Here is a 57,671-nt window from a genome sequence, read left to right as displayed (position 1 = left end):
AACTTACTAATATAAGGGAAGTTGCTTTTTTTAAATTTCTTTTTTATGTGAATTTTTCCTCTGTCCTAATGGCGTAAGCATCCAATATTATCCGTGCCATTACTTGAATAGGTAATCGGGAGCGCACCTCATATTCCGGGAAGTAGGAGATTTCCGATTTAAATCCAACGAGAGAGATTTCAGATAGCTTATATAATGGACTGTTTTGATTACATGTAAGGAGCAGAGTGCTAACTCCATTCACTTGACAATTACTGGCTGCTTCTACCAATTCCTCTGTCTTTCCATTTAATGATACAAAAATCACAATATCTTTTCTATCCATTTTTTTGCTAATTGTTTTTATGATATTCGGATCATCGTGAAGTTCACAGCTCTTTCCAAGCAGTTGAAATTTAACCATCATTTCCTTCGCGATTAGCTCGGAGAAGCCTCGAGCAAAAATGATGATTTTTCGTGAGTGAATAATCTTTTGAAGTGCGTCCTCTATAGTTCCGCTATCGAGAAGTTGAATGGTTTTAATGACTTCCTGTTCATTTTTCAAAATAGCCTCTTGGATTTTTTTATCTATCTTTTCCACAATAGAAAATTCCGTACTTGAATCAAAGTCATCTTTTAAATGGATTTTAAAAGCGGTAAAACCACTGTACCCTAACTTTTGCATGGTACGGACAATCGTGGCGGTGGATACATTAGCCTGTTCGCTTAGTTTTACAATGGAGATTTGAGGGATAGTGTCTAAATGCTGCTTTATATAATCGACTAAATATCGTTCTGTTTCACTTAGTGTGCTGTACAGGTTCTTTGCTCTGTTTAAAAACGTCTGTGACACATTTACCATCTCCCAAAAAGAAAAGTTTTACATTGAAAACGTTTAACATTGTAAACATTTACAGCCTCTATTGTGCCACAATATGAGTATAAAGTGAAACATAAGGCAGTGAGGAAAGAAGGGAACCAACATGATTTATACATGTACCATGAATCCCGCCATCGATTTATTTACGGAGTTTGAACAATTTTCTCCCTTCGTAGTAAATCGCAGTATTTTTGAAGACTATCAAGCGAATGGAAAAGCTATTAATATTTCGTTTATGTTAAAGAAAATGAATATTCATAGTACTGCCACAGGGTTTTTAGGTGGGTTTACGGGAGGATATATTGAACAGGAATTAAGGAGAAATTCGATTGATGTAAATTTTATTAAAGTAGATGGCATCACAAGAATAAATACCTTTATTCGATCAGGGGAATTAGAGTATAAAGCGGTAAATAAGGGACCGGAAATTAGCAAAAAGGCCCAAGAAGAGCTTCTTAATTATATTAAGACCTTTACAAGTGAAGATATGCTCTTTGTATCTGGAAGCTTGCCTAAAGGAATAAAGGATGAAATTTTTGTTGCCATTGCTGAACTCTCTCAGAAACAAGGGTTCTCCTTAATCTTGGATATAAGTTCCGATAGATTGATTGATTGCCTGTCGTATCATCCATATTTAATCAAACCAAATGACGAGGAATTAGCTCAATTATTAGGTGTTGAAAAGCTAGATTCAGAAAAAGAATTGGCAAATGCCGCAAAGTTGCTTTTAGATAAAGGGGCTAAGAGGATTTTAGTATCACGCGGTGAAAAGGGAGCTTTATATGTAGATGAAGAAACTATCTTATGGACAACTGCTCCAAAAGGCAAGGTAGTAAATACAGCATGTGCTGGTGATACGATGTTGGCTGTATTTATTGGTAAGATCATAGAAACAGGAAATGTAGAGGAAGCTTTAATAAGTGCAACGGCGGCTGGATCATCTACCGCTTTTACAGCAGGGTTAAGCAATTTAGAAGATATTCCATTATTAAGAGAGCAAATTCAATTGAAAAGGGAGGTTATATAGATGAAGACATACAAAATTATTGCAGCTACTGGATGCCCTACAGGAATTGCCCATACCTATATGGCGCAAGAGGCATTAGAAGAAGCGGCGAAAAAAAGAGGCATCACGATTAAAGTAGAAACACATGGTCAGGAAGGGATAAGAAACGCATTGACGGATGCAGAGATAGAAGCAGCAGATGGTGTCATCATTGCAGCAGATAAGGATGTCAATGCTGATCGTTTTATTGGAAAAACTGTCATCAATGTTTCCGTTAGTAAAGGAATTAAAGAGCCAGATAAATTAATAGATGAAATCCTATCTGGCAATGTTCCTAAATATAAAGATGGCCAAGCTAGAGTGCAAGGTCAAGCTGGCCAAAGCAACCAGAAAACATCTATCTGGCACAGCATCTATGTTTCCCTTATGAATGGTGTATCCCATATGCTTCCGCTTGTAGTAGCAGGTGGTGTGATGGTAGCCATATCATTTATGTTTGGTATCAATTCGGCTGATCCAAAAAGCCCTGAATATAATCAATTCGCTTATTATTTAAAAACGATAGGCGGAGTATCCATGAATTTAATGGTACCTATTTTATGTGCTTACATTGCTGAATCTATTGCGAAAAGGCCTGGGTTGATTATCGGATTTATCGTCGGGATGATTGCTTACATGAATGGTACTGGATTTTTGGGAGGAATCGTTGGAGGTTTCTTAACCGGCTATATTATGGTTGGGTTAGCCTATGTATTAAAAGGATTGCCTAAGCAATTAGATGGCCTAAAGGCTATTTTCCTTTTCCCTGTATTAGGTATTTTTGTGGCCGGATTTGCAATGTGGTTTTTATCTGCACCAATGGAGTCCATTAATAAAGGAATGATGTCATTCTTAAGCGGTTTCCAAGACTCAAGTCCAATCCTATTAGGACTAATCGTTGGTTGTATGAGTGCATTTGATATGGGTGGCCCTGTTAATAAAGCGGCATATGTTACAGGGACAGCATTGTTAGCGCAAGGAAATTACTTCTTTATGGCTGGAGTATCAGCAGCATGTATTGCACCACCGTTAGCAACTGGTTTCGCAGTTTTATTTGGTGGAAAAGCTTATTCAGCAAGTGACCGCAGTGCAGGTTATGTGAATTTTTTACTTGGATCTACTCATATTACAGAAGGAGCAATACCGTTTGCTGCGAAGAAGCCAATTAAGGTCATCCCAATCCTTATGCTAGGATCATCTATTGCGGCAATCCTAACCTATTTATTTAAAGTGCAAGTTCCTGCACCACATGGTGGATTTATTGTATTGCCAATCGTTACTCATGCAGTACTATGGGTTATCGCTATTCTAGTAGGTGCCATCATAAGTGGATTACTAATGGCCTGGGATCAAAAAAGAACAGTAGCAAAGGAACAACAAACTACTGAAGAAAAACATGAATCTGGTGAAACGGAAAAACTAGACGCTGTGTTGGATATTCAAAATATCTTCTGTAATGTAGATGCAGCATCACAACAAGAGGTATTTCTTAAATTAGCGGAAATTTCAAAAGAGAATGATATAAGCACTAATGCAGAAGAAGTAGTAAAGGGATTTCAAACAAGGGAACGGTTAAGTTCGACAGGAATGGAACAAGGTATTGCGATTCCACATACAGAGCTTAATAGTATTCGGAAAGCAAGCATAGTAATTATGAAATTAAACCAAGGTGTCGATTGGAATGCTCTTGATGGGAAACCGACGAATATCATAATTGCCATGTTTATTCCTAAAGGAAAAGGAAATGACCACCTACGCTATTTATCAGAGGTATCGAAGCTTTTAGTTCATCAGGAATTTATCAATCGATTACAACAGGCAAACAGTTCCGAAGAAATCTATCAAATGTTTATAGACAATATCCGATAGGAGGATAACGAACAATGAGAGAAGTTAGTGAGAAAAAAAGAAAAGCTCTGCAAAATTTAACGGATGAACAAGGGATTATCAGTGCCCTTGCTATTGACCAACGTGGCGCATTGAAAAAGATGATGGGGGAAAAGGGAACCCAGTATACAATGGAAGAATTTAAAGTACTTGTCTCTGAATCTTTAACACCCTATGCATCTTCTATTCTATTAGATCCGGAGTATGGTTTACCTGCCGCGGAAAGAAGGGATTCTAATGCTGGGTTACTTATTGCATATGAAAAGACTGGATACGATGCTACAAAGCCAGGGAAATTTCCAGATCTTTTATCAAATTGGTCTGCTCGAAGATTGAAAGAAGCAGGAGCAGATGCGGTGAAATTTTTACTATACTATGATGTGGATGAACCTGCAGAAATAAATGATCAAAAGCATGCATTTGTGGAACGAATTGGTTCAGAATGTGAAGCGGAGGATATCCCATTCTTTTTAGAACTATTATCCTACGATAGTAAAACAGAGGATACTAAAAGTAAAGAATACGCCAAAGTCAAACCGCATAAAGTAAATGATATGATGATAGAATTCTCTAAACCCAAATATAATGTAGACGTATTGAAGGTGGAAGTCCCTGTCAATATGGATTATGTTGAAGGTTACGGAACAGATTCCGTTTATACAAGAGAGGAAGCGAAAAGGTTCTTCAAAGAACAAAGCGAATCAACGGATTTACCATTTATCTTCTTAAGTGCTGGCGTTAGTGCGGAATTGTTTCAAGATACCTTGCGTTTTGCTCACGAAGCCGGTTCTGATTTTAATGGTGTCCTTTGTGGTCGAGCTACTTGGAAAGATGGGGTAGCAGTTTATGCTAACCAAGGTATGGAGAAAGCGAAAGAATGGTTGCACACACAAGGGAAGGCAAATATTCAGGCACTAAATAATGTCATTCAAGAAACAGCGTCTTCTTGTTTTGATAAAATTAAATAATACAAGAAAGGCAACGGTATTTGCACCGTTGCCTTTTCCATCTTAGGCCTTTATTACATACTTTCGTAAAGCGTATGCTACTCCATCCTCATTATATCTCTTGGTAGTATAAGTGCTGAGCTTTTTTGCCTCTTCTACAGCATTTCCCATTGCTACGCTAATTCCTGCTACTTTGAACATGGAAATATCATTTAAATTGTCTCCGATTGCAACCGTATCTTGTAATGGTATGCTTAAAAAATTTGCCATGTAGGTTAAGGCGTTTCCTTTGCTTACCTCAGCATGGGCAATTTCGAGTTTTGTACTGCCAGAGGAGGTAAGGGATATATCCTGCCGGTTCTTTAAAGTATTTTCAAGATGCTCCAGCTTTTTGCGATCAAAAGATAACACAAAAATTTTATATACTTCTAAATTGGGTATATCAATATCTTTGTAATCATTTATGTAGTGCAAACCAAATTGTTGGAATTGAATATCTCTTTCTTTATTTGCCCACTCCATGGGGAATGTAGGATCTTTCTCGGCTAATAAACGGATTTCTTCACCCAACTGTTCTTTCCCTTTTGCTAAAAGATGAATTCCTTGATTTGTATATAATTCGAAATAAAAGCCCTCTGATTCCAAAAAAGGAATCAGCTCTGATAGAACATTATCAGGAATAACAAGTTTTTGAATAATTTCCTTTCCGTGAAAAGCAATTGCACCATTTCCAGTTATAATCGGGCAATCAATACCGGCATTCTTTAGAATTGCTTGCGTATCATGAAGAGATCTACCAGAACAAATCGTTATGATGTCTCTTTGCTTTTGCACATCATGAATTGCCTCTACATTTGTAGCACTAATAGTCCCATCTTCTGATAATAAGGTTCCATCCAAATCTATAGCAATTAATCTCATTTTCAATCCTCCAAGCTGTAAGCAAATTCTGCACTAGTAATTTAGTATATACTACCCGTAGTTATCCTTATAATTATAACCTTCTTTTCTATGTAATCTTAATGGTTAATCGGATAAATCTTTGTTTTTTTCAACAATGGAATATATAGTTTGTTTGCTATCTTTAAAACAATCCCTCAAGTTGATCTAACTGTTTTTCCAACTGTATCCTTCGATTTTTTATTTCTGCCTCTTCCTGACGCAATATCTCTACATGGTTTTTTAGTTGCTAGAATACTTCCTCAATGAGATGGGGATTTCCACATCCAAATGATCGTTTCAGCTTAAACGGCATTAAGACTTAGTCCGAAGCTTTTAAACTCCATAATCACCTCATAATCTTGTATTTCTTTTTCTCCATAATCTTTTCTGTTTCCATTCCATTTTGGAGTCAGTAACTCTAAATCTTCATAATATCTTACAGTATCCTTGGTTGTATTTAATACTTTAATATACTCTCCAATTCTCACTATTTTCACATCCTAAATGATAGTTGACATGGGGTTAACCCCACATATTTTAATAAGAATAGAGTCATATGTTGAGGTGAAAGAAATGTTATTATGGATAGCAAAATGTTTCACTTTTGGATACGGTGCATTATCTTTATTAGCAGGCTCTCTACAGTTTTGGAAACGCAACATTCCAACTTGGTCAGCGGTTGGGATGACCGTCATAGGTATCATGCTTATGGTAACTGCTATATTGGTGAATGGTACATCGAAAACTCTTTATGTAGTATTCCTATGTCTTATTCTTATGCATCTATTATCCATCGCAAACGGAATTCATCTTTATGGAATAGTAAATATAAAACATCATGTAATAAGATTACTACTCTCTCTTGTTATCGTTTTATTTTATATAATGTAATTCGGAACACCCTTTTGATACTCAAAAGGGTGTTAAATTGCCTTTTCAAATAAAGTCCGTAATTCATGTGGCACTTCTCTGCTTTTTCGTGTACTTGCATCCATTGTTACACTTGTGACAAGTGCATCTGCACATTTTTCACCATGTTGATTATATATTTCCTGCAATAACACATAACTGCTTCTACCAATCTTTTCTGGCTTCGTGTGAATAGAAAGCCGGTCGTTTTGCCTGCATTCCTTCCGATAGTTAATATTAATATTAACGGTCACGGTCTGAATTCCCATCTCAAGAAAACGCTCATATGGTAATCCTGCATTTTCATACCAATTTTCCCGACCCCATTCAAGATACTCCAAATACTTTGCATTGTTCACATGTCCGTTCACATCAATTTCGGTGGAACGGACGATGATTTCCAGGATATCTTCCATTATCGTACTCACCTATCTATACTTTTATTTTTATCATAACATATTGGCTGATTGATTAATGGTAAGTTTTTCTGCATGTCCTTATAGTAGTGATTCGAAATTGCTGTCAGGAAAACCGTTTTACAGTATATGTAAACGATAAAGATAAATAGGAAACAGAGAATGTCTCTAGCAGACATCCTCTGTTTTTGGGCTATGCTATTACTCTTGGAAGCTACTTCGATATTTTTTAGGTGTGACTCCTGTATGTTTTTTAAATACCTTTATGAAATAGCTTTGGTCGTTAAAGTTGAGCCATGTTGCGATGGATGAAATAGGGTATGCTGTTAAGGAGAGTAGTCGCTTGGCTTCTTCGATTCGTTCACCTTGAATGTAGTTACTAATAGAAATTCCTACTTCTTTTTTGAAAAGACTGGATAAATAATTGGGGCTTAAATGATTAAGTTGTGCCAACTGATCTAAGGTTATATCCTCGTACAGATGATTATAAATATAGTGTTGGCAGGTTGTAACAGTACGGGAATATTTATTTGCCCTCGCTTCTTGTACCCGATTGGTAAAATCATATACAGCTTCTGTCATAATGGCCTGTATTTCTTTTAAATGGTCTTGCTCCTCCAACTGCTGAATATAAAAATCACTTAAAGTGAAGGCTGTTTCCTCATTCAATCCGCCTTCAACCGCAGCTCTACAAATTAGGGCAACACCTGTTATCATTAAATTTTTTTCGCTTCTGATTCTGCTTCGTTTAGACAATACACCCAATTCGTCCTCGGAAAAAATGGAATAATTGACGATATTCGATAATTTGTCTACTTGTCCATTTTTCACATAATGAAGTAAGACACGTTCATGAGAAAGATTCGAATGGAAAGTTAAATCTCTTCTTCCTTTTGACAGTTCTAAATCTGGATGATCCAGCTTTAAAGTGGATTCCAGTTCTTTATTTTGTTCTAGTACAAGCGATTTGTCTAATTTTCTCTTGTATATAGTGTAAAATGCAAGTAATCCAATAGTTAGAAATTGTTCACTATCCTTTACATAGAGAGAGTGATAAAAATCAAATAAGGCTCTTTTATGTGGGATTTCTTTATAGGAATCCATGATCTCATTCATCTTCTCTTCCGTTATGTCGGTATGAATACAGGGGCCAACGACTATCGAACCTTTTGTCTCCTTTAAATAAATAGAGAAAAACTGCAAATTGGAATAGGAAAAGAAACGAGGTATATCCACTACTTTGACTGGATATGTGTATTCCTTTATACGGAACTTTAAATTATTGTAGTAAGGGCTACTCTGAAAATGACTTGTTACACATTCGAATTCAAATTCTCCGTACTGGTTGATGTAAAAAACAGATAACCGATGTGCTGCAAACAGTGATTGGCAAAAGTAAAGAATCTCTTCTTCTTTGAAATGCACGTAAGTATCCTCCATTAAAAATTGATAGCGCATCCAATTTTGTTTATTTATATAAAAAAATACTATTTACAGTGGAAAAATACAATAAATCCGGATATTTAAGAAATAAAATAGGGGTGTTATAAAGAAATAAGCTCGAATTTTAGGAGGAAGAGTCATGGAATTACAAGATAAAATTGCTATAGTAACTGGTGCTGGAAGTGGTATTGGAAGAGCAAGCAGTTTGCTGATGGCGAAGCAAGGTGCAAAGGTAGTATTAGTAGATTTTAATCAAACAACTGGTGAAGAAACGTTGCAATTAATAAAAGAACAAGGCGGAGAAGCAATCTTCGTTCAGGCGGACGTATCCAATAGTAAAGATGTTCAAAATTATGTTCAAACTGCGGTCGATACCTTCGGACGTATTGATGTGTTTTTTAATAACGCAGGTGTTATACAGAAGTTTGCACCTTTAGCTGAGGTTGAAGATGCTGAATTTGATCGTATTATGTCTGTTAACGTAAAAGGTGTTTTCTTAGGTATGAAATATGTATTAAAAGTGATGGAAAACCAAGGTAGCGGTTCTATCATTAATACAGCTTCCACGGCAGGTATTCGTAGTGAACATAGTGCATCTATCTACTCCGCAAGTAAACATGCAGTAGTAGGCTTAACGAAAGCCGCCGCTTTAGAATATGTGAAAAAAGGTATTCGTGTTAATGCCATCTGTCCAGGAGGGGTAAAGACTGCGTTAACTAGTAGTGTGGAAAGAATGTTTACAGAAACAGGTTACGTGCCAGAGGAAGTGTCCGTAATGAGGATGGGCCGCTATGCAGAACCGAACGAACTTGCTGAAATGGTTGTATTTCTAAGTTCTGATAAAGCAAGTTATATGACAGGATCGGTTGTGGTTGTAGATGGTGGGTTAACTTTATAATTGATAACTAAAATAAATAAAAAGGATGGACATGAGGAGTCCATCCTTATTTTTATTTATATATCATAAAGAACGTATATTACTTTTATTCTCTTTTGAAGTAACTTCCTCCATCAACATGATGGACATACTAAATATAAGGGTGATTAATGAAGCAATAACAACACCAACACCTGTTGCTGTATAAAAATACCCGCCGCTGGCAGCGCTTACAAAAAAAGCTTGCAATAAAGATAAGTACTCCTAAGCATACTCCACAAATGGATCCTTTAATAGCCTTTAGACTTTTCTCATGCATTGATACCATCTCCCTTACTGAATATTCTACCAATAATCACAGAATTGTCAAATATTTTTTGAAAAAAATTAACAAAATAGGGTAGACAAAATGTTTTTATTAGTATTGACATCGTAATTAGAGATGATAACAAGCTGAGGCTTACCTTTACTTTAGTTACAAAATAAAAAATCCTAAACATAATAATTTAGGATTTTTTATCTACTCTGGAAGCCTATAATACTTAACGTACCAACGAGTAAGGATATGATGGAAACATGTACGAGTACAGCCCCTAGACTAAGACTAGTATATATCAATAGTGCACCGCTGAGTCCTTGAAGAATAATCAGGATAAAACAAACGATACTTAAACGATAAATGTCTGGCCGTAAAGAACGGTATTTTCTCGCTCTCCAGATAAGCAAGAGAAACAGAATAATTAATCCAAGCGCAAATAATCGATGAACGACATCAATCCAAAAGGCATTCCCCACTACAGATGCATGCTCGGTTGGAAATGGATAGCCGCGAAATGATGCGCCTGCTCCTGTTTTGGATACATAACCGCCAAAATATATTGCTCCATATGAACAGATAAAAATTATCCAAGAAAAGATGGAAAAGGTAAGAGGTAATTTTCCACGTTCATGTATATTTTTTTCGTTCATATAAATTACATAGGCAATATTGACAACTGCTGCAAAGGAAATAAGAGCAATCCCTAGATGTGCAGCAAGGAGTAGCGGTGAAAGGGAGACCATTACAGTTAATGCCCCTAAGGTAGATTCTCCAAGAATGCCAATTACAGCAAATAACACTAACCATTTTATTTTAGGAGATTTTGATTTATAACGAAACCAAGCAATAGCGGACACAACAAATAGTAATAGACTAGCAAGACCAACCACTATTCGATGCGTATATTCAATTACGGAATGGTAATCGGAAAAGTCCGGGAATATACTTCCATTGCAGAGTGGATATCCGCTTCCGCATCCCATTGCAGATTGAGTCATTGTGTCAACAAAGCCTATAATATTTACGATAAATAGCACTGCAGCAGAACTAACTGCAAGCCAAAAATAACGCATGATTACACCTTCTTCGTAAGGTCTAATAATTATGTTCAATATTGAACAAAGTGAGATAAAGAAATAACTTCTCTTAGATACCGTCAGTCGGAACTAAGAGAAGCATTTTAAGTTTTTTCTCTGTCTAGCGCAAGTAGCTATCGGCTAGCGGATTCCTCCGTCTTCTCCCTAAGATAAGTCAACATCAGTTGAAAATGTAAGGACTATTTTCACTTGTTCGTGAACTACCTTACTGTGTTTCCTTTATCTTGAGCCTGCGACTACGAAGGTGAAATTGGAAGAGCTAATTTCGTTCATCCGTACGCCGATGAAAAAGCCACTTTCGCTTTTCTTATTGTACAACCGAGTTAAATGACATAATCCAAATTGCACCTACAACAATGGTTATAACGAAAATTAATCCTAAAACTAATGCCATTACATTGTAGCGAGGTCCTTCTCCGTCGCGAATATGCATGAAGAAGAAGAGCTGAATAACAAATTGTAATACGGCTGCTATCAAAATGACAGGTAAAAGTACTGATTTTGCCATCATATGATTTAACACAAGTACAAGCGGGATGATTGTCAAAATGATAGAAAGTATAAATCCAATTACATAAGCTTTAATGGATGCAGTATGTTCATGATTTGACATTTACATCACCCCCATCAAATAAACTACAGTAAGGATAAAGATCCAAACGGCATCTAAGAAGTGCCAGTAAAGACTGATGACAGAGATCTTTCTTTTCGTTACATTTGTAATCCCTTTACGAGATAGTTGAATCATTAATCCGATCATCCAGAAGATACCGACTGTAACGTGCAATCCGTGTGTTCCTACTAGTGTAAAGAAAGAAGTAAGGAAAGCACTCGTAGAGATAGTTGCACCTTCATGAACCATATTAGTGAACTCATTGATTTCAAGTCCCACAAACACAGCACCAAGGGCAGCTGTAACAATCAGCCAGCCCAATAGTGCTTTTTTATTTCCTTTATGCATGAATAAAACAGCTATACCACTTGTAAACGAACTAATTAATAAGATAAAGGTTTCAATGATAAAACCAGGTTTATCAAATTCCTTCCCTGTAAATCCTCCATTTGTGTGAGTATGCAAAACGGCATAAGCTGCAAACAGAGTCGCGAACAGGAGACAGTCGGTTACAAGGAAAATCCAAAAACCTAATATTTTTAACCCTTCCTGGTCTACATGACCATGATCATGGTTAGAAACATGAGCAGAAGCGCTTTGTTGCATGTTTAAAACCTCCTAATTTGCAGTTTGTTGAGCTGAAAGAACACGATTTCTATATTCATTTTCAGTTCGCTCTATCTCTTCCACAGGAATATAGTAATCTGTGTCATATTGGAATGAACGTACGAATAAAGTAACTACAACACCGATTAATCCAGCAACTCCCATCCACATCCATTCAAATGTAAATCCGAATCCGGCAATAAAGAAGAAGCATGCCATGATGAATGGAACACCAGTGTTTTTCGGCATATGAATTGGCTCGTATTTAACCGGTTTTTCTTGATAGTCTCCATTTTTCATTTCTTGTTTTTGATACCACCATGCATCGCGACCTTTTACTTCAGGTAGAATTGCAAAGTTGTATACTGGCGCAGGAGACGGGATAGACCATTCTAGTGTACGACCATCCCAAGCATCGCCGGTTACATCACGTTCACCGTGTTTAATACTATAGACAATTTGCCATACTTGGAAGATGAATCCAATACCCATTAAGAATGCTCCGACAGTAGATACCATGTTGAGCGGTGCCCAACCCATATCCCATCCAGCAGAAGCATTATAGGTATAAATACGACGAGTCATTCCCATGAAACCAAGGGCGTATTGTGGCATGAAGCAAACATAGAAACCAATTTGCCATAACCAGAATCCCCATTTTCCTAGACGATCATTAAGTTTAAATCCGAAAATTTTAGGGAACCAATAATACATACCTGCTAAATATCCGAATACAACCCCACCGATTAATACTTGGTGGAAGTGGGCGATTAAGAAATAGCTGTTGTGATATTGATAATCCGCTGGTGCTGCCGCAAGCATAACACCTGTCGCTCCTCCGACAAGGAAACATGGAACGAATGCATAGAACCAAAGCATAGGTTGAGTAATGCGCACCCTGCCTCGGAACATCGTGAAGAGCCAGTTAAACACCTTCACTCCTGTTGGTATCGCGATGATCATGGTACAAATCGCGAAGACAATGTTTACATCGGCTCCGGCACCCATCGTAAAGAAGTGATGCACCCATGTGTAATAAGAAACAACACTAATGGCAATCATAGAGAATACCATGGAGCTATAACCAAAGATACGTTTTTTCGAGAAGGTTGCCACTACCTCGGAGAATACTCCGAATGCAGGCAAGACAACAATATATACTTCAGGGTGACCCCACATCCAAATTAAGTTGACGTACATCATTGGATTTCCGCCAGCTGTTGATGTGAAGAAATGTCCGCCTAATAAACGGTCAATTGTTAACATAGCTAATGTTACAGTAAGAATTGGGAACGCACCTAAAATAGCGATAGAAGATGCCAATGTAGACCATGTGAAAAGTGGCATGTCACGTAATCGCATAGATGGCGTACGCATTTTTAAAATCGTAACGACAAAGTTAATTCCGGTCGCCAAACTTCCGATACCGGATATCTGTATACCCCAAATCCAGTAGTTTTGACCTGGACCTGGACTAAATGCACTTTCTGATAATGGTGGATAAGAAAGCCAACCAGCATTTGGTGAACCACCAATAACGAACGAAAGATTAAAGAGCATTGCTCCGATGAAAAATAGCCAGAAACTAATAGCATTTAATGCTGGGAAAGCAACATCTCTTGCTCCAATTTGTAAAGGAACAACCATGTTAAATAAAGCAAACATAAATGGCATTGCCATAAATAGAATCATAATAGTACCATGAGTCGTAAAAATCTCATTATAATGCTCTGACTCTAAAAAGTGAGCATTTGGAACAGCAAGCTGTGCCCGCATTAAAAGGGCATCCACCCCACCGCGGAAGAGCATAAGTAAAGCTGCTAAAAGATACATGATACCAATTTTTTTATGATCAACGGTTGTGATCCATTCTCTCCATATCCAACCCCATTTTTTAAAATAGGTGAGGCAAAAAACAATCGCAACCACTGCTAAGACAATCGAAACATCGGCTCCATAAATCATTGGATCGCCGGTGACAAAGAAATGCGATGTATCCAAAACGGATCTCCTCCTTATTTATTATGTTCCATATCCATTCCAGACATTGATTTATCATCCTTTTTCATATCAGACATGGATGAGCTATCACCCATATGATTCATATGATCCATATAAGTTCCACCATGTTTATTTACAATGTCTTCATATAGTCCTTTAGGATAGGATGAAAAGCTTAATTCTTTCTCTAAGCCTGGTTTTTCTAAATTTTTATATCCTTGATTTGTTAAGGCAGGAGAATTCTTTTTCACACTGTCTGCCCATTTATTGAAGTTTTCTTGTGTAACAGATTTCACTCTGAATTGCATATGAGCAAATCCCTTACCAGTAAAGTTTGCACCTGAGCCAAAATATTCACCAGTTTTATCAGCTTGAAGCCATAATCCCATTGACATACCTGGCATTGTATATTCTTGCCCACCTAGCTGCGGAACCCAGAATGAATTCATTGTTCCAGAAGAAGTTAGAACGAATTGAACTGGAACACCAGCTGGAATTTCAGCATAATTCACTGTAGCAATTTTTTTGTCAGGATACGTAAACATCCATTTCCAATCTAAGGATGTTACTTGAATAACTATAGGCTTAACATCTTTCACAGGTGGTTTTGTTAAATTCAATGTTGTTTTCGCTGTAAAGACTCCAAGTATTGCAACGATAACAACAGGAATTCCCCACCAAATTACTTCTAGCACCTTGCTATCTGCCCATTCAGGTTGATAAGGTGCTTTGTTATCCGGTGTATCACGGTACCGTATAGCAATATAAACGAAAATACCTATAACAGGAATAATGACAACTGCACATAAAATTACCGAAATGATAATTAAACGTAACTCTTCGTGGCCAACTGGGCCTTTTGGATCGAGAACAATATATTTGCTTCTATCACATCCAGCCAAAAGGACCATGCCAAGCAGAGTTAAAAAGGAATATTTAGCTAATTTGGTCCATTTTCTCAATGGTAATTCCCCTTTCCGTTTGAAATAAAAAATGAGTAAATTAAAAAACAATACAACTATAGCAGATTAATTTCTAATTGAATATCTATATTAGTAGAATAATGACAAGTGTCATTGAAAGTTCAAACTTGGATGCAAATATTCCACTTACATGTAAAAATATGGGTATTATACGTAATGTTTTTAGCTAAATAGACAATTGATTCTGATAATTCCACTCGTATTATGGAAGCGCAATAATGATTGAATTTTCTTATTTTATAAGGGTTTGTGAATAATTAATGGAGGTTTTGTTACAGAATGGGAAAATTCAAGGTGATTTATGCTCAATTTTGAACATAAATCAAACAAAGTCTTTAATTTGTGCCTATGAAAAACCGTATCATGTTTTTAAAAGTTATTTTAATATAATAATGGTGAAGAGAAAAATAATTAGGATTGCTCATTTTTTTTTATGAAGAGGAATGAGACAATTTTATAATTATCCCTTTCCATCACAGTCAATTTTCTTTATGATTAGAGAAATGGAAAAATTGGGGGATATGGAAATCATGTTTAGTAAAATGCGAATGTGGCTAGAAAAGCGATCACCCGTCCAGGTTATTGCAGGGTATTATTTACTGGCAGTTGTGATATCCATTTTATTATTCAATCTCCCGGCAGTACATAAGCCAGGGGTACATGTAAGTTTTATCGATACAGTCTTCACTGCTGTGAGTGTAGTTAGCGATACGGGATTAACGGTTTTTAATATATCAGAGACGTATAGTTTATTTGGATATTTTGTTATTATGATTGTTTTACAATTTGGTGGTATAGGGATTATGGCGATGAGTACCTTTTTCTGGCTTCTATTGGGGAAGAAAATTGGTTTGCGCGAACGCCGCCTTATAATGGTAGATAATAATCAATATGCATTATCAGGTCTTGTCCAGTTAGTAAAAGAGATATTAAAAATGGTACTTTTGACAGAGTTGGTTGGAGCTGTGATTTTAGGATTATATTTTATGAAATACTTTCCTTCTGGAAAAGAGGCATTTCTTCAGGGGTTATTTGCTGCGGTTAGTGCAACTACAAATGCTGGCTTGGATATCACTGGGGAATCACTTATCCCATTTGCAGGAGATTATTTTGTACAAATCATTGTCATAGTCTTAATCATTTTTGGGTCCATAGGGTTTCCGGTAGTAATAGAAGTGAAATCGTATTTTTTGAATAAAAGGAGAAAGTCTAGAATATCATTTCGTTTTTCCTTGTTTGCAAAGATGACAACCATTACTTATGGAATTCTATTTATCGCTGGAACAGTTCTGATTCTCCTGCTAGAGTGGCAAAATTATTTTAGACATTTATCATGGCATAAGAGCTTTTTCTATGCGCTCTTTCAGTCAGCTACGACGAGAAGTGCTGGACTTACAACCATGGATATAACGGAATTTTCTGTGCCTACACTATTGATTATGAGTGTTTTCATGTTTATTGGAGGTTCTCCTAATTCAGTGGGTGGGGGAATACGGACAACCACGTTTGCTTTAAATATGTTGTTCGTCTATCATTTCGCAAAAGGAAACCGTGATATTAAAATCTTTAATAGAGAAATTCATCAAGATGATATTATGAAGTCTTTTGCTATTACTATATTAGCTGTTATGATGTGCTGTATTTCAGTAGTGTTAATCAGCATCTCTGATAAGCAGCAAGATTTAATGGCCATTTTATTAGAAGTTTGCTCTGCCTTCGGTACAGTGGGCTTATCGTTGGGTATCACTCCGGATCTAAGTGTTTTATCAAAATGCATTTTGATGATTTTGATGTTTGTTGGAAGAATTGGGTTAACTTCTTTCCTATTAATAATGGGAGGAAATAATAAGGGGAAAGCAAATTATCATTATCCTGTTGAAAGGGTGATAACAGGATAATGTAAATAAGGACGGCTCTTTTATTATTGAGAACCGTCCTTTTCTTTTTGGTTCATTTTTTTGATAATTAGGAATATAATGATAATACGCATACATAAGGGGGGATTTTATATGGTAAATGGTATATCAACCAAATTAGTAGAGAGGTTTTCAGAGAAGGTAAACGATTCTATACCTGGGAGGATAGTGAAAAATGCCGTGATCAAAAATGGTATTGATGCGGTTGCTGAAAATAGAGATGCTATTGTGGCTATGAATCATGTTTTCTCTGATGAAATTGAAACAGGGAAAGTATCCAATCAAAAGCAAAGTGGAAGATGCTGGATGTTTGCTGCGCTGAATACGTTTCACCATAAAATGAATCGAGAGTTTCAATTAAAAGACTTTGAGCTATCCCAAAATTACGTTAACTTTTGGGATAAATTTGAGAAAGCGAACTATTTTCTTGAAAGTGTTTTGGAAACAGCGAACGAGCCTCTAGATGGAAGATTGGTTTCCTGGATATTGTCTACTCCCCAACAGGATGGCGGACAATGGGATATGTTTGTTTCGCTTGTTAAAAAGTATGGTGTAGTGCCAAAGCAGGCAATGCCAGAAACATTTCAAAGTAGCAGTTCGATGAGGCTAAATGCCATATTGAATACGAAATTACGGGAAGATGCAGTTAAACTCAGAAATATGTCCAGTAAAGGGGGAACTGAGGAAGAATTAAACAAAACGAAGGAAGAAATGCTGTCGGATATCTATAAAATTCTAACTCTATCATTAGGGGAGCCGCCAAGAACATTTAATTTTGAATATAGAAATAAAAATAATACGTTTTATCGGGACCTTGCGATTACTCCTCAACAGTTCTATGAAAAATATATAGGGCTCGATCTAGATGAATATGTGAGTATTATCAATGCACCGACTCAGGATAAACCATACGGAAAAACCTATACCGTACAATATCTTGGAAATGTTGTAGAAGGTAACCAAATTAAATACCTCAATGTCGATATGGATACGATGAAGGAGCTTGCTATCAAGCAGATTCAAGACAATGAAAGTGTATGGTTTGGATGTGATGTAGGTAAATTATCCAATAAAGATCATGGCATTATGGATTTGGACCTCTATGATTACGAATCGACTTTGGGGATTGAAATGTCAATGTCAAAGGCAGAACGACTTGACTATAAGGGGAGCGTCATGACTCATGCTATGGTTCTTACGGGAGTAAATCTTGTAGAAGGTAAACCAAACAGATGGAAAGTGGAAAACAGCTGGGGTGAAAAAGTAGGGAATAAAGGATATTTTGTCATGAGTGATAAGTGGATGGATGAGTACACCTATCAAATTGTCGTAAACAAGAAACACCTCTCAGATGATTTGAAAAAGGCATGGGAGAAAGACCCTATCGAATTGAAACCTTGGGATCCAATGGGGTCATTAGCGAAATAGGATATAAGGGATGTTGTCTCTGATGGAGAAAACATCCCTGTTTCATATGATGACAATTTTCGTCCATTTCTGCTTTTGTAAATGGACACCGAATGCTGACAACTTTATCTATTCGTTTTTTTTGTTCAAACGTTTGATTAAGAGGAAATAGAATATTTTGAGTCGAAAATGGTGAAATGGTGAAAAATAATAGCTGTTTTCAGTGCTCTTTGATATCCAACACAACGAAACCCTAGGTTCCCTGCTGAACTGTCTGGAGTATTCGAAGTTCTTGAAGCAATTCTATATGGGTTGCAATAGGATTCAGGGCAGAGAGAAGACCCACCTCTCATGGACTTTGTGGTACCGGATTTTGGTCCTTGGGGGTTATTGCTTTTGAACTAAACCAATCTGAACACCATTCCCACACGTTTCCGGCTATATTATATAAGCTGTATCCGTTTGGTGGGAAAGCATCAATTGGGCTGTTCCTAAATAAACATCCTTTACGGTATTTATTTTCGGAAACTTACCCTGCCAAATATTACAAACATGTCTTCCATCTGGATGCAGTTCATCTCCCCAAGGATATTTCTTTTGACTAAGTCCACCTCGTGCTGTGAATTCCCATTCGGCTTCCGTTGGTAGTCTTTTACCTGCGCAATCACAATAGGCTTTTGCATCATTCTAGAAAATGGAAAAACGGGGCGAATCATTTGTCCTTCTATAAAGGAATCTGGACATTCTGGTTGGAACCGATAGGCTCCTTCGATAACAGCCAACCATGGCGTTTCGCGTGGAACCTGCCGCACCATCTTTGTGGTATCTTCCTATAATAACAGGTAAAAAACAAAAGACCATCCGGATTGTTCTGCTTCGGTTTTATAATCTGTTGCCTTTACAAATTTTAAAAACTTTGCTTTGGAAATGGCGTATTTGTCCAACCAAAAAGAAGGAACCTTTACACAGCGTACAGTCTTCCCCATCAGCAGGAAATCCGTCTCTGTCCTTCGTCCCCAAAAGAAATTCTCCATCTGGAATAAAGACCATATCCTCTGGCTCCTTCTTATCAACTGTGAATAAGGAAGGTTGTGTTTTCTGTGGGAATAAAATCTGTTTGAATGAATGCTCTGCCAACCGAACAACATGATTTTTTTGAATCCATTTTAGTACCACTTCCTATCACAATTCTCGAATAATTCCTTCTAACAGTAACTAGGTTAGGGGTATCAGGGAGGGGGAATGGTTTGTTTGATTATTAACAATATTCGTCAATTTTTATTTGCATGTGAGCCGAGGAAAGTTCATTTTCTTTGATTTATTGTCAATTTATTCAAACGTTTGATTGAAAGAGTAATAGGTAGAAGATTATCTGAAATTGTAATTTTATATAAAAGGCTACTTCGTATTTTACTTTTACACTGTAAGGTACTGTGATTTGATATAGGTGAACATCTTTTCTTTTAAATAAAAGCTTTACTTATAGCTTTATTCATTTCACAGGCTGCTGCTTCCCGTATTTGGTTGTGCTAATTTGAATTCCTTGCTGAAATAGCAATACTCCATTCTTTTATCTCCCATATTCTTACATACCTCTAATACAGTTGTGCCGAAACAGCTAGTTTCAAAGCTTGAGAGCTTGTTAAGAGTTTTAGTGGATGTCCCATGCGTTTTCTCTTTTTTATACAAAAAAAACAGACGTTGAAATGTTGTAAAAGGTTATAAATAAATCAATATTTCATTTACATTTCGACACCATATAATGTATGAAGTTCGTTCTGAGTTACATGTTAAAAGTGAGATGATTTTTTGATTGAAGGGAGGTATTTAAGAGGATTTTGCCTGTGATATTCAAGTGAAAATGCATGTGTTATGATATGTATTGGAATGTAAGTTTAACAGCTTCTTACTCTAAAATTAGATTAGGAGATACATATGCACGCTATTAAAACATTTATTCCAAAATGGAACCGTGAAACCCTTTTGTTTATAGTTTTTGCAGTGTTATTTCTTGTATTTTCAAGTTATAAATTAACATTTGCTTACGGGATTACCTTTTCCTTTTCTAGCTTATTTTTGTTTTTATTGTTTCGGCTAATGGGACTTCCCAGTGCCGTTTTTGTTGGTGTAATAGGTCTTTTTTTCGTACAGCATAGTTTTTTGGGTATTAGCATTGGTTGTCTTTCTATTTTAGAGCTTTTATTTGTAGGTGCTTTTTTTTATAAAGGTAGAAAGGCAAAAATGTTCTATGTGGATGTCTTATTTTGGTTAACCGTTGGATTTGTTGGAATGCTTTTTATAAATGGGCATGCTTTAACAGGAAGTGTACTGTATTTTAAAGTAGCAAAAGATATTATCAACGGATGTTTTAATGTTCTGATGCCAGACATGCTTCTTGCATATGTTCCCTTTTATAAAATATTAAAAGTCAATAAGAATAATGTTTCTTTTCATCAATTTCTCTCCCATATAACATTTGTTTCTATTCTGTTACCTTTTTTCATAAGTATCGCGACAATCACAAGCAACGTTCATGCGCATATGGTAAAGGATGCGGTAAGGTCAGCGGAAAATAGTACAAATCGGATGGAAAAAGAAATGATCCTATGGAATAAGGATGACCTACATAAATTATATGATCCTTTTCGAACCAACCATTTATATGATACGGTGAAGGAAAATGAAGAGCAAGCATACGATATTGTTATCACAGACTTTCATGCTAATGTTATTGCTTCTGGTATTCAGGGGCTGAAGACCGGCCAGAAATATGATTGGATGCAGAATTATGAGTGGAGGAAGATCCAATATAACTTCTATGAGGCATTGCCGAAGGAAAAAGAAAACGCTACGCCTATTATGAGATGGAGATCAGGGTTCTATGTTTATACGAAAAAAATAGATGATTTATCGATGAAAATGGTGCTCCGATTTCCAATTTCTAAGTACCAGGATCAAATTACTAATAACTTTTTAGAACAGCTAAAGTATTCGGCTTTGTTTGCAATTTTACTCGTTTTCCTTGTACAGATTGTTAGTCGGATTTTTATCAATAATTTAAAGCAATTAACTGTTGCTACTACTGGACTTCCACAGAGGCTGCTTCATTTTGAGAAAGTCGAGTGGCCGCAAAGCTATGTATCAGAACTCCGATTATTAACACAAAATTTGAAAATAATGGCTGAAAAGATTAAGGAACAGTTCCGAGAAAGCAGTGAAATGAATAAGAAGCTAACGGAACAAACAATTAAATTAAAGGAATCGGAGGATCAACTGCATCAGTTAGCGTTTTTTGATGTTTTAACAGGATTGCCGAATAGGCTGCATTTCCAAACCTATGTCAAAAATTTAATAAAGCATCCTTTAACGAAACGCGCAGCGATTATCTTCATTGATATTAATCAATTTAAACAAATCAATGATACTTTAGGTCATGATGCTGGAGATGCCTTGCTGCAATTAATTGCAAAAAAACTTGGTGCTATACAAAACGACAATCGGGAAGTTTTTCGTCTTAGCGGGGACGAATTTGTCATCGTCCAGCGTGTAGAGGGTGAAGGATTACATCAGACGATGGAGCAAATTATTCAAGCATTTTCTTCCTATTTCCCTGTTCAAGGGCATATGTTTTATATAACTGCCAGTATCGGAGTAGGTATGTATCCTGAAGATGGACAGGACTTAGATACGCTTGTCAAATGCGCTGACATTGCAATGTATAATTCGAAGGAAAAGGGCGGCAATTGTATTCAATTTTTTAATGAATCAATGCGAAATAGTTTTCAGGAACGTTTAGAGATAGAACATTCTTTAAGGTTAGCAGTAGATAAAGGTCAATTTGAGCTTTATTTTCAGCCGAAGACAAGAATGAACAGTGTCACAAGCATGGAGGCATTATTGCGCTGGAAGGACCCGCAATTGGGATATGTTTCACCTGCCACCTTTATACCTATTGCAGAAGAAATCGGACTCATTTTACAAATAGATGAGTGGTCTCTATTTATGGCATGCAAACAAAATAAGGAATGGCAGGATGAAGGGCTCCTGCATGTACCGATTTCCGTCAACATATCAGCAAAGCATTTTCAACAGGATTCATTAATCCCTTTAATTAAAAAAGCTTTAGAGTTATCGGGGATGGAACCACGGTATTTAAAATTAGAAATCACCGAAAGTGTATTCATCAAAGATCCACTGCAGGTAGCAGAGGTGATTTATCGGTTGAAGCAATTAGGGGTGCTTATCTCTATTGATGACTTTGGAAAAGGCTATTCCTCCATGTATCAATTGCTACAGCTGCCATTTGATGAAATTAAAATAGATCGGCAATTTATAACAGATATTCATCAAGATGAGAAGAAGGCACTCTTGGTGAAATCTATTTTTGATATTGCCCATGGTCTGCATCTTAATGTTGTTGCAGAAGGAGTAGAGTGTGAAGCAGAAAGGGACAGACTGCTGCAAATGGGTTGCGACGAAATTCAAGGTTACTTATTCAGCCCTCCAGTAAATAAGGATGCGATGAGAAAGTTTCTTGCTGAGGCGGATGATCAGTTAGTTCGTGTCCCCGATTGAGGAATGCCGGTGATAAGGATAATTAAAGGAAAAACAAAAGATTACTTTTTCGCTTAAAGAGAAAAAAGAATGGAGGTCCATAGCTCTGGCTGTGGACCTCCATTCTATTATTAATGTATTTAACTGTCCTCCTGTGGTGGACAAAGTGGCGAAATGTCCACGGGTGGTGCCTGGCACCACTGTCATAAAATTTATGGGAATAGTAACAATAAGTAATAGGAGTTCAAGAAAGGTTTGGCCAATGTTCAAAAAATGGGAGGGATACGAACGTGGAAACGAAAAACTGTGATTTTTCCCCTATGAAGCAACAGTTAGCGGTAGGACTCCAACATTTAATCAGCCACCTTCAATCGAATTTAGCACAGCTTGAGGGAGAGGATTATTGCTTATTGAATTGTTTGGAGGAGGCAAAAAATCAGTTGGCAGATATTGAAGCGATGGCAGCATCCTTTTATTTGAATTGTTATTTATCTTCCTTTACAGACACATATGAGGATCTATCTATTTCCATGCAGCATCTTTCCAAACAAAGACATGGTGCGTTAATTGTAGTCGAGAGGAGCCATTCATTAGAGACAATTATTCAAAAAGGAACGCCTATGGAGGCGGTTGTGACACCGAAATTATTAGAAGCTATTTTTTATCCAGGGAATCCTCTTCATGATGGAGCGGTTTTAATAAGAGGGAATGTTGTGGTTTCAGCATCGAATGTATTGCCTTTAACTAAAAGAAAAATAGGAAAGGAAAAGGTTGGAACAAGGCATCGGGCTGCGTTAGGGGTGACCGAGCAAAGTGATGCATTAGCACTTGTTGTATCAGAGGAAACGGGCAGGATTTCTTTTGCATTAGAAGGAAAATTATATCCTATTAATATGACCGAGAAAATTACACTCAGTGACCCAATAAAGTTGATTAATAACGATTAAACTAATTCGTATTTGGTAATATGACCAAATTATGCAGGAGCCATTTTATTTAGATAAAAGGAACCCATAATAAAGTGACATCATTTTGGGTAAAATTTTTTAACAAGAATATGAATTATTAGGGATGTCCCTCCATAAAGTTCCCGTATATATATATTGGCGCTTAATTGTTAATGGGGGGAGTACAATGTTTATTCATATAGTTCGACAAGGAGACACTTTATTTAAAATAAGCCGAATGTACCAAGCTTCGATGGAAAGATTAAGATTGGCAAATGGCTTTGGAGATTCTAATCTCGTAATTGGTCAGGCAGTACTTATTCCTAAATACACGTATATCGTACAGTCAGGAGATACGTTTATCGGAATTGCCAGAAAGGCTATGGTAAGCGTGGAACAATTGAGACAAGCAAATCCGTCGATTCATCCTTCCTCTATTCATCCTGGAATGAAAATTAAAATTCCCAACATATCAAATTACCTTGCAGGTACTTTGGAATATTATCAAGTCCGTACGCCGGAACAGGACGCAGAACTAATTAGTCAATTTGCCCCTTATTCATCCTCCATCGCTTTGTTTGAGTACCACTTTGCCAGTAATGGAGATATCGTGAACAATTTAAATGATGCAGTAGCTGTACGAACTACTTGGGAGCATCGGGTAGTACCGCTTGTAACAATAACAAACTTAACCTCTCAAGGATTTAGCTCTGATCTTGTCAGTGCTGTATTAAATAATCCTACTGCACGAAGCAATTTAGTAAACAATATTGTTTATTTAACAAAACAACATGGATATGGCGGGGTAAATATCGATTTTGAACTTGTTAAGGCACAAGATCGGGATCTTCTGACCGGGTTCTTAAAAGAATTAAAGGTCCGCCTACGAGAAGATAGGCTGCCTATAACCATTGCTGTTCCTGCTAAATCGAGTGAAGATATATCTTGGTTAAGAGGATATGATTATGGTGGAATAGGCTCTGTAGTCGATTATATGTTTATTATGGCCTACGATTGGCACCATTCTGGCAGTGAACCCGGTCCTGTATCACCAATAACTGAAGTCAGAAAAACGATTGAATATGCTATAAAGACTGTTCCAAGCAGGAAAATCATTCTTGGCGTACCTCTATATGGATATAATTGGATCATTCCTTATAGCTCAGGAAGGATTGCACCAGGTATATCCAATCAAGATGCTATAGAAACTGCTATGCGTTATCATGCACCAATTCAATATTCAGAAGAATATCAATCACCATTTTTTAGATATAGAGACGAACAAGGACAGACACATGAAGTTTGGTTTGAGGACGTTCGAAGCATGAGTGCTAAAATGGAATTAGTTCGTAACTACGGTTTGCAAGCAATAGGAGCATGGCAGCTTTCATTAGGTTTTGCACCTGGTGTTTGGCTGCTGCGGAAGTTTTTTACGATTCGGAAGTTGTGAGAAAGTACGGAAAAAATATAAAAAACCGGCCTGATTCCCTTTATGAAATGTTCAAATGTAACGGGTATTAGGCTGCTTTACTTTTATTAACAAAAAGTCTGGTTTTACAATTTGTCCACCCACAATGGACACTTTTACAATTTGTCCACGAGTGGTGCCAGGCACCCTCATGATTTTACAAATTCTAATTAAATATATACATTTACTTTATTAAGTATATACATTATAATGAAAGCGATAACAGGTTGAGGGGTGTCTGGATGAAAGCTGAGCAAGTTTTTAATGAATATAACAGTTATATAGGTTCAGGAAAGAAACCTGCTGATTTTGATGAATTTTGGGATAAGGGTTTGGAAGAGCTTTCTCAACTGCCCTTACAGTATGAATTGGAAAAAGTAAATATACCTTCCCATATCGCAGATTTTTATAATTTATATTTTATTGGAATAAATGGAGCAAAGGTTAGATGCCAATATGTTTGTCCGAAAAACAAAACAAAAAAAACACCAGGAATGTTAATGTTTCATGGCTATCATTGCGATAGCGGCGATTTTACAGATAAGGTTGGCTGGGTTGCTGAAGGTTTTTCAGTATTGGCGATGGATTGCCGCGGTCAAGGCGGTTGGTCCGAAGACAATACAGTAGTAAATGGCACAACACTTAAAGGATTAATCATTCGCGGTGTGGAGGAAGGACCAGAGAGCCTCTACTATCGCTCTGTCTTTCTTGATACTGCTCAAGCGGCAAAAATACTAATGTCGATGGACAATGTGGACGAGGGAAATATTGTTGTCCAAGGTGCTTCACAAGGGGGCGCATTGTCTATTGTATGTGCAGCATTAGAGCCACGTGTAAAAAAAGTGGTAGCCCAATATCCGTTTTTGAGTGATTACCGGAAAGCATTTGAATTTGATATTACGTCTTCTGCTTATGAAGAGTTACATTATTGGTTTCGTTTTCGTGATCCAATGCATGAAAGGGAAGAAGAGTTTTTTCATACATTGGAATATATTGACATTCAGCATCTTGCATCTAGGATCAAGGCAGAAGTTGTTTGGGCAATTGGACTGGAAGACGGAGTATGCTATCCCGCAACACAGTTTGCCGTATTCAATAAGATTCAGTCCCCAAAAGAAATGATTGTTTTCCCTGAATATGGACATGAGTGGCTTCCTAAGCTAGGGGATAAGGTAAGGGGGTTTTTGATCGGTGACTCTATCCAATCTAATAAAGGTGAATAAGGATAACCTAGAATTTCATTTAACGAATGGTCGAATTAGCTATTTATTTAGAGTAATAGAAAAAAGCCGTCATTTGGAACATTTATATTTTGGCAAAAGCATACGCCATCGTGAAAATTTCCAATACTTAATTGAAAGAGAGGTACGTCCCTCTAATAATCTATTTGAAGGAGATCACACATCTTCCCTTGAGCATATAAAACAAGAATATCCTGTTTTCGGCACAACGGACTTTCGTAATCCTGCCTATCAAATAGAATATCCAAAAGGAGATCGAATTTCGGATTTTCAGTTTGACCATTATAACGTATCTGCAGGGAAACCTAAATTGTCAGGTCTTCCAGCAACGTATACTGAAAATCCTGAAGAAGCGGAAACGTTAGAAGTGGTTTTAAAGGATAGCTATTCTGAGCTTACAATTCATTTATTTTATACTATCTTTCAAAACTTTGATGCAATAGCAAGAAGCGTAAAGTTCGTCAATAATGGGACAACGAGCTTTAATATTAAAACGGCTATGAGCATGAGTATTGATTTTCCACATAATGAATTTGAACTTGTTCATCTAAATGGAGCATGGGCAAGAGAGAATCATATGGAACGAAAGCCTGTTATTACAGGTGTTCAATCGGTAGGAAGCACTAGGGGGGCCAGCAGTCATGCACATAATCCATTTATGGCTCTAGTTCGACCGGAAACAACGGAGCATCATGGAGAAGTATTCGGCTTTAGTTTTATCTATAGCGGAAACTTCCTTGCACAGGTTGAGGTTGATACATATCAAGTAACAAGAGCGATGGTAGGTATTCATCCACTCCAATTTTCATGGCAATTAAATGCTAATGAGGAATTCCAAACACCTGAAGCAGTTGTTGTTTATAGTGAGAATGGTTTAAATGGTATGAGCCATATCTTTCATGAACTGTATCGGACAAGACTTGCAAGAGGTCAGTGGCGGGATAAGGAACGCCCGATTTTAATAAATAATTGGGAAGCTACTTATTTTGATTTTAATGAGGAAAAAATTCTTGAGATTGCTAGAAATGCGGCTGATTTAGGAATCGAGTTATTTGTTCTCGATGATGGATGGTTTGGGGAACGGCATGATGACACATCCTCCTTAGGTGACTGGTTTGTAAACAAAGAAAAATTGCCGGCAGGAGTAAAGGGTTTGTCAGAAAAAATCCATGCACTAGGATTACAATTTGGGCTTTGGTTTGAGCCTGAAATGATCTGTAAAGACACGAAATTGTATGAGGAGCATCCAGATTGGCTCATTCATGTCCCTGGTAAAAGGGTTTCTCACGGAAGAAATCAATTTGTATTAGATTTTTCCAGAAGAGAAGTAGTTCATTATATTTTTACGTTGATGGACGATATTTTAAAGGATGGACAGATTGATTACATTAAATGGGATATGAATCGCTATATTTCAGAAGTCTATTCGCAAGGACTTCCGGCAAATCGGCAAGGAGAGGTATATCACCGTTATATTTTGGGTGTTTATGATTTATACGAAAAATTAATAAACAAATACCCTAACATTCTATTTGAATCGTGTGCAGGCGGGGGCGGCCGATTTGATCCTGGCATGCTATACTATGCTCCACAAGCATGGGCAAGTGATGATACGGATGCTGTAGAGCGATTGAAAATCCAGTATGGTTCTTCTTTGGTTTATCCACTTTCTAGTATAGGAAGTCATGTATCGGCTGTGCCTAACCATCAAGTAGGAAGAACAACTAGTCTGGAAACGAGAACAAATGTGGCCTTTTTTGGGACCTTTGGCTATGAACTGGATATTACCCTTTTGTCTGATCAAGAAAAAAGGCAGATGAAGGAACATATTGCTTTCTTTAAAAAGCATCGTAACCTGTTCCAACAAGGTACTTTCATTCGATTATCGAGTCCATTTACTAATAATGAAACAGCCTGGATGGTTGTTTCAAAAGATAAATCAGAGGCAATCGTTGGGTATTACGAGGTGCTCTCTAAGCCGAATCGGCCATATGAACGTCTAGTATTAAAAGGACTATCTGTGAATACATTATATAAAATTAATGATTCAGAAGTAGAACGTTTTGGAGACGACCTTATGCAAATCGGTCTCCTTTTTGGAGAAAACTTTACTGGCAAAGCCGATGAATACTGGGCCAGAGAAAAAATAAAGGATTTTAATAGTAAATTATTTTATCTAAAAGCAGTGGAAGGCAACTAGAGAGACAGTTAAAGGAGATGGAATATAATGAAGAAATTCCCGAGTAATTTCTGGTGGGGTGCAGCAACTTCTGGACCGCAAAGTGAAGGACGTTTTAATAAGAAGCACGCCAATGTTTTTGATTACTGGTATGAGGTGGAACCAGAAGAATTTTACGACCAAGTTGGCCCGGATACAGCATCTAATTTTTATAATAGTTATGTAGAAGATATTAAATTAATGAAAGAAGTTGGTTTGAATTCTGTTCGAACTTCTATTCAGTGGACAAGATTAATAGATGATTTTGAAACAGCTACTGTAAATGAGGATGGTGTCCGATACTATAATGATGTTATTGACGAATTCATTAAGCAGGGAATTACCCCTGTAATGGCGTTGCATCATTTTGACTTGCCTGTTGTGCTTTACCAAAAATATGGTGGCTGGGAATCGAAGCATGTGGTAGATTTATTTGCGAAATTCGCAAGTAAATGTTTCGAATTATTTGGTGATCGTGTGAAGCATTGGTTTACCTTTAATGAGCCGATGGTCATTGTAGATGGCCAATATTTATATCAATTTCATTATCCTAAAGTGGTTGATGGGAAAAAGGCAGTTCAAGTAGCATATAACCTTAATTTAGCATCTGCAAAGGCGATTAGAGCATTTAAAGAATTAGGAATGCATGAAAAGGGTGCTAAAATCGGGATTATTTTGAATCTAACTCCATCATATCCAGCAAGCCAAAGTAAAGAAGATTTAGAGGCCAGCAGAATAGCGGATTTATGGAGAAATGAGATGTTTCTGAATACAGCAGTATATGGTGAATTTCCGGAAGGACTAGAGGAATTGTTATCAAAGGATAAAGTGATCTGGGAATCGACGAATGAAGAGAAAACAATACTTAAGGAGAATACTATTGATCTCTTAGGTGTTAATTTTTATCATCCTTCAAGGGTAAAAGCTCCCGATATCTCTCCAAACAGCACTGCTGACTGGATGCCAGACCGTTATTATGATAATTATGATATGCCTGGCAGACGTATGAATGTGGATAAGGGATGGGAGATTTATCCGCAAGCATTATATGACATTGCAATAAATATCCGTGATAATTATAAAAATATCGAGTGGTTTGTTTCCGAAAATGGCATGGGTGTTTCAAGAGAAGAGCGCTTCTTGAACAAAGAAGGTGTTATTGAAGATGATTATCGCATTGATTTTATTAGAGAGCATTTAGAATGGCTTCATAAAGGCATTGAAGAAGGTTCTAATTGCTTTGGATATCACTTATGGACACCGATTGATTGCTGGTCATGGAAAAATGCCTATCGAAATCGCTACGGTTTTATATCCAATAATATTCATACTCAAGTAAAAACGATTAAGAAATCAGGGAATTGGTTTAAAGAAGTAAGCAAAAATAATGGATTAGAATAGAGTAAGAGATAGTTTAAGAGGAAAAACACCTATTTTACGATGGTTTAAGAATGATATTTAGCCAAAATAGGTGTTTTTCCTTCCTATTTATTTTTGCGAAAATTGTATAAAGTAGTAGTAATAGGATAGAAGGAGGAATGAGCATGGCATTACTTGCCTTAGATATAGGAGGTACCTCTATAAAATATGGGGTATGGGAAAATGAAAAAATTAGTAATAAAGGATCTTTAAAAACTCCTAAAACATGGACGGAAATGAAGGTACAATTAAAGGATTTAAAGAAGAGAGCGGAAGAGCAAATTCCATTGGAAGGTGTTGCAATAAGTTCTCCCGGAGCGGTAAATCAGGACAAGGGCATTATCGAAGGTGCCAGCGCTATTCCTTATATACACCATTTTCCGATTTTTGCGGAGCTGACTGAATTATTCCAGTGCCCTGTTTCCATTGAAAATGACGCAAATTGCGCAGGACTTGCAGAGGTATGGAAGGGTGCTGCGAAAGGATTGAAAAATGTTCTATTTGTCGTTGTTGGTTCCGGTATTGGCGGAGCGGTTATTATGGACGGCAAGGTATGGCATGGCAAACATTTATTTGGCGGTGAATTTGGATTTATGCTGCTAACGGACAATAATACCTTCAGCGATTTGGGAACAGCGGTAAACATGGCTAGACGAACTGCAAAGCGTAAAAATATTCCCGAAGATGAGCTGAGCGGGAAAGATGTTTTTGATATGGCCGAGCAGGGGGACCCGATTGCACTGGAAGAAGTCGAAACCTTTTATCATTATTTAGCACAAGGAATATATAATTTACAATATAGTTTTGATCCCGAAAAAATTATTATTGGCGGAGGTGTCTCCAGTAAAGAAGATTTAATTCCGCAATTAAATAAGCGGTTGGAAAAAATTATTAAGCAGGTTAAAATTGCCTCTTTTATGCCAGAAATAACTCTATGCAAATTTAAAAATGATGCAAACCTAATTGGAGCAGTCTATAACTATAAACAGAAGTGGTGCCAGGCACCACAAATGGACAATTAGGAATTTTGTCCTTGTGGGGCGGACAGTTCAAAAAGCGTTAAAGAGCCTTGTTGCTTACAAACGGCTCTTTAACGCTTTTTGTTTCTTTATTCAGGTAATCTTCGGATCATTTCATAGCACATTCTCGAATTATGATACAGACCTTTCCAAGAATCGGAAATGTTTTCTGGTGTCGTATATTTCTTGCTTCGCAGGGATGATATTGGGTTACCTCCTTCATCGATACGCGAAAACCATTCACCACCAGGCCTTGGATCATGAATATACGTTTTAATATAATTCCATGCATTAGCGGAAAATTGGATAAACTTCTCGTCCTGTGTTAGTTGATAAGCATTGTAAAACCCTATTACAGCTTCTGCTTGTCCCCACCAAACTCTCGTTTTGTTGACCATACCATCTATCTTGGCATCGAATATAGAACCATCTTCTGCAATTCCTTCCTCTGCAACCTTAATGGCCATTTGCTTGTTGATTTCCAAGACGTCCGGCCTATCCAACTTGGTAACATCCAACGTCTCTGTTAATAGCCAGCTCGTTTCAATATCATGTCCATAAGAAAATGTATTTTTCGTACGATTCCATTTTTCATCAAAAGCAACATGACAAAAATGTTGTTGACGATCGAAAATTTTTTCGGAAAATAAATCAAGCAAATGATCAATTCTCTTCAGTAGATGCTTTTCGGGCCATACACTATAGAGATTCGTATATGCCTCTAAAAGATGTAAATGGCTGTTCGTTGTATATACCGTTCCTAAACCTTCATTTAAAAGCTCATTGTCTTTAAGTTTCCAATCAATGGTGAATTCTTCGTTATACCCCTTATTTTCTGGAGAGTAGCACCTCTCCTCAAGCATATGAAAAAGAGTGATTGCGAGCTCCAGTGCCTCATTATTCCCGGAAGCTTTTGCATACTCACTTAGCCCATAAATAGCGAAGCTTTGTGCATATACATGTTTTTCGCTAATAATCTGCCTTCCCTTGTAATCTACTAACCAATAAATTCCCCCATGTTCATGATCCCATAACTTTTCTTTTAAAAATTGATAGGCATGCGTTGCAGCTTCTAAGTACTGTTCTGCCTGCGTTAATAAATAGGCACCTGAAAAGGACCACAGATGTCTTGCACCAATAACCCCGCCTTTAGGGCTATTTGGATCCACATTTAATTGAAAATCTACTTTCCCATAAAAGCCGCCGTTCTCACGGTCTAGTAAATTAGTCCAAAAAGGCAAAATTCGCTCATTAAGTTCTTGTATGAAATCTATCTTTTTCATTATCATGCCTCCACTTTTTGTGGTTCTACAATATTTCGAACCCATTTTTGTGTTAAAGTGCGCTTTATCCCGAGAATGGCGCGAATAATTTCGTGAGAATTTGCGCAGAAATAAACCATATATAACGGAAAGTGAAAGTAAACACTTATCGCAGCTAATGGTAGCCCCCATATCCAAACACCAAGCGTATCCAGCCACATTACATACTTGGTATCTCCACCAGCCCGTAAAATTCCAACATTATTAATATAATTTACGTTTTTCGCAATCGAGATAATGACATAGGTATAAATTAAGCTGTGTACCAAAGTTGCTACCACGGAAGTAATTTTATACAAAGGTAGAATGAATGGTAATGTTAAAATAATGAGAATGCCAATAATAAAGGAAAGTATAATGGTAATCTTAATGAATTGCTTTGCGAATTGTACCGCTTTTTCCTTTCGATTAGCCCCAATTTCATTACCAACCATAACGGATGATGCGTCACTGATTCCAGCAAATACACAAGTAAATATAAAGATAATCGGATCAATCATGGATATCGCTGCTGTCTGATCGGTCCCCATTTTCGCGTATAGCCAAAAATAAACCGTATCACCAACTGTCCAAGTGGCGTGATTAATAATAGATGGAAAAGTGATTCGAATGTAATCCTTGCTTAAAGTGCTTCGAAAAACATCGAGATTTTCCTTTATTATTCTCCACGTAATAAATTGTTTTCGAACTAACAGGTTAAAGAGCAGCGCTGTCTGGACAATTCTTGAAATTAGAGTAGCAATAGCTGCACCTTCCGTTCCTAATTTTGGAGCACCCCAATTCCCATAGATTAATAGGAAGTTCAAAAAAGTATTTAATACAAGCGCCAGTACACTGTAATACGTTGGACGCCGTACTTCTCCTGTAGTTTTGAGAGCCACCACAAATATCATCGAAAGCGCGGTAAAGAGATAGCTATAACCAATGATGGATAAAAAGTGACTGCCAATCTCCTGTACACTTCGATCGGAAGAAAAGATGCCTATTATATAAGGAGAAAATAATTGGGTAATCAGCGAAAAAATTAAGGAAAAAGCCGCAATGATAGCACTTACAAAAATAGTCGAGCGACTGATGCCACTTTTGTTTTTTGTTCCCCAATATTGTGCACAGAAAATAGTTGCCCCACTTGCAAAACCTTGAAATAACACAGTCGGTATTTGCGAAAACTTATTCGCGACACCAACTGCTGCAATACTGTCCACCCCTAATCTACCAACCATTATAGAATCGATAATGTTTAAACTGGATGTAATTAAAAGTTGAATGGTAATTGGTACTGTAAAATAAAGCATTTTTTGATAATATTCTTTTTTGCTTTCGTTCAAAACCTCACATTCCTTCAAATAAATTCTTTACTAAAATAATTTGTAAATATATAATAATTTACAACAAAAGTATATACAAATCAATACAAATGATTATTGTTATATGTTCTTTTGAGGGAAGGGGTATGTAGGGTGAATTTTATAAAAGGCTTCAGCTTTGGTTATATGAGTAAAAGAGGAGGATGGAAAGAGGAAAAGGCAAAGGAAAGCTTACGATTATTAAAAGAAAGATGTGCCATTGACCATATTGTTTTAACAGTAGTTGCGGAGCAAGATAAGCCACAGTCAACAACCATTAATTGGAAAAATCACCAGGATGTTGTAAGCGATGAAGAAATTATTGGGATGATTGAGTATGCTCAATCATTGGATTTAACCGTCATATTAAAACCAATGGTTAATGTTTCAGATGGTACATGGAGAGCTCATATAAATTTCTTTGATACAGATGTTCCTTGTGAACCTAAATGGTCTGAGTGGTTTAAGGCATACAATGAATTTATTCTTCATTATGCAGATATTGCTGAAAAAACAAATTGTTACATGTTTGTTGTAGGTTGTGAAATGGTAAATGCTGACCGAAGGGAACAAGAATGGCGCAGCCTAATCGATGAAGTGCGCAAAGTTTATAGTGGGCTTGTTACTTATAATTGTGACAAATATCAGGAGGATATATTGAAATGGTGGGATGCGGTAGATGTTATTTCTTCAAGCGGCTATTATCCAATTGATTCGTGGGAAGAACAACTGGATCGATTCGAAAAGGTAGTGAAACACCATCAAAAGCCATTCTTTTTTTGTGAAGCAGGCTGTCCAAGCTGGGTAGGTGGAGACCTCCTTCCAAATGATTGGACGCTCCGCGGTGAACCGGATGTGGAAGTACAGAAAAGATGGTATGAAGAAATGTTCCGTGCAACAAGTAAAAGAGCTTGGGTACAGGGATATGCTATGTGGGATTGGAAGGCCAATCTTTATCCGATGGAAAGGGCTGAAATTGATCAAGATTATGCCGTATACGGAAAACCTGCAGAAAAGGTTATCCATGATTATTATAGTAGTATAAAATAATCTGTATAAAACCTTCCAAATTTATTATAAAACCAAGGAGAATATACTATTTTTTATATAAAGATATACTTGTTTTAAATAAAGTAATAAACTTTAAAAATAAAAGTATATACAAATAAAATAAGAAGTGCTAAAATGACCTTGTAAGCGTTTGCTACTAAAAATGAAACTAACTAAAAAGCGATAAAATAGGGGGTATAAGAAGTGTTGAAGAAAAAGCTATTTCGTGTATCACTCGCAGCTGGCGCACTCGCACTAATGCTAGGTGCTTGCAGTAACGGATTGAGTTCCTCGGGTACAGATAAGGGAGGAAAAGAAACTATTACATTCATTAACCATAAAACCGACTGGACTGGTAATGGGAAATGGAAGGAATACACTAAAGAATTTAACCAAAAATACCCAAATATTAATGTGAAGGTAGAAACTATTACGGATTATGCAGGGCAAATGAAAATTCGTATGAACTCTAAAGATTACGGCGATGTTTTTATGCTTCCAGATACAGTGAAGCCGCAGGACTTTAAAAACTTTGTGGAGCCACTTGGAAAACAAGCAGAACTTGAGAAGAAATATATGGCTTTATCCAATAAATCATACAATGGCACTACATACGGTATACCAATTGCGGTTAATACAACAGGAATACTTGTAAATATGAAAGTGTTCAAGGATGCAGGAATTAATGAATTCCCTAAAACGCCTGAAGAGTTTGTTACAGCATTAAATACAATTAAGAAAAAGAATCCTGATGTAACACCGTTGTATACAAATTATGCATCAAACTGGGCAATGGCTAACTGGGATTTTGTTCGTACAGGTGCTTCCGGCGATGCAGACATTACGAATAAGATGACTACAGACAAAGAGCCGTTTGCTAAAGGAAAAACGATGAATACTATCTATAAAGTTTTGTTTGATGCAGTGAAAAATGGGGACACGGAGGCAGATCCGTCCACTACAGATTGGGAACAATCCAAGCAAGATTTAGCTGATGGAAAAATTGGTGCGATGGTATTAGGAAGCTGGGCAATTGAACAAGTTCAGGCATTAGCAAAGAATCCGGATGACATTCAATTTGTTGCTTTCCCAATGACGGCTGAGGATGGAAATCAATATGCTGCAATTGGTCCAGACTACAATATCGCGATTAACGTCCACAGCCAACATAAAAAAGCTGCACGTGAATTCTTAGATTGGTTTATTAATGACTCAAATTACTACAAAGACACTGGCGCAATTTCAGCAGTGAAAGGAAAAGATTACCCTGCAGCATTAAATTCAATGAAGGAAGCTGGCGTTAAATTTATTGAAGCTAATCCAGCGCCAAAAGGTAAAGAATCATTATTTAGCGATATAAATAATGAGGCCGAGATTGGTTTGGATACAACAGATGCAACAAAGCAGCGTATTGTAGATGCTGCAAAGGGAAATACAAAAGAATCCTTTAATCATATTATGGATGATTTAAATAAAAAATGGGGAAATGCAGTTAAAAACGTAACGGGTAAATAATTCCCACTCTAATAGAGAAACCTATTCTTTTGATAACCGGTGGGATAATAAAATGGAAGATGTTCCATTTTGTCCCCCGGTTATTCTATTTTTTAATAGAATAAAAAAATAATAGAACAAGCTAGTATATTGGTAGTCCTTCCGAAAGGTTTTTTTCTTCTTTGAAAAAACCTATCGAAAGGGCTATCAACTCCAAAAGTATGTTTAAGAGATGTATAATCGGAAGTTAGTTAAAGATTAAGGAGTCGCGATATGAATAAATTAAATCTGAGCTATAAGGCACAAAGAAGATTAATTATTATTCTTTTTTCAGCTATACCTGTTTTCCTATTGTTATTATTCTCCTATGTTCCTTTAGTAAAAATGTTGCAGTATAGCTTTACTAATTGGGATGGAATTAGTCCGAAAAAAAATTATGTAGGTTTTGAGAATTATATAAAGGTATTTACAACACCGGAATATTTTTCTGTATTTAAAGTTAGTTTATATTATTTTGTTGCTACATTTGTCCAACTGGCGATTGCACTTTATTTTGCGACAATTTTAAGTTTTAAGGTAAAATTAGCGAATTTATGGAAAGGAATATTGTTTTTTCCTTACCTATTAAATGGAGTTGCCATAGGGTTTATCTTTTTATATTTCTATAAAGGTGGAGGAACATTAGATACGGTCCTAAACTTTCTAGGTTTAAAGAGTCAGATTCATTTATGGCTCGGAGATCGGTCCATCAATAATATATCCATGGCATTTACTTCCGTTTGGAGGTATATGGGATTCAACTTTATTATTTTCTTAGGTGCCATCCAATCAATTGATCCTCAAATTTATGAAGCAGCAGAAATTGATGGTGCGAATAAATGGCAGCAGTTCAAGTATATTATTCTGCCAAGTATTAAACAGATTGTATTTTTGAACATCATATTAGGTGTTAGTGGATCACTAAGTGTATTTGATATCCCATATATTATGACTGGCGGTTCCAATGGAACCACGACATTTGTTATTCAGACAGTAGACACGGCCTTTAAATATAGCAAGCTGGGACTAGCTTCCGCAATGGCAGTGATTCTGTTAATAATTGTTTTAGCCGTAACTCTAATTCAAAGATTATTAACAAGAGAAAGGGAGAGAGTTTAATATGCAAGTGCAAAATACAGTTGTCGAAAGTAAAACAGCTACTACTCCCGCAACAGTATATATAAAGAAATGGCTTGGATTTTTGATCAAGTACGGCAGTTTAATAATAGGGGCACTGGTTGCTATTATACCTGTACTTGTTGTTTTTATAGGTTCATTTAAGTCAAGAGATGAATTTATGAAGTCGGGTGTGCTTGCGTTACCGAAGCATTTTACATTTGAAAATTACGTAACTGCCTTTGTTGATGGACAAATGTTAACGGGTTTTAAAAATACCATTTTCATATTTGTGGTATCCATCATCGGAAAGCTATTATTGGGAACAATGATTGCATATGTCTTAAATCGCTTTGACTTTAAGTTAAAAAAAGGAATTATGGCTTTATTCTTAATTGCTACTTTAATTCCTGCTATTACAACCCAAGTTGCTACATTTCAAATTGTTAATGGACTAGGTTTATTTAATAAAATATGGTCGATTATCGTATTGAATCTTGGAACGGATGTAATATCTGTTTATATCTTTTTGCAATATTTGGAGGGTATTTCTGTCTCCCTGGATGAAGCTGCTATTTTGGAAGGGGCATCTTACTTCCAAATTTATCGCAAAATTATTTTACCATTATTGAAGGCGCCGATGATTACCGTCTTAATTATTAGCGGTGTAGGAATATACAATGATTTTTATAACCCATTCCTATATATGCCTGATCCCGCTTTAAAAGTAATTTCAACTGCATTATTTGCTTTCAAAGGACCATATGGAACGAATTGGCCAGTTATTTTAGCAGGAGTAATAATAGTAATATTGCCGATATTAATTGTGTTCCTTGTTCTTCAAAAATATATTTATAACGGGGTTTCCGGATCTGTGAAATAACATAAAAATATTCCTAGCGTAGCAATATGCTAGGAATATAAACTATCCTTTTCGTTAACATCACAAATAGAGGCGGTGCAAAAAAGATAAATACAATGAGATTTATCTTAATAAGTAAGCAAAGCGCCAGTAAGGTTAAACAAATAACAACACTATTAATGGGTCGTCTAATGCAGGTATCGAAGGCCAAAGCGTAAATCCATTTAATATTATTGGATTTTTTTTCTTCTTGGGATAGAAAATATACACTATATACCGAAAAGATCCACAACATGCAAGTAAGGATGATAAGGGGAATCTGTATAAACCCTAGGAAAGGATACTCAGTAAATAGGAATGAGTATAGACTCATAAGGGAAATTCCAGTGAATAAAAATAGCAAGAAGGACACCCATTTTTGTTGCTTAAACTCATGGAAAGCATTTGTATATATCGCCTTTACAGAAGTGTTTCCATCCTCTCTGCTTAATTCTCTAATGCTTTTGATTAAGCCTATTGCTGCGGGGAAAAATCCATATATAAAACCACTTCGAAACATAAATAGCCAAAAGTATAATCCTATAATGGAATATTGCGAGAATTGATCAATGAAATGTATTAACTTATTTTTCAATTTGTTCACCTTTTTTATTCAATATAACTATATATATACCTGTAAATGATTGTTTTTTCAAGAGATATCCTGTTTTCTATCATATAAAAAGTTTATACAAAAATAATGGGCAATAGACAATGATATAGAAATGTATATAATTATAGTTGAAAAGGTATTGATGTTAACTGGCTGTTGTACAAGGATAAAAATGAATAATGAAATCTAAATAATGCCAGCTTAAATATAAAAATCCATTATGGGAAATATTTTTACAAACATTCATGAAAATCAAAGCTTAAATAAAACATGAAAATATATCGTTTTTTTAGAATAAAATTAGGGTGGTTTTTAACATGGTAAAATATCAAGCAATATCGAATGAAATGAGAGAGCGGATCAAAAAGGGGTATTATCCCATTGATCAGCCTATACCGGATGAACACACTTTGGCAGAAGAATTTAATTGTAGTCGTTTGACGATGAAAAGGGCTCTAGATATTCTGGTTATGGAAGGGCTTTTATCTAGAAAGCGCGGACATGGGACGTTTATCATTCAGTCCCCAGCTGATGATAATACGGTAAATGTCATCAGTGATGTAAATATTGGCTTGTCCAATCTTGTTGGCAGTGAAGTAGTAAAAAGTAAGGTAATTGTATTTGAAATCCAGTTTCCTTCTGAAAAAGTTGCAAATCAATTAATGATTGATATGGATACTCCTGTGTACCATATTATTAGATTGCGCGTTGTCAAGGATGAACCATATGTAATGGAAGAAACGTATATGCCTGCTAATTTAATTCCTGGAATCAATGATCAAGTATTGCATTCATCTATCTACAATCATATTAATAAAACTCTAGAGTTAAAAATGGGCGGGGCTCATCGAAAGATTAGAGCATGCAAATCCAATGAATTAGATCAGAAATATTTAGATTGCAAAATTGATGATCCTATTTTGGAAGTAGAACAAGTGGGCTTTTTATTAACCGGTGTACCGTTTGAGTACTCTTTTTCTAGACATCGTTATGATAAGTTCGTTTTTTCCACTGTAACGGTAAATAGATAAGGAATGTTTGTTTGTGAAAGTAATGTTGGTGAATTCTTTTAGAATTCTAGTTGGGAAATGAACAAAATGGAAAGTGGGGAGTAACAATGGTATATCTAGCGGAGCAAAGTCGTTATGAAAAAATGAAATATAATCGATCGGGTAGATCAGGATTAATGCTTCCTGCGATTTCACTAGGACTTTGGCATAATTTCGGAGGGGTGGATACCTTCGAAAATGGCCGGGCAATGTTACGAAAAGCCTTTGATTTAGGAATTACTCATTTTGATTTGGCAAATAACTATGGTCCCCCAGCAGGAGCTGCTGAAGAAATGTTTGGACAAATGCTAAGAGATGATTTTGCTCCATACCGTGATGAAATGATCATTTCCACAAAAGCTGGTTACTATATGTGGCCGGGGCCTTATGGAGATTGGGGATCTAGAAAATATTTAATCTCTAGCTTAGATCAAAGCTTAAAACGAATGGGATTAGAGTATGTGGATATCTTCTATCATCATCGTCCGGACCCAAATACTCCATTAGAAGAAACCATGGGTGCATTAGATGCGATTGTACGCCAGGGTAAAGCTTTGTATGTGGGAATTTCCAATTACAGTGCCGAGCAAACAAAAGAGGCAATTGAGATAATGAATCGCTTGGGTACTCCATTGACTATCCATCAGCCAAGCTATTCTATGTTCAATCGTTGGATTGAAGATGGCCTTCAGGATGTGTTGGAGAAAAATGGGGTAGGGTCTATTGCCTTTTCTGCATTAGCGCAAGGGCTATTATCCAATAAATATGTTTCTGGTGTACCTGCAGATTCTAGAGCAGCAAAACCAACAGGTTACCTAAGTGAGAAGGATGTCACAGCAGATGTCGTGAACCGAGTCCAAAAGCTTAATAAGATAGCACAAGAACGCGGACAAAGTCTACCGCAAATGGCACTTGCATGGGTGTTGCGCGGAGGAAGGGTCACGTCTGCTTTAATTGGTGCCAGCAGAGTTAGTCAACTAGAAGAAAACATAGCAGCATTGAATAATTTGACGTTTTCAAATGAAGAATTAAAGTTGATTGATGAAATACTACAAAGTTAGTCGGTAAAGAAGGATGGATATATTTCCACCCTTCTTTTTTTATGGAATAACCCATATTGCATTCATGCACCTATCATAAGTGTCCATGTCAGGTGGACAAAGCTTCAAAATGTCCACGAGCGGTGCCTGGCACCATATTTGAATAATTATATTTTTTGACAAAAGTCAACAATTTTCGAAGATTGATAGCGTATTCAAAAAGTTGTGCTATAATGAAAATAAAAACTACAACTAAGGAGAAATAGCGATGTTGAAAGACTTTTTTATGGGCTTATCCAAGAATCAATTTCTTAATACAGCAGCAAAAAAATACGGATTAAAATTAGGCGCACAAAATGTTGTAGCTGGAACGAATATAGAGGAAACCATTCAAAGCATTAAAGAGCTTAACGCTCACGGCATTGCTTGTACGGTTGATAACTTAGGAGAGTTTGTATATAAGGAAGAAGAGGCAATCGAAGCAAAAGAGCAGATCCTGAATGTCATCGAGGCGATTCATGAAAATGGAGTAGATGCACATATTTCCTTAAAACCAACCCAATTAGGATTGGATATCGATTATACCTTCTGTTTTAATAATTTAAGAGAAATAGTAGATCGCGCCAGCCGATACGATATTCACGTAAATATTGACATGGAGGATTATGGACATCTGCAGCCTTCATTTGATATTATAGATGATTTGTCTCGTGAATATGATAATGTAGGTACCGTTATTCAGGCTTATTTCTATAATGCCCAAGAAAATCTTGAAAAGTATAAAAACTATCGTTTGCGTATTGTGAAAGGTGCGTATAAAGAGCCAAAAGAATATGCTTTCCAAGAGAAAAAAGAAATAGATTCTAACTTCGTTAAATTAATAGAATGGCATTTACTTAATGGAAAATTTACATCTATTGCAACACATGATCATCACATCATCAATCATGTGAAAAAGTTTGTAAAAACACATAATATTCCAAATGATAAATTTGAATTTCAAATGCTTTATGGTTTCAGAAGAGACCTACAATTGCAACTTGCAAAAGAGGGTTATAATTTCTGTACGTATGTGCCATTCGGGAAAGATTGGTACGGATACTTTATGAGACGTCTTGCCGAAAGACCGCAAAACGTAAATCTTGTGGTAAAACAAGTATTTAATAAAAAGACGAATACAATGATTGGCTTGGCCGCAGGAGCATTTGTGCTGGGAAGATTGTCAAAGAAAAAAGGCAAATAATATTTTTTTAAAAGAATCCATTTATTTTTAAAAAAGGCTTATAGCTGGTATTTCCTAAGTTAATAGGAATATACCAGCTTTTTTATTGAAGCATCTGCTATGAAAATAAAAACTTAGATACTTTATCATTCTTTGAATTAGAAAGAAACGAAAATCATAATATTGACTTCTATATAAAGCATTTTTCTTCGAGTTTTTCTGTATATAAGAATGAACTTTTACTAACACAAAGCGAAATGATTGAGGATTTGAATGTGCCAATTATTCCTTTAACTGATTCGATGGCAATCCTTCCGATTATTGGAATGGTAGATACGAAACGTGCTAAAAACATTCAATTACGAGTGTTAGAGCAAATACATAAGCAGGAATTAAAGCATGTCATTATCGATTTATCCGGTGTCGCATACTTGGATACTGGTGTACTTAGTCATTTATTTAACATTATTAATGGTATTCGAATTCAAGGCTGCAATGCTGTGTTAACTGGTATACGACCTGAGATTACTAACTCTATCGTGGAATTGGGAATTGATTTACATGAAAAAGTAGAAACAAAGGGAACACTTAAGCAAGCTATCTCCGAATATAATCAAAGCATATCTCTAGTTAAATAGATAAAATGCAAGAGAGTTGGTATGATGCCCGCATTGTGCTGGACCAACTCTCAATTGCGTTAAATGTATCTACTGCATAAAAAGTAGATGGTTTCCGCCTGGTGTAAATCTGGGTAATGAACTATTTAATTCTTCGTACTTATTAGCGGTTCGAAAAATCCCTTCTCTTTTCCTTTATCTTTGCCTCTAATAATGCAACCCAGTGGCATCCACCTGCATACACTATATAGGAGGAATGGGGAAAGGAGTGTGGAAAGTGAAAATTAATTCCCTTGTGTTTTACTTTCGATATTATCCAACCAAGCCTTACAAAAGATATATCGGGATGTTATTAGGTATCGGCGGTTCATTGATTGGTCTCTCTACATGGCTGGTATCCTTTCTCTCCTATGACGGGGAACATTCAGGGACATGGGATATTTATACAAGAGCTGAATATACTATTTTTCTTTTTTTACCAAGTTCCATAGCACTCATAGCAGCCTTTTTTCAGAAAAACTATTTAATGTGGCTTTCCTTCTTACTGTCTACACCAATTATTGTGAGTACCCCTGGGACCGTAAATAACCTTTCCCTTTTTTATCTACCAGGATTATGCTTTTTTGTCTCATCCCTTTTTATGCGCAAAATTTCTTTAAGCAAGAAGGATAAAGAGGAGTTAGAAAAAATTATTTTTGATGAAGTAAAGATGATTGAAAATGAAGTAATTAGGCGGTTAAGTGACATAACACTGGCGGAAGAGCCTCTTTTAAATAGGGACCGAAAAAAGCTAACCACCTTTATGATTGCAAGAATATATCAACTGAATATACGGTTTGCTAAGGATCTAAAAAGAAACTATGAGAATTATAAGAAGTCTAGGGGAGAGGCATTTGCTAATACGTATAGACTTGGGGTATTTTACTATATTACAAGATCCAATGGAATATGGGACTTAAAAAGGATCATTGGAGACGGGACAATATATACATTTCGGGGGGAAGAGAAAAACGGTGAATATATCGGAAACCATCATTTCGGTTATATGGGGAGTGCTGCAGGATTTAGCTGTAACATGCTGAGAATCACGGCCGGGATGTATCAAGTATATTCGAGAACATCACATTGGAAATATCTGTTTTCTTATTTTGATCATCCCGAGGATTCAAACGCAATTGCAGATGGCTGCACTGATTATGTTAGTGGATACCGTTTTTAATCATTCTCTTCGGAGTCTGCAAACTGTAACCTTCCATTTTTCAATGACGGCTGATGACCCATACATCCTTCTGGAAAAATAAATGTCCATGGCATGCTTGTGGCAGGTTCAATCTTTAGTGCTGGGAGAGTAAAGGAGTAAGTTGCGATCATATTCCTGTCCTCCCAGTACTGAAGCTTTTTGTTCTGGAAGGTAATCATTTGTTCACCAAAGTTTTGGACAAGTACAGTTACAAGCAATTCCCCCTTGTGATTTATCGCTTCCCATAAGGGGGTGAACTCAATGTTTTTAGTAATTACTGGAGCGGTTTGAAGAAATACTTGTTGAATTCGTTCCCTGTCTTTTTCTGATATCGTTTTATCCCACGCAGATTCAAATTGAAGCTTTTGCATTCAGTGGACCTCCTTTTAACAGTATTTTACCATAAGATTTGGAGATGACATGTTTGGAGAAGGCTTGGAAATTTTCATTGGTATCTTAACCGACTTCTGCATTGTCAGCATGTAAAGTTTCCTTTACATATTTTATAGACAACTCTTTCTAGATTTCATCTATTTCTTATACGAATTTCGCTTTTCCCGAGATAGTTATTGTAATATAGAGAGTAAGATATCGATTTTCGAGGTGAAAGCTAACAGTGGAATTACCTAAAGAATTTCTTTCCAAAATGAAAGATTTACTGAAAGATGAATTTGATGATTTTTTACAAAGCTATGAGGAGCCCAAAATTCAAGGCTTGCGTATCAACACATTAAAGCTATCGATAGATGACTTTTTAAGCATCAATCCATTTACGTTAGAACCGATTCCGTGGGTAAATGGAGGCTTTTTCTATCAAGAGGAGAACCGCCCTGGCAAGCATCCTTACCATGAGGCCGGTTTGTACTATATTCAGGAGCCAAGTGCAATGGCTGTAGGGGAAATAGTAGATCCACAACCGGGAGAAAAAGTATTAGATTTGTGTGCTGCACCTGGTGGAAAATCTACACATATGGCTGCCAAAATGCAGCAGCAAGGGCTTTTGATATCCAATGAAGTTTATCCGGCACGTGCAAAAATCCTTTCGCAAAATGTGGAAAGAATGGGGATAAAAAATGCAATCGTAACGAATGAAACGCCGGCAAAATTAGCAGAGAGATTTCCTAATTTTTTTGATCGCATCATGGTGGATGCGCCATGTTCAGGTGAAGGGATGTTTCGCAAAGACCCTGGAGCTAGGGAGGAGTGGAGCATAGAGAATGTTGAAGTATGTGCAGAACGACAGTTGGATATTCTCGGACATGCAGCTACAATGCTTCGTCCAGGAGGCAGACTAGTCTATTCAACCTGTACCTTTTCTCCGGAAGAGAATGAGGGGGTTATTAGCCAGTTTTTAAAACAAGATTCCCGATTCGAAATAGAAAATGTTCAAGTCTATCCAGGATTTGATCATGGAAGGAAAGAATGGGTATCTGATGCAGCTGTGAATATGGAAAAGACTATTCGTATTTGGCCGCAGCAAGTACGTGGAGAGGGACACTACATCGCTGTTCTTCGAAAGATAGATGAAGAAGAGACAACCAAGTGGAAATATGCAAAAAGTTTAAAGGATCAAAAACAGTTGAAGGATTTTTTCCAATTTGCGAAGGAAACCTTGAAGCAAACTCCAAAAGGGGAATTTGTCATCTTTGGAGATCAATTGTACTTGTTGCCTGAGGGAATGCTCTCTTTGGAGAATTTAAAAATAGTGCGTCCAGGGTGGCATCTTGGAACAATCAAGAAAAACCGCTTTGAACCATCCCATGCACTAGCTCTGTCGTTAAAAGGATCGGATGTACAGCACAAGTGGAACTTAGATAAAAATTCACCTGAAATGATGGCATATTTAAAAGGTGAATCGATAAAAGCAGAGGGTCCAAAGGGATGGTATTTAGTACAAGTAGATGGATATTCCATCGGCTGGGGGAAACTTGCAAATGGTGTCTTGAAAAATCATTTTCCAAAAGGGCTACGATGGATGGGGATATAAGTAAGTGTTTACTTATGGAAAAAGGAGGTTTGACCTTGAAGGTCTTAGTAGCATTAGATTCATTCAAAGGCAGTATTTCTTCCATAGAAGGCGGAAAGGCGGTTGTGGAAGGTATATTACCAGTGTTTCCAGATGCTGATATTGTCGCGCTCCCACTTGCAGATGGTGGAGAAGGAACTGTAGATGCCCTTGTTCATGCAACAAACGGAAGATATATAAAGATTCCCGTTATAGGTCCATTACATGAAAAAGTCCTAGCTGCATATGGAATACTGGGGGATGGACAAACCGCAGTGATAGAGGTGGCTGCTGCCTGTGGGCTTACTCTTGTTCCGCCAGCAAAGCGAAATCCACTTTCGACCACTACTTATGGTGTTGGGGAGCTTATATTGGATGCAATAGAAAAGGGATGCCGAAAGTTTATAATCGGACTTGGTGGAAGTGCTACGAATGATGGCGGTCTTGGAATGCTCCAAGCATTAGGTTACCGTTTTTTAGATAAACGAAATCAATCGGTGGGGGTTGACGGAAAATCATTAAAGCATATTGAAAGAATCGTCCTTAATCATGTGCATCCCAAGCTGAGAGATTGTGAGTTTGACATTGCTTGTGATGTCCATAATCCTTTATATGGTCCAAATGGCGCAGCGTATATATTTGGTCCGCAAAAAGGAGCTAATCAAGAGATGGTGGAGGAACTCGACGAAGGTCTCCGCCATTTTGGCATGGTGATTGAACAACAATTAGGGCTAAATATTAGTGATATATCAGGAGCTGGAGCAGCTGGCGGTCTTGGTGGAGCCTTTGCTGGATTTTTAAATGGTCAGCTGCGATCAGGTACCCAGTTAATATTAGATGTTCTTCAGATAGAGAGTCATTTGCAAAGCGCAGATTTTGTTATTACCGGCGAAGGGCGATTGGATAGTCAAACGGCGATGGGGAAGGCACCGTATGGAATAGCTGAGTTAGCAAGCAAGTATCAAGTACCCGTTATTGCATTGGCTGGTGGCATTTCCACAGATTCCTCTGCTTTAAATAATCTCGGTATCACATCCTATTTTTCTATTATGAATGAACCAATGTCACTCGAGCAGGCAATGGATTGTAATAAGGCCTATGAAAATTTAACATTCACTTCTAATCAATTATTTCGATTGATAAAGGCAGTATTATTTAAAGAAGGTTGACGAAAGCGATTTTTTTATGATAATAAATAAATGATTAGCACTCTGGTGGTGAGAGTGCTAAAATGTAGATAGAATCTATGTATTGGAAGGGAGATTATCAAAATGGCGAAGAAAGAGTTCAAAGCTGAATCGAAAAGGCTGCTCGAGATGATGATTAACTCCATTTATTCTCAAAAGGAGATTTTTTTGCGAGAGTTAATTTCTAACTCAAGTGATGCGATTGATAAAATCTATTACAAAACCTTAACGGATGATACACTCACCTTTAATAAGGATGATTATTACATAAGAATTGAAGCGGATAAAGATAACCGCTTATTAAAGATATCTGATACTGGTATTGGAATGACTAAAGAAGAGCTTGAAAATAACCTTGGAACCATTGCCAAGAGCGGTTCGCTTGCATTTAAAAATGAAAATGAATTAAAGGATGGCCATGATATCATTGGTCAATTCGGGGTAGGGTTTTATTCTGCCTTCATGGTAGCAGACGTTGTAACCGTGATCAGCAAGGCTTTGGGCAGTGAGGAAGCATACAAATGGGAATCTACTGGTGCTGATGGATACAGTATTGAACCATACGAAAAAGACACAGTTGGTACAGAGATTATTTTAAAAATTAAAGAAAACACCGAAGATGAATCCTACGATGAGTATTTAGATGAGTATCGTTTAAAATCCATTGTTAAAAAGTATTCCGATTTCATTCGCTATCCAATTAAAATGGAGGTTACAGGAAGCAGACCGAAAGAAGGCAGTGATAACGAGTTTGAGGATTACAAAGAGGAACAAGTGATAAACAGCATGGTTCCGATTTGGAGAAAAAATAAAAGTGAGTTAACAGACGAAGATTACGAGAATTTCTACCAAGAAAAACGTTACGGATTCGATAAGCCTCTAAAACATATTCATATCAGTGTGGACGGAACAGTAAGATACAATGCGATTCTGTTCATCCCTGAAAAGACACCTTTTGACTATTATACAAAGGAATTTGAAAAGGGCTTAGAATTGTATTCCAGCGGTGTTTTAATCATGGAAAAATGCGCCGATTTGCTTCCTGACTATTTCAGCTTCGTCAAAGGAATGGTTGACTCCGAAGATTTATCATTGAACATCTCAAGGGAAATCCTCCAACAGGATAAACAGTTGAAGTTTATTGCGAAAAACATTAAGAGCAAAATTAAACGTGAGCTAGAAGGCTTGCTCAAAAACGATCGTGAGAAATATGAAAAATTCTACGAATCCTTTGGCAGACAATTAAAGTTCGGTATGTATAGTGATTTTGGACAAGATAAAGAGGTACTTCAAGATTTGGTGATGTTCTATTCATCAAAAGAAAAGAAATTAGTCACTTTGGATGAATATGTATCCAGAATGCCAGAAGACCAAAAATATATTTACTATGCAACTGGTGAGACAAATGAACGAATTGAAAAGCTGCCGCAAACGGAACTAGTAGCAGATAAGGGCTATGAAATCCTCTATTTCACGGATGATATTGATGAGTTTGCGATTAAAATGTTGATGACCTATAAAGAGAAGGAATTTAAATCCGTATCAAGCGGCGATCTTGGCATTGAGGAAGATAACCAAGATACTACAGAATCCGAAGAAAAGGAAAACAAAGATCTGTTTGACTTCATGAAAGAAGTCCTGACTGGTAAAGTGAAGGATGTAAAAGTTTCCAAGCGTTTAAAAACACATCCGGTATGTTTAACAGCAGATGGCGACCTATCCATTGAAATGGAAAAAGTTCTTAATGCAATGCCAAACAACCAAAATATTAAAGCAGAAAAGGTATTGGAAATTAACATCAATCATGAAGTATTCCAGTCTCTGAAAAATGCGTTTGAAAACGATAAAGATAAGCTAAAATTATATACAAACTTACTATACAACCAAGCTTTATTAATTGAAGGCTTGCCAATTGGCGACCCGGTTGAATTTACGAATGATATATGTAAAGTGATGGTATGATAATGGTTAGGCACTCGATTTTTCGGGTGTCTTTTTATCTAAGGCTCTTTTCTTAGTATTATTGGAAATCTCATAACTTAAGATCTATATTTCCTTCAAGAAAAGTTGCCCCGAAAAAAAGCAACTGATGAAAGACCACAATCTATACAAAACATCCTTATCTAAAAGGAGCATTTCATGAACGAGAAATATTTTGATGCGTTATTAAACATTAAAACACGAGAAGAGCAAAAGGGATTTTTGAAGTCCATGCATTATCATCGCTATGAGCCAACCCCTTATCAAGCTCTTGACACCTTATTTGAAGACTATGTAATCACAAGCAATGATCGGGTGGTTGATTTTGGCTGTGGTAAAGGAAGGCTAAATTTTTACATACATCACTTTTTTCATGCAACAGTGGTAGGAATAGAAATGAATGAACAATTTTTTCGGGATGCAATGTCAAATCGGGAAAGCTATTTAAAAAAGCATCATCGAGGGAAAGAAAAGATTCATTTTCATTGCTGTTTGGCGGAGGATTATGAAATTGATTCGCTGGATAACCGATTTTACTTTTTTAACCCGTTCTCTGTGCAAATTTTTATGAAGGTGGTTCATAATATTTTGCAATCCGTTGAGAAAGTTCAGCGGAGAGTTGAGTTAATACTATATTATCCCGCAAATGAATATGTCTATTTTTTAGAAAATCAAACTGCCTTTACATTGAAGCAAGAGGTACCTTTGCCGGGTTTAATCGAACGTAATTTTAATGAAAGATTTTTAATCTATGAATTAGACTGATATTCGAGAATACTATATTATCTATATATAAATAATTTTTTGAATAGGGGACAGGATGATGAGTGAACAAGATCCGTTGTGGCAAGCTTTTAAACAAACAAGCTATCAAGCTTCCGGTCATGGGAAAAGAAATATGCAAGTTTTAAAAGATGCTTTTGCTGATATAGATGGCTCTTTAGCAAGTGATGGGTATGGAACAGGAAAGGTCATAGAGGATTTTCAAGAGAAGATAGCAAAGTTTTTGGGAAAGGAAACAGCAGTATTCTTTCCAAGCGGTACGATGGCACAGCAAATTGCATTGAGAATTTGGTGTGATGAAAAGGGATTAAAGAAAGTGGCATATCATCCGCTTTGCCATTTGGAATTACATGAAGAGGACGGACTAAAGGAACTACATCATATTGAGCCAGTTTTACTTGCGGATGAAACGAGAGTAATAGAACTGGAGGATGTTGTTGGCTTAGAAGAGGAAATTGCTTGTTTATTGCTGGAATTGCCGCAACGTGAAATTGGCGGGCAATTGCCGGATTATGAAACAATCGTGTCGATTTCTTCTTATTGCCGAGAAAAAGGTATAAAGCTTCATTTGGATGGTGCACGGCTTTTTGAAATTATCCCATATTATCAAAAGTCTGCTGTGGAAATTTGTGAGCTTTTTGATAGTGTTTATGTTTCTTTTTATAAAGGAATTGGTGGGATTGCAGGAGCTATTCTGGCTGGAGATAAGGAATTTACGGAGCAATCAAAGGTTTGGAAGCGACGTCACGGCGGCGATCTCATTAGCTTATATCCGTATATCGTAAGCTCTGACTACTATTTTGATAAGAGAGTATCCAAGATGGAGCAATATTATGAAGAAGCGAAACAGCTTGCTGCTCTTTTTAATCAATGCCATTCTGTTAAGACAATGCCTGTGGTGCCAGTTTCGAATATGTTTCATGTTCATTTTGATGTTGGAAAGGAAGAGCTTGAACCTATTTTAATAGAGATATATAAAGAAACTGGTGTCGGTCTAACTAGCTATTTGCGTGAGACGAGTGAAAGTGCATGTTCTTATGAGGTAAGTATTGGGGACCAATATGAACAGGTTCCGAAAGTAAGGTTAGAGACAGTGTTTGAATTGTTAAATGAAAAATTAAGTACAAGGTAATTGTATAAAAGGAACTCTTTTCTAATTAGGAAAGGGTTTTTTTATGAGCAGTATTTAGTTTGAGCGATTGCTAAGTTCGATAAAGGTCTTCAATTTGCGGTTCGTTCCCAAAATGGCAGGAATGTGGAGGTCACGAGTATCATGAAAACCCTAGGAAAGTCATATTTTTTAAATCTTTCAGAAGTATTGCTGGCTGCAGTGATGTATAATTTAACTATATAGAAAATTCTTTAAATAAAACAATCGCTTTTCAAGCAGAAGGAAAATAAACGGGTAAAGCCAGTTGAATCATGGTGCTGAAAAGATACCTAATTATCATGTATAACAAGGGTTATAAAATTTCATCAGCAATAGAGGAAATCTTGAGGTTGTAGGAGACATAGCAAGATAAGATATTTAATGCATATATTATAATTAAGAAAAGTAAGCGCTTCCTATGAGATTAAGTAAAAACAATCAAATAGATTAGGAGAGATCACAATGACTCATCCTTATTTAACAGAAGACCATGATATTTTTCGAAAATCATTTAGGAAATTTTTAGAGAAAGAGGCTTATCCCTATTATGAAAAATGGGAAGAGGAGCGAATGATTCCGCGAGCTTTTTGGAAAAAGATGGGGGAACATGGGTATCTATGTCCGGATATCGCTGAGGAATATGGTGGAAGTGGAGTAGACTGGGGATTCTCAGTCATAATAAACGAAGAGCTTGAACGGGTTGGCTCCAGTATGATCGGAATTGGGCTCCATAATGACATTGTAGTTCCTTACATTCACTCATACGGAACAGTGGAACAAAAGCAAAAATGGCTGCCGAAATGTGCAACTGGTGAAATCATAACGGCGATTGCCATGACGGAGCCTGGTACAGGGTCCGATTTGTCTAATATAGAAACTACTGCAAAGCTGGAAGGTGATCATTATCTATTAAATGGTCAAAAGACATTTATTACGAATGGAATCACGGCGGACCTAGTAGTGGTGGCTTGTAAAACAGACGCCCATGCAGTACCGAGGCATAAAGGAATTAGCCTGCTTGTTGTGGAAAGAGATACCCCAGGATTTTCAAGGGGCAGGAAGCTTCAGAAAGTGGGTCTGCATGCCCAAGATACAGCAGAATTGATTTTTGAGGATTGCAAAGTTCCAAAGGAAAACTTGCTTGGTGCAGAGGGACACGGATTCCGTTATTTAATGGAAAAACTCCAGCAAGAAAGGCTTATTGTTGCGATTGCAGCTCAAGTTGCATCGGAAGAAATGTTGCGAAATACGATTGAATACGTGAAAAGCCGGCAAGCTTTTGGAAAATAGGTTAGTTCCTTTCAAAATACACAATTTAAAATCGTAGAAATGGCAACAGATATTGAAATGGGTCGCACCTTTTTAGATCAGTTGATAACCGACCACCTACGCGGGGAAAATATTGTGACTAAGGTTTCAATGGCAAAATGGAAGCTAACAGACACGGCACGAAGGATTGCAACAGAATGTATGCAGCTGCATGGCGGATACGGATATATGGAGGAATATGAGATTGCTAGACGTTATCGCGATATACCAGTCGCAAGTATTTATGCAGGGACTAATGAGATTATGAAAACAATTATTGCTAAGAACTTAGGGCTATAACGCAATTTATTGCGATGAGGAGGAAAAAGATGCGGGATGTCGTGATTGTAGAAGCAGTACGTACAGCTGTTGGAAAAAGAAATGGATTTTTAAAGGAGTACCGTCCAGATGATTTAGCGGGAGCTGTTTTAAAAGAGCTTGTGGATCGGGCCGGATTAGATTCTTCATTTGTGGAAGATGTGATCTTGGGTTGTGTTTCCCAGATTGGAGAGCAAACAGGAGATATTGCTAGAGTGGCAGCATTAATAGCTGGTTATCCGAAAGAAGTGCCAGGAGTTACAATTGACCGACAATGTGGTTCAAGCCAACAGGCTGTTCACTTTGCAGCTCAAGCTATCCTATCTGGGGATATGGATATAGTTGTTGCGGGCGGAGTGGAAAACATGACACGTGTCCCAATCGGCTCCAGCTACCAAGGTGTACCGGTTAGCAAGAAGTTGAAAGAGAAGTATGAGATTATTCATCAAGGATTGTCCGCCGAAAGAATTGCAGAGAAATACGGTTTTACAAGGGAAGAATTAGATTGCTTTTCGCTAGAAAGTCATCAGAAGGCATTAAGTGCGCAGGAAAAAGGCTTTTTTACAAAGGAAATTATGCCTCTTCCAGTAACATTAGAGGACGGAACCAAGATAATATTTAAGGAGGACTCTGGTCCGCGGAAAGAAACAACATTAGAAGCGCTAGGAAACTTAAAGCCTGCTTTCAAAGAAAATGGACTTATTCATGCAGGAAACTCCAGTCAAATTAGTGATGGGGCAGCTGCCTTATTATTAATGTCGAGTGAAAAGGCAGAGAAGCTTGGATATCAGCCAAAATTCCGGATACACACTCGGGTTGTCATTGGCTCCGATCCTACATTGATGCTGACAGGTCCTATAGCCGCAACGGAAAAGGCATTGAGCAAAGCGGGTCTCACCATAGATGACATCGATGTTTTTGAAGTAAATGAAGCATTTGCACCTATTCCTCTGGCTTGGCTAACAGAAACAGGTGCTGATCCAAAAAAATTAAATCCAAATGGTGGAGCAATCGCTCTAGGGCATCCATTGGGGGGAAGCGGTGCCAGACTCATGGTAACGATGCTGCACGAACTGGAGCGTACAGGCGGAAGATATGGTTTGCAAACCATGTGTGAAGGTCTTGGAATGGCAAATGCGACGATAATTGAGAGAATCGGCGAATAAGAAGCTTTTGGAGAAGTTAACCTAGGGATTGGACTTGAAGATGGACCCAAAAGACGGCTAACCGTAATTGGTGGCCGTTTTGATATTGCACATGGGGACTATAGTGCCCAAGATGAGGGCAAGGCGGAGAGCGGGAACAATAATAGAAGAATCGTGTCTATTTCCTAGGTGCATATGCCTCTATATACCGACAGAAATGCGATTTCATTAGTTATATCTATCAATCATGTAAATAGTATATACTCATGCTATAAAATATATTTTTTTATATTCTATTAAAAAGCGTTAAAGTGTGTAAGATTTGGGGAGGAATTTCGATGGGACAAGTGGGAACGAAATGGGGAATCATCGCAACATGGGCCATGGCATACGATGGTGTAAAAAAAGCTGCGTACGAATTAAAAAATAATATAAGTGCCGCAGATGCCTTGGTAACAGCAATCAAGGAAGTTGAAAATAATCCATATTATAAATCTGTTGGGTTTGGCGGCCTTCCGAATGAACAGGGAATCGTAGAGCTGGATGCAGCTTTTATGAATGGCGATAATTTCAATATTGGTGCTGTGGCCGGGATTCAAGATGTAAAGAATCCAATTTCTGTTGCCCGGAAACTAAGTGAACAACAATTTAACCGGTTTCTAGTAGGAGATGGGGCAACGATTTATGCACAAAAAAATGGCTTTAAACGAGTGAATATGCTGACGGATTCCGCGAAATCAATTTGGGAAAAACGGATAGAAGAGATGAAACACCGTGAATTAAGTCCTTATGATGGGCATGATACAGTAGGTGCGGTTTGTTTAGACACTAAAGACTCAATGGTGGCAGGAACATCGACGTCAGGATTATTTATGAAAATGCAGGGACGTGTTGGAGATTCCCCTTTATCGGGCTCAGGATTTTACGTTGACAGTGAAATAGGTGGTGCTTCTGCAACAGGTTTGGGAGAGGATCTAATGAAGGGCTGTCTTAGCTATGAAATCGTCCGACTAATGGGAGAGGGGCTTACACCACAGGCGGCAGCAGATAAGGCAGTATACGAATTTCATGATAAATTAACAAGAAGAAAAGGAAAGGCTGGCGCAATGTCCTTGATTTGTATGAACACAAATGGGGAATGGGGAGTTGCGACAAACGTGGAGTTTCCGTTTGTGGTCGCTACTGAAAAGGAAAAGCCCAAAATCTATGTTGCGAGAAAAGGGGAGGGGCATTCTACCATTATAGAGGTGGCTACCCAGGAATGGCTCGATAATCATGAAGAATAAGGATCTGGTGATAAGATGTTAAAAGAAGTATGCGTGGAAAATTTTACGGTTATCCCCGAAGTTATTGCAAGAGGGGCTGACAGGATTGAATTATGCGATAATCTTTCCGTTGGAGGCACAACCGTAAGTCATGGTGTTGCATCCAAATCCATTCAATATTGTAAGAGTAAAAAGATAAAGGTTATGGCCATTATTCGACCACGTGGCGGAAACTTTATTTATAACCAGGATGAATTGGAAATCATGTGCTCTGATATTATCCACTTTAAGAAATTGGGAATCGATGGTGTTGTAATCGGCTGTTTAAATAGCAGAGGATGGATCGATGGGAAGGCAATGAATGTTTTGTTAGCGGCTGCTTCCGGATTAGATATTACATTTCATATGGCATTTGATCATATTAAGCAGGAAATGCAGCTCGATGCCATTGATTGGTTGATAGAACATAGGGTCAATCGTATTTTGACTCATGGAGGGCCCTTGAATATATCAATCGAGGAAAATCTGCCTACCCTTCAAAAATACATAGACTATGCGGCTGGCAAAATAATTATCATGCCGGGTGGAGGCATAACAGACCAAAATGCAGTAAGTATTGCAGATTATCTGAAGGTGCACGAATTGCACGGAACCAGAATTGTAGGATAATGAGAAAGGCGGGTGTTCGTCCGAAGTGAAGAAACACCTGCCTTTGTAAAATTATATGGGGAAGATGTTAGAAATGAAATAGCATAGATAATAAACTTCTTTTCCTATTTATTTTAAATGAGTTGACTTGAATTTCCGAATTTTCCTTTGAACTTGATTCAGCTAATTTTCTCTCTAAAAATTCAACTTTCAAATGAAGCCTTTTGATCTCGCTTTCGAGATCTTCTATTTCTTTTCTGTGGGTTAATAGTTGATAAGAGACAACATTATCGGCTTTTTCATTTACCTTTTTTTCCAATTCATCTATTCTTTGAAGAAAGGTATCAACAGTAGTAGTTTCCTTTGGAAGAATTGCTGTTTTTCCTTTGCGGTTTTTGTTTCGGGAGATAGTAACATTGTGCAGAAATGTTCCATTTTGAATTTGTTTCTTAATTTGTTTTAACATCGTAATATCTTCATCACAAATATCATAATGTCCAAGCTCATTGCGATTCATGTCAAGATCCAACTCTTTAATCCAACGCTTTAACGTGCTTTGGGAAATACCTAGTAGTTTCGCTGCCGTTGCCGTATTCAAGTGAATATTCCTCCTTCTCATTTGGCCGAAGATATTGTAGGGGATTAGAATGAAATTTGAGTAAATTAATGATCTCGCCGTTATGTTTTTTTATATACATTCTCCCTTAATATTCAGATTCCTTTGCGTTTGACAAAACTAGTATTGCTTCGGCAAAGAAAGTGCATTTCCAACTGAATTTTTTAGGAGAGTGTCGAAAAATTGGAGTACAACATTCCGTAATGAGTGCCTAATACCATTTGTGTTATACTGAAAAAAAGTCTCGATAGCATGTCCGTTGTATGAGGGGGAGTCAGGTTTGAATAGTGATGTTCTTCAATTGATTGAGTATGAAATTGCACTTCTTGTTAGATTAACTACTGCACATAGCCCCAAGTTGGGCAGCTTGGATCGTTCTGAGTATTTATTGTTAAGTGAACTTGAAAAAAAGAGTCCTTTAGCAATCAATGCTCTTGCAGATAAATTATTACTGAATCTTTCAACTGCGAGCAGACAAGTTGCAACTTTGGAATCGAAAAAATATATAAGACGTTTTCCTGATTCCCAAAATGGAAGGATTAGTCTTATCGAATTGACAGACGAAGGTGAAAAAATTCTCCATAGGGTTCAGCAGGCGCGTTATGAAGCATATAAAGAGGTATTACATGATTGGTCCGAGGACCAACTAAAACAATTAGAAATGAGCCTTTCTCGATTAAATCAAGATTTTAAGGCTTGGCGTAAATAAAATGCTGTATCCGATAGTGGGCAGCATTTTTTTAGGTATGAAAGGGTAATGTTGCACATACTGCTTTTCAGTAGATGGTAAGTGGGAACTACAGGAAGTTGGAAATAAAAGATTGAAATTGGTAACCAATAAGTTGTATAATGCATATTGCATAATACAAGTTTCTGTAAAAAGTTTGAATTTCCTATTGGGGAAATTCTTTTTATTTGTGTTTATGAACTTCGATATCCTTTTTCCATAATCGAGGCTATTAAACAAAATTACCCAACTAAATGAAAGGAGGAATTGAAATGGGGCAAGAAAATCCTTCAAGAACAAAGGGAAAGATAAAGATTCCTAGTTTTTTAATCATCTCTTTTCTTACCATTTTTGCGA

General features: G+C 37.0%; 49 protein-coding genes and 2 pseudogenes (1 of these 51 only partly in view). 34 read left to right on the top strand and 17 right to left on the bottom strand.

Annotation, left to right across the window (positions count from 1 at the left end):
* Positions 1-43 precede the first annotated feature (43 nt).
* Positions 44-832 carry a MurR/RpiR family transcriptional regulator gene (locus CWO92_RS18185; RefSeq protein ID WP_235851633.1) on the bottom strand — a complete coding sequence of 263 codons (789 nt, stop codon included), beginning with the start codon at positions 830-832 and terminating at the stop codon, positions 44-46.
* 130 nt (positions 833-962) lie between these two features.
* On the opposite strand from CWO92_RS18185, the gene pfkB reads away from it, so the two are divergent.
* Genes pfkB through lacD form a run of 3 tightly spaced genes read left to right on the top strand, consistent with a single transcriptional unit; the run spans position 963 to position 4,759 of the window.
* A complete protein-coding gene (gene pfkB / locus CWO92_RS18180) occupies positions 963-1,886 on the top strand; it encodes a 1-phosphofructokinase (protein ID WP_101355629.1) in 924 nt (307 codons plus the stop codon).
* On the top strand, positions 1,887-3,773 hold the full coding sequence (locus CWO92_RS18175; protein WP_101355628.1) for a fructose-specific PTS transporter subunit EIIC: 1,887 nt from the start codon (positions 1,887-1,889) through the stop codon (positions 3,771-3,773).
* Between the two features lie 14 nt (positions 3,774-3,787).
* A complete protein-coding gene (gene lacD / locus CWO92_RS18170) occupies positions 3,788-4,759 on the top strand; it encodes a tagatose-bisphosphate aldolase (protein ID WP_101355627.1) in 972 nt (323 codons plus the stop codon).
* Positions 4,760-4,801: 42 nt separating this feature from the next.
* Here lacD and CWO92_RS18165 read toward each other — a convergent pair whose 3' ends face one another.
* Positions 4,802-5,659 (bottom strand): Cof-type HAD-IIB family hydrolase, encoded by an 858-nt coding sequence (locus tag CWO92_RS18165; protein WP_101355626.1) that lies wholly within the window; start codon positions 5,657-5,659, stop codon positions 4,802-4,804.
* Between the two features lie 323 nt (positions 5,660-5,982).
* On the bottom strand, positions 5,983-6,168 hold the full coding sequence (locus CWO92_RS18160) for a MerR family transcriptional regulator (protein WP_158175434.1): 186 nt from the start codon (positions 6,166-6,168) through the stop codon (positions 5,983-5,985).
* Positions 6,169-6,253: 85 nt separating this feature from the next.
* On the opposite strand from CWO92_RS18160, the gene CWO92_RS18155 reads away from it, so the two are divergent.
* Entirely contained in the window at positions 6,254-6,571 is a 318-nt protein-coding gene (locus tag CWO92_RS18155; protein WP_101355624.1) for a hypothetical protein, read from the top strand.
* Between the two features lie 32 nt (positions 6,572-6,603).
* Here CWO92_RS18155 and CWO92_RS18150 read toward each other — a convergent pair whose 3' ends face one another.
* Both CWO92_RS18150 and CWO92_RS18145 read right to left on the bottom strand, forming a co-directional pair.
* The gene (locus CWO92_RS18150) at positions 6,604-7,005 is read right to left on the bottom strand and encodes an acyl-CoA thioesterase (protein WP_101355623.1); all 402 of its coding nucleotides are present in this window, start codon (positions 7,003-7,005) and stop codon (positions 6,604-6,606) included.
* A gap of 201 nt (positions 7,006-7,206) precedes the next feature.
* Positions 7,207-8,430 carry a helix-turn-helix domain-containing protein gene (locus CWO92_RS18145; RefSeq protein WP_235851632.1) on the bottom strand — a complete coding sequence of 408 codons (1,224 nt, stop codon included), beginning with the start codon at positions 8,428-8,430 and terminating at the stop codon, positions 7,207-7,209.
* 157 nt (positions 8,431-8,587) lie between these two features.
* On the opposite strand from CWO92_RS18145, the gene CWO92_RS18140 reads away from it, so the two are divergent.
* Positions 8,588-9,346, top strand: coding sequence for an SDR family NAD(P)-dependent oxidoreductase (locus CWO92_RS18140; RefSeq protein WP_101355621.1), 759 nt, complete (start codon positions 8,588-8,590; stop codon positions 9,344-9,346).
* Positions 9,347-9,409: 63 nt separating this feature from the next.
* On the opposite strand, the gene CWO92_RS25515 is transcribed toward CWO92_RS18140, so the two are convergent.
* From CWO92_RS25515 to CWO92_RS18115, 6 genes are all read right to left on the bottom strand, one after another.
* A complete protein-coding gene (locus tag CWO92_RS25515; protein ID WP_165786708.1) occupies positions 9,410-9,574 on the bottom strand; it encodes a hypothetical protein in 165 nt (54 codons plus the stop codon).
* Between the two features lie 267 nt (positions 9,575-9,841).
* Entirely contained in the window at positions 9,842-10,717 is an 876-nt protein-coding gene (locus tag CWO92_RS18135) for a COX15/CtaA family protein (protein WP_101355620.1), read from the bottom strand.
* A gap of 331 nt (positions 10,718-11,048) precedes the next feature.
* Positions 11,049-11,354 (bottom strand): cytochrome o ubiquinol oxidase subunit IV, encoded by a 306-nt coding sequence (locus tag CWO92_RS18130; protein ID WP_101355619.1) that lies wholly within the window; start codon positions 11,352-11,354, stop codon positions 11,049-11,051.
* Positions 11,355-11,960, bottom strand: coding sequence for a cytochrome o ubiquinol oxidase subunit III (cyoC, locus tag CWO92_RS18125; protein WP_101355618.1), 606 nt, complete (start codon positions 11,958-11,960; stop codon positions 11,355-11,357). It lies immediately after the preceding gene.
* A gap of 12 nt (positions 11,961-11,972) precedes the next feature.
* Complete coding sequence (locus CWO92_RS18120) at positions 11,973-13,925, bottom strand: cbb3-type cytochrome c oxidase subunit I (protein ID WP_101355639.1); 1,953 nt, start codon at positions 13,923-13,925, stop codon at positions 11,973-11,975.
* Between the two features lie 50 nt (positions 13,926-13,975).
* On the bottom strand, positions 13,976-14,923 hold the full coding sequence (locus CWO92_RS18115; protein WP_233269720.1) for a ubiquinol oxidase subunit II: 948 nt from the start codon (positions 14,921-14,923) through the stop codon (positions 13,976-13,978).
* A 551-nt stretch (positions 14,924-15,474) separates the two neighbouring features.
* On the opposite strand from CWO92_RS18115, the gene CWO92_RS18110 reads away from it, so the two are divergent.
* Together CWO92_RS18110 and CWO92_RS18105 are read left to right on the top strand one after the other, a co-directional pair.
* Positions 15,475-16,842 carry a TrkH family potassium uptake protein gene (locus tag CWO92_RS18110; RefSeq protein WP_101355637.1) on the top strand — a complete coding sequence of 456 codons (1,368 nt, stop codon included), beginning with the start codon at positions 15,475-15,477 and terminating at the stop codon, positions 16,840-16,842.
* Positions 16,843-16,953: 111 nt separating this feature from the next.
* Complete coding sequence (locus CWO92_RS18105; protein WP_101355617.1) at positions 16,954-18,288, top strand: C1 family peptidase; 1,335 nt, start codon at positions 16,954-16,956, stop codon at positions 18,286-18,288.
* A gap of 218 nt (positions 18,289-18,506) precedes the next feature.
* Here the strand turns inward: CWO92_RS18105 and CWO92_RS26765 are convergent.
* Positions 18,507-19,432: pseudogene (locus CWO92_RS26765) on the bottom strand (formylglycine-generating enzyme family protein); the annotation flags it as partial.
* 770 nt (positions 19,433-20,202) lie between these two features.
* On the opposite strand from CWO92_RS26765, the gene CWO92_RS18090 reads away from it, so the two are divergent.
* The 7 genes from CWO92_RS18090 (at position 20,203) to CWO92_RS18055 (ending at position 31,136) form a co-directional block, all read left to right on the top strand.
* The gene (locus tag CWO92_RS18090; RefSeq protein ID WP_101355615.1) at positions 20,203-22,842 is read left to right on the top strand and encodes a putative bifunctional diguanylate cyclase/phosphodiesterase; all 2,640 of its coding nucleotides are present in this window, start codon (positions 20,203-20,205) and stop codon (positions 22,840-22,842) included.
* A 269-nt stretch (positions 22,843-23,111) separates the two neighbouring features.
* On the top strand, positions 23,112-23,768 hold the full coding sequence (gene cdaS / locus CWO92_RS18080; RefSeq protein ID WP_101355613.1) for a sporulation-specific diadenylate cyclase CdaS: 657 nt from the start codon (positions 23,112-23,114) through the stop codon (positions 23,766-23,768).
* Positions 23,769-23,955: 187 nt separating this feature from the next.
* Positions 23,956-25,218 carry a glycoside hydrolase family 18 protein gene (locus CWO92_RS18075; RefSeq protein WP_101355612.1) on the top strand — a complete coding sequence of 421 codons (1,263 nt, stop codon included), beginning with the start codon at positions 23,956-23,958 and terminating at the stop codon, positions 25,216-25,218.
* Positions 25,219-25,478: 260 nt separating this feature from the next.
* On the top strand, positions 25,479-26,459 hold the full coding sequence (locus CWO92_RS18070) for an acetylxylan esterase (RefSeq protein WP_101355611.1): 981 nt from the start codon (positions 25,479-25,481) through the stop codon (positions 26,457-26,459).
* A complete protein-coding gene (locus CWO92_RS18065) occupies positions 26,428-28,677 on the top strand; it encodes an alpha-galactosidase (RefSeq protein WP_101355610.1) in 2,250 nt (749 codons plus the stop codon). The genes CWO92_RS18070 and CWO92_RS18065 overlap by 32 nt, the downstream gene beginning before the upstream one ends.
* 27 nt (positions 28,678-28,704) lie before the next feature.
* The gene (locus tag CWO92_RS18060; protein WP_101355609.1) at positions 28,705-30,096 is read left to right on the top strand and encodes a glycoside hydrolase family 1 protein; all 1,392 of its coding nucleotides are present in this window, start codon (positions 28,705-28,707) and stop codon (positions 30,094-30,096) included.
* A 143-nt stretch (positions 30,097-30,239) separates the two neighbouring features.
* Positions 30,240-31,136, top strand: coding sequence for an ROK family protein (locus CWO92_RS18055; protein WP_101355608.1), 897 nt, complete (start codon positions 30,240-30,242; stop codon positions 31,134-31,136).
* Between the two features lie 86 nt (positions 31,137-31,222).
* Here CWO92_RS18055 and CWO92_RS18050 read toward each other — a convergent pair whose 3' ends face one another.
* Together CWO92_RS18050 and CWO92_RS18045 are read right to left on the bottom strand one after the other, a co-directional pair.
* Positions 31,223-32,416 (bottom strand): AGE family epimerase/isomerase, encoded by a 1,194-nt coding sequence (locus CWO92_RS18050; protein WP_165786707.1) that lies wholly within the window; start codon positions 32,414-32,416, stop codon positions 31,223-31,225.
* A gap of 2 nt (positions 32,417-32,418) precedes the next feature.
* Positions 32,419-33,783, bottom strand: a complete 1,365-nt coding sequence (locus CWO92_RS18045) for an MATE family efflux transporter (RefSeq protein WP_101355606.1) — start codon at positions 33,781-33,783, stop codon at positions 32,419-32,421.
* A gap of 132 nt (positions 33,784-33,915) precedes the next feature.
* Here CWO92_RS18045 and CWO92_RS18040 point away from each other — a divergent pair, with 132 nt between their 5' ends.
* The 4 genes from CWO92_RS18040 to CWO92_RS18025 all read left to right on the top strand — a co-directional run bounded on the left by CWO92_RS18040 (position 33,916) and on the right by CWO92_RS18025 (position 38,383).
* On the top strand, positions 33,916-34,851 hold the full coding sequence (locus tag CWO92_RS18040) for a glycoside hydrolase family 113 (RefSeq protein ID WP_101355605.1): 936 nt from the start codon (positions 33,916-33,918) through the stop codon (positions 34,849-34,851).
* A 204-nt stretch (positions 34,852-35,055) separates the two neighbouring features.
* Positions 35,056-36,366, top strand: coding sequence for an ABC transporter substrate-binding protein (locus CWO92_RS18035; RefSeq protein ID WP_233269718.1), 1,311 nt, complete (start codon positions 35,056-35,058; stop codon positions 36,364-36,366).
* Between the two features lie 252 nt (positions 36,367-36,618).
* A complete protein-coding gene (locus tag CWO92_RS18030) occupies positions 36,619-37,503 on the top strand; it encodes a carbohydrate ABC transporter permease (RefSeq protein WP_101355604.1) in 885 nt (294 codons plus the stop codon).
* Position 37,504: 1 nt separating this feature from the next.
* The gene (locus CWO92_RS18025) at positions 37,505-38,383 is read left to right on the top strand and encodes a carbohydrate ABC transporter permease (protein ID WP_101355603.1); all 879 of its coding nucleotides are present in this window, start codon (positions 37,505-37,507) and stop codon (positions 38,381-38,383) included.
* Between the two features lie 13 nt (positions 38,384-38,396).
* On the opposite strand, the gene CWO92_RS26595 is transcribed toward CWO92_RS18025, so the two are convergent.
* The gene (locus tag CWO92_RS26595; RefSeq protein ID WP_367593495.1) at positions 38,397-39,005 is read right to left on the bottom strand and encodes a DUF624 domain-containing protein; all 609 of its coding nucleotides are present in this window, start codon (positions 39,003-39,005) and stop codon (positions 38,397-38,399) included.
* A 326-nt stretch (positions 39,006-39,331) separates the two neighbouring features.
* Here CWO92_RS26595 and CWO92_RS18015 point away from each other — a divergent pair, with 326 nt between their 5' ends.
* From CWO92_RS18015 to CWO92_RS17995, 5 genes are all read left to right on the top strand, one after another.
* Positions 39,332-40,045, top strand: coding sequence for a GntR family transcriptional regulator (locus tag CWO92_RS18015; RefSeq protein ID WP_101355601.1), 714 nt, complete (start codon positions 39,332-39,334; stop codon positions 40,043-40,045).
* Between the two features lie 86 nt (positions 40,046-40,131).
* A complete protein-coding gene (gene mgrA, locus CWO92_RS18010; protein ID WP_101355600.1) occupies positions 40,132-41,124 on the top strand; it encodes an L-glyceraldehyde 3-phosphate reductase in 993 nt (330 codons plus the stop codon).
* A 247-nt stretch (positions 41,125-41,371) separates the two neighbouring features.
* Positions 41,372-42,346, top strand: coding sequence for a proline dehydrogenase family protein (locus tag CWO92_RS18005; protein WP_101355599.1), 975 nt, complete (start codon positions 41,372-41,374; stop codon positions 42,344-42,346).
* Positions 42,347-42,600: 254 nt separating this feature from the next.
* On the top strand, positions 42,601-42,963 hold the full coding sequence (locus CWO92_RS18000) for an STAS domain-containing protein (RefSeq protein WP_158175425.1): 363 nt from the start codon (positions 42,601-42,603) through the stop codon (positions 42,961-42,963).
* A 256-nt stretch (positions 42,964-43,219) separates the two neighbouring features.
* Positions 43,220-44,161, top strand: a complete 942-nt coding sequence (locus CWO92_RS17995) for a polymorphic toxin type 44 domain-containing protein (RefSeq protein WP_165786706.1) — start codon at positions 43,220-43,222, stop codon at positions 44,159-44,161.
* Here the strand turns inward: CWO92_RS17995 and CWO92_RS17990 are convergent.
* Entirely contained in the window at positions 44,158-44,553 is a 396-nt protein-coding gene (locus CWO92_RS17990) for an SLAP domain-containing protein (RefSeq protein WP_101355596.1), read from the bottom strand. The genes CWO92_RS17995 and CWO92_RS17990 overlap by 4 nt on opposite strands.
* Positions 44,554-44,798: 245 nt before the next feature.
* Between CWO92_RS17990 and CWO92_RS17985 the strand changes: the two genes are divergently transcribed.
* The 9 genes and pseudogenes from CWO92_RS17985 to CWO92_RS17945 all read left to right on the top strand — a co-directional run bounded on the left by CWO92_RS17985 (position 44,799) and on the right by CWO92_RS17945 (position 55,992).
* The gene (locus CWO92_RS17985; protein WP_101355595.1) at positions 44,799-46,169 is read left to right on the top strand and encodes an RsmF rRNA methyltransferase first C-terminal domain-containing protein; all 1,371 of its coding nucleotides are present in this window, start codon (positions 44,799-44,801) and stop codon (positions 46,167-46,169) included.
* A 35-nt stretch (positions 46,170-46,204) separates the two neighbouring features.
* Complete coding sequence (locus CWO92_RS17980; RefSeq protein ID WP_101355594.1) at positions 46,205-47,356, top strand: glycerate kinase family protein; 1,152 nt, start codon at positions 46,205-46,207, stop codon at positions 47,354-47,356.
* A gap of 102 nt (positions 47,357-47,458) precedes the next feature.
* On the top strand, positions 47,459-49,336 hold the full coding sequence (gene htpG, locus CWO92_RS17975; protein WP_101355593.1) for a molecular chaperone HtpG: 1,878 nt from the start codon (positions 47,459-47,461) through the stop codon (positions 49,334-49,336).
* A 177-nt stretch (positions 49,337-49,513) separates the two neighbouring features.
* Positions 49,514-50,119, top strand: a complete 606-nt coding sequence (locus CWO92_RS17970; protein ID WP_101355592.1) for a class I SAM-dependent methyltransferase — start codon at positions 49,514-49,516, stop codon at positions 50,117-50,119.
* A gap of 58 nt (positions 50,120-50,177) precedes the next feature.
* Positions 50,178-51,269 (top strand): threonine aldolase family protein, encoded by a 1,092-nt coding sequence (locus CWO92_RS17965; RefSeq protein WP_101355591.1) that lies wholly within the window; start codon positions 50,178-50,180, stop codon positions 51,267-51,269.
* A 480-nt stretch (positions 51,270-51,749) separates the two neighbouring features.
* Positions 51,750-52,895, top strand: a pseudogene (locus CWO92_RS17960) (acyl-CoA dehydrogenase family protein).
* A gap of 29 nt (positions 52,896-52,924) precedes the next feature.
* Entirely contained in the window at positions 52,925-54,079 is a 1,155-nt protein-coding gene (locus tag CWO92_RS17955; RefSeq protein ID WP_101355590.1) for a thiolase family protein, read from the top strand.
* 317 nt (positions 54,080-54,396) lie between these two features.
* Positions 54,397-55,344 (top strand): glycosylasparaginase, encoded by a 948-nt coding sequence (locus CWO92_RS17950; protein WP_101355589.1) that lies wholly within the window; start codon positions 54,397-54,399, stop codon positions 55,342-55,344.
* A 15-nt stretch (positions 55,345-55,359) separates the two neighbouring features.
* Entirely contained in the window at positions 55,360-55,992 is a 633-nt protein-coding gene (locus CWO92_RS17945) for a copper homeostasis protein CutC (RefSeq protein ID WP_101355588.1), read from the top strand.
* A gap of 67 nt (positions 55,993-56,059) precedes the next feature.
* Here the strand turns inward: CWO92_RS17945 and CWO92_RS17940 are convergent, their stop codons facing one another.
* Positions 56,060-56,569 carry a MerR family transcriptional regulator gene (locus CWO92_RS17940; RefSeq protein WP_158175420.1) on the bottom strand — a complete coding sequence of 170 codons (510 nt, stop codon included), beginning with the start codon at positions 56,567-56,569 and terminating at the stop codon, positions 56,060-56,062.
* Between the two features lie 298 nt (positions 56,570-56,867).
* Here CWO92_RS17940 and CWO92_RS17935 point away from each other — a divergent pair, with 298 nt between their 5' ends.
* Both CWO92_RS17935 and CWO92_RS17930 read left to right on the top strand, forming a co-directional pair.
* Positions 56,868-57,296, top strand: a complete 429-nt coding sequence (locus CWO92_RS17935; RefSeq protein WP_101355586.1) for a MarR family winged helix-turn-helix transcriptional regulator — start codon at positions 56,868-56,870, stop codon at positions 57,294-57,296.
* A gap of 290 nt (positions 57,297-57,586) precedes the next feature.
* Positions 57,587-57,671: the start of an MFS transporter gene (locus CWO92_RS17930; protein ID WP_101355585.1), read on the top strand. Its footprint extends 1,532 nt past the window's final position; the window shows 85 of its 1,617 coding nt (coding positions 1-85); the start codon lies at positions 57,587-57,589; its stop codon lies beyond the right edge, outside the window.

The organism is Heyndrickxia camelliae (assembly GCF_002844575.1).
In the GTDB taxonomy this organism is placed as follows: Bacteria; Bacillota; Bacilli; order Bacillales; family Bacillaceae_C; genus Margalitia; species Margalitia camelliae.
This window is presented reverse-complemented; position numbering and strand designations above follow the sequence as displayed.

What these genes read in the sequence shown, in the direction of transcription:
- CWO92_RS18165 (WP_101355626.1), bottom strand. Translation starts at nt 5,659, where the DNA reads ATGAGATTAATTGCTATAGATTTGGATGGAACCTTATTATCAGAAGAT.
- CWO92_RS18060 (WP_101355609.1), top strand. Translation starts at nt 28,705, where the DNA reads ATGAAGAAATTCCCGAGTAATTTCTGGTGGGGTGCAGCAACTTCTGGA.
- cyoC (WP_101355618.1), bottom strand. Translation starts at nt 11,960, where the DNA reads ATGCAACAAAGCGCTTCTGCTCATGTTTCTAACCATGATCATGGTCAT.
- CWO92_RS18175 (WP_101355628.1), top strand. Translation starts at nt 1,887, where the DNA reads ATGAAGACATACAAAATTATTGCAGCTACTGGATGCCCTACAGGAATT.
- CWO92_RS18015 (WP_101355601.1), top strand. Translation starts at nt 39,332, where the DNA reads ATGGTAAAATATCAAGCAATATCGAATGAAATGAGAGAGCGGATCAAA.
- CWO92_RS18140 (WP_101355621.1), top strand. Translation starts at nt 8,588, where the DNA reads ATGGAATTACAAGATAAAATTGCTATAGTAACTGGTGCTGGAAGTGGT.
- CWO92_RS18075 (WP_101355612.1), top strand. Translation starts at nt 23,956, where the DNA reads ATGTTTATTCATATAGTTCGACAAGGAGACACTTTATTTAAAATAAGC.
- CWO92_RS18105 (WP_101355617.1), top strand. Translation starts at nt 16,954, where the DNA reads ATGGTAAATGGTATATCAACCAAATTAGTAGAGAGGTTTTCAGAGAAG.
- CWO92_RS18030 (WP_101355604.1), top strand. Translation starts at nt 36,619, where the DNA reads ATGAATAAATTAAATCTGAGCTATAAGGCACAAAGAAGATTAATTATT.
- mgrA (WP_101355600.1), top strand. Translation starts at nt 40,132, where the DNA reads ATGGTATATCTAGCGGAGCAAAGTCGTTATGAAAAAATGAAATATAAT.
- CWO92_RS17965 (WP_101355591.1), top strand. Translation starts at nt 50,178, where the DNA reads ATGAGTGAACAAGATCCGTTGTGGCAAGCTTTTAAACAAACAAGCTAT.
- CWO92_RS18025 (WP_101355603.1), top strand. Translation starts at nt 37,505, where the DNA reads ATGCAAGTGCAAAATACAGTTGTCGAAAGTAAAACAGCTACTACTCCC.
- CWO92_RS17950 (WP_101355589.1), top strand. Translation starts at nt 54,397, where the DNA reads ATGGGACAAGTGGGAACGAAATGGGGAATCATCGCAACATGGGCCATG.
- CWO92_RS18155 (WP_101355624.1), top strand. Translation starts at nt 6,254, where the DNA reads ATGTTATTATGGATAGCAAAATGTTTCACTTTTGGATACGGTGCATTA.
- CWO92_RS18090 (WP_101355615.1), top strand. Translation starts at nt 20,203, where the DNA reads ATGCACGCTATTAAAACATTTATTCCAAAATGGAACCGTGAAACCCTT.
- CWO92_RS18110 (WP_101355637.1), top strand. Translation starts at nt 15,475, where the DNA reads ATGTTTAGTAAAATGCGAATGTGGCTAGAAAAGCGATCACCCGTCCAG.
- CWO92_RS18055 (WP_101355608.1), top strand. Translation starts at nt 30,240, where the DNA reads ATGGCATTACTTGCCTTAGATATAGGAGGTACCTCTATAAAATATGGG.
- CWO92_RS18005 (WP_101355599.1), top strand. Translation starts at nt 41,372, where the DNA reads ATGTTGAAAGACTTTTTTATGGGCTTATCCAAGAATCAATTTCTTAAT.
- CWO92_RS18135 (WP_101355620.1), bottom strand. Translation starts at nt 10,717, where the DNA reads ATGCGTTATTTTTGGCTTGCAGTTAGTTCTGCTGCAGTGCTATTTATC.
- pfkB (WP_101355629.1), top strand. Translation starts at nt 963, where the DNA reads ATGATTTATACATGTACCATGAATCCCGCCATCGATTTATTTACGGAG.
- CWO92_RS18150 (WP_101355623.1), bottom strand. Translation starts at nt 7,005, where the DNA reads ATGGAAGATATCCTGGAAATCATCGTCCGTTCCACCGAAATTGATGTG.
- lacD (WP_101355627.1), top strand. Translation starts at nt 3,788, where the DNA reads ATGAGAGAAGTTAGTGAGAAAAAAAGAAAAGCTCTGCAAAATTTAACG.
- htpG (WP_101355593.1), top strand. Translation starts at nt 47,459, where the DNA reads ATGGCGAAGAAAGAGTTCAAAGCTGAATCGAAAAGGCTGCTCGAGATG.
- CWO92_RS18130 (WP_101355619.1), bottom strand. Translation starts at nt 11,354, where the DNA reads ATGTCAAATCATGAACATACTGCATCCATTAAAGCTTATGTAATTGGA.
- CWO92_RS17970 (WP_101355592.1), top strand. Translation starts at nt 49,514, where the DNA reads ATGAACGAGAAATATTTTGATGCGTTATTAAACATTAAAACACGAGAA.
- CWO92_RS17990 (WP_101355596.1), bottom strand. Translation starts at nt 44,553, where the DNA reads ATGCAAAAGCTTCAATTTGAATCTGCGTGGGATAAAACGATATCAGAA.
- CWO92_RS17945 (WP_101355588.1), top strand. Translation starts at nt 55,360, where the DNA reads ATGTTAAAAGAAGTATGCGTGGAAAATTTTACGGTTATCCCCGAAGTT.
- CWO92_RS18070 (WP_101355611.1), top strand. Translation starts at nt 25,479, where the DNA reads ATGAAAGCTGAGCAAGTTTTTAATGAATATAACAGTTATATAGGTTCA.
- CWO92_RS17955 (WP_101355590.1), top strand. Translation starts at nt 52,925, where the DNA reads ATGCGGGATGTCGTGATTGTAGAAGCAGTACGTACAGCTGTTGGAAAA.
- CWO92_RS18120 (WP_101355639.1), bottom strand. Translation starts at nt 13,925, where the DNA reads ATGATTTATGGAGCCGATGTTTCGATTGTCTTAGCAGTGGTTGCGATT.
- CWO92_RS18050 (WP_165786707.1), bottom strand. Translation starts at nt 32,416, where the DNA reads ATGAAAAAGATAGATTTCATACAAGAACTTAATGAGCGAATTTTGCCT.